This is a genomic window from Corynebacterium pilosum DSM 20521 = CIP 103422 (assembly GCF_000373805.1).
Taxonomy (GTDB): domain Bacteria; phylum Actinomycetota; class Actinomycetes; order Mycobacteriales; family Mycobacteriaceae; genus Corynebacterium; species Corynebacterium pilosum.
Map to the genome: position 1 here is coordinate 57672 of NZ_KB892467.1, position 57671 is coordinate 115342.

Sequence of the window (57671 nt, forward strand, 5' to 3'; positions counted from 1 at the left end):
TGGCCTTTTATTGGACGATCCCGGGCACAGTGTTGGTCGGCGATGCGCTGAGACACTACACGCTCAATGAAGTCGTCGGCGCCTATATCGTTACCGGCCTATTTGTCTTCGTGCTGGGATGGACTGGCCTCATCCAAAGGATTATGGCCTTGATCCCCTCCACCATCGTCATGGCCATGGTGGCGGGCGTCTTTTTACGCTTCGGCACTGACTTAATCGGCGCGCTTGTCGACGATCCCGTGATGGCCGTCCCGATGACAGTATTATTCGTCATTCTCACCATGATCCCAGCCGCCGGTAAATGGCTGCCCCCAGTTGCCACCGCGGCGGTACTGGGAACCATTATCGCCTTGGCTGCGGGAAGGTTCGAAGGCGACCTTGCAGCCAATGGAATTTTCGCCACTCCGCAGCTTGTTGCACCTGTGTTTTCTTGGGGCGCAATGGTGGAGCTGGTCATTCCTCTAGCAATTACCGTCGTCTTTGTGCAGAACGGCCAAGGGCTCGCGGTGCTGCGTGCCGCCGGCCACAACCAGGGCACGAACCTCTCCTCCGCGATCTCGGGCCTGTGGTCGCTTCCCGTCGGGCTGTTGGGGTGCGCGTCGACATGCTTAACGGGCCCGACGAACGCCCTGCTGGTCTCCAGCAAGGATTCTTCCCGCCACTACGCAGCCGCAATCGTCAACGCCATTGCCGCGATTTTGGTGGGCTTTGTCGCCCCGGTGTTTGTGGCATTCATGCTTGGTATGCCCGCTTCATTCATCGCAGCGCTAGCCGGGTTGGCCATGCTCACCCCACTCAAGAATGCGTTTGTCGCCGGTTTCTCCGGCCCATTTTCCACCGGTGCTTTGGCGTGCTTCCTGGTCACCATCGCAGAAGTTACGTTCCTAGGCCTGTCCGCCCCGTTTTGGGGACTGGTTGCCGGGGTAATCGTCGGTAAGCTTCTAGATAAAGAAGTAAAGGCGTGATGCATGGCCCAGCAAGCTGATCAATTTCTGCGTAGGCGTTTGGTTGAGAGAGTCGTCGGCATTGTGCATGCCCACACGCAACGGCTCATCATCATTCCTGCCGCCGAGGGTTTGGGGGCGCGCCGCTTTCTTGACGGTCTCGCTTCCCACTTCCCTAAAGAGAAAACGCAGGTGGTCAACGTTCTGCCCTGGGATTTGAGCTACCCCGGCGCGTTGCTCACCCAGCTCAAGGACCGCCCCGATGATGCCATCGTGTTCATTCACGATTTCGACAAAGCCGACGACACCTCGTTTCGTGAGCTGGTCACCGCCGCTAAACGTCACGGGGTTCGCATTGTGACCACGGTGTCGTCGGAACGCTTGAATGTGCTTGCCGACGACATCATCAGCTTGACCCCCTTCACGCTCCCAGAGACGGATCAGTTTGCTCGCGCATTGACTGGGCATAAACTTCCGGCGCTGCTGATCGAAGACTTGTATTTCGCTACTCGGGGCCGGCCGGATTATGTGGCTGAGATGCTGGATGTGGCCCCGCGGGACTACTGGTCGCAGGCCAATACGGCGATCACGATCCCGGACTCTTGGCACTTAGAGTTCAACAAGTCCATCAAGGGGCTTCGCCCGGAGACAATTGAGGCCTTATATGCCCGGCCCCTTGTGGCGGAGGATCTGAAGGAGGCGATCGCCGCGGGGATTATTGAGCTCCGCTCAACAGAGCTGGGGCAGGAAACGTTTTTCCGCGATCCTCGTTTTAATGCCATCACCCAAGCTGCTACCCCAAGTCCGCCGCGTGCCACCAATGCCATCTCGCGGGAGAAGTTGTTGCTGTCCAAAGCTCAGGCGCACGCCGATGACCTTGGCCTGGGGTCTGCCCAGTTGTTCCTGCAGGACTGTACCGGGGTGGTCAACGCGGAGCACCGCGACACCCTCACCGGCTATATCGCTTTGTATAGGGGCAACCGCGCCCAGGCGCAGACCTACCTGGAGCCAGTGACGAAGTCTCTGGAGCAGTCCGCCGCCGGATCGATGTATGAGCTTGCCAACTGGAATCCGCGCGGGCTGGCGATGCGGGCACAGCACACCATGAGTTTGGCTAGCCCCGGTTCCGTACGTTACGAGGAAGCCCACATTCACCGCGCCTTCGCGTACCTGTTGGCCAATCGCACGCCCCCAGGTCAGCCACCAGAATTCCATCACGCGGTGTCGCGCGAACGCTATAACTTGTTCGGCGGGTGGGCGGCACTTGCCGACGATGATCCCATCTCTGCCCGCGAGCGCCTCCGCCCCGTGCCCGGCGGCGCCCTGTCTGTGGGGATGTGGCGCGATGCTCTCTTCGCCCGAACCCTATTCATCCTGGGCCAATGGAACGATGCCAAAGTGGTCGTCGAACGTGGCCTGTCTGCCTGCGAACTGCACGAGGTGGGCCTGCTTGAGCCGTTCCTGCTGTGGACCGGCGCGCTGATCGCGTCGATGGAGGGTGACCAATCCCTGGCACGGTCCTACGTGAACCGCGCCGGAGCCGGCAGCGATTCCTTTGCACTGCAGCAGATCCCCGCGGCGATGGCCCGCCTGCTTGTCTCCGCCAACTTGTGGGATCTACATTCCACGGTCAGCGCCGCTGATGACCTCGCAGCCGCCGCCAAGCGCGCCGGTCCGCACCAGCCCGGCTTCTGGCCGTGGGAGGATATTTATGTCCAGACCTTGTTGCGTGCCGGGCGTGTCGATGAAGCCGAAGAGGCCCTCTCCGCGGCCGAGCAGCGCGCCAGCGGCGTGGACCTGCCCTCCTGGTTTGCTCGCCTGGCCGTCCCGCGCGCCACGATCATGCTGCAGCGCGGGGACACGGAACGGGCTTTATCGCTTTTCGACGATGCCGTCGACGCCGTCGAGCACTCCCCCATGCCGGTCTACGCCACCCGTGTGCTCTTTGAATACGGCATCACGTTGCGCCGGATTGGGCGCCGGCAGCGTGCCGACGATATCTTCCGTCGCGCCTCCACCCTCTTTGAGGAGATGGGGGCGTATGCCATGGTGGAACGCTGCAACAAGGAACGCCAGCTCAGTGGCGTCGGTGGGCGCGTTCATTCACGCCTGGGCCTGACCGCCCAAGAGGAGCAGGTCGCACGCCTCGCTGCCGGTGGCACCACCAATCGGGAGATCGCTCTGCAGCTGACTGTGTCATTGAAGACCGTCGAGTTTCACCTCACCAATATCTACAAGAAGCTGGGCATTCGCGGGCGGGCCGACTTGGCCGCCGCACTGGGATGAATATAATTGGTTTGTTTTTGAGGTCGAATGCGCTAAATTTTCTTTTCAGAAAAATTGCACAGTCCGTGACGCCGAGAGCCCTTGTGCCGAGCGGAAGCTACCCCGCCACCATTGTCGGGAGTAGTTCCCCTACGACACCACAAGGATACCCCGCATGGACATTCGTACCCGCATTGATTCATCCCGTATGACCGCCTACCAGTGGCTGATCATTGCCCTGGTCACCTACCTCAACGCTCTCGACGGCTATGACTTGGTCGCCATCGCGTATTCTTCGACCGTCATCACCGAGCAGTTCAGCATTGGGCCGGCCGCCCTGGGCTGGTTGCTTTCCTCCGCTCTGCTGGGCATGGGCGTCGGTGCTCTACTCCTGGGGCCCCTGGCTGATAAGTTCGGTCGCCGCAAGATGATCATCGCCTCCATTCTGATCAACCTGGTGGGCTTGGTGATGACGGGCTTCGCCACCACTTTCGGTGGCCTGTTGACCTGGCGTATCGTCACCGGCATCGGCGTCGGTGGCATCCTCGCCACCATCACCGTGGTGACCAGTGAATTCTCAAACCGCAAGTTCCGTGGTCTGGCCATGGCGATCTACGCCTCCGGCTACGGTCTCGGCGCCACGTTGTGCGGCACACTGGCAGCCCAGTTCATTCCGACGATCGGCTGGGAATGGATCTTCTTCACTGGCGCGATCCTGACCATTGTCGGTTTGCTCGGCGTTCTATTCGTACTTCCCGAGTCCACCGATTACCTGTCCAACCGCCGTGACCTCGATGGCGTCCGCAGCGTCTCCGCACGCATCGGGCATGGCACCGATGTGGAGCTCAACCCCGTCGTCCGCACAGAGAAAGCACCGCTGCGTGAGCTTGTCTCCGGCGATTTTCTTGGAGTCACGATTCGCCTCTGGATCGCATTCTCCTTGGTGAATTTCGGATTTAACTTCGCGAACTCTTGGACCCCGAAGCTGCTCACCGAAACCGGCATGACTGCCCAACAGGGCATCCTCGGTGGCATCATGCTCTCCTTCGGCGGCACGATCGGATCCCTCATCTTTGGCGTACTGACCACCAAGATCTCGGCGCGTACCGTGTTGATTTCCTTCTCAATTTTGGGTGCCGGCACGCTCATCGCCTTCATCTACTCCACCGGCATCCCCACCCTTGCCTTCGCGCTTGGTGTTCTGGTGGGCATGCTGCTCAATGGCTGTGTCACCGGCATGTACACCGTCACCCCAGCCGCTTATCCTTCGCACCTGCGCGGGACCGGCGTGGGAGCAGCCCTTGCGGCCGGCCGTGTTGGCGCGGTGTGTGGCCCACTTTTGATCGGCTACCTGGCCGAAGCCGGATGGTCCCCAGAAGCTTTGTACATCACGGTGGCCGCGGTGTTCGTATTCACGGCAGTGGCACTCTTTGGGTTGCGCTCCCCGGGAACCGCGGTGGTGTCGTCGGAAAGCGAAAAGCTGCCTATCACCGCTGCCTCAGCGCAGTAACCTCCACCTCGGCCCACGGTGCAAGTGGGAGCTGCGCAACCCAAGCGTCGATGTCCTCGGTCTCGAGGATGCCAGCCACAGATCGCTGCCCCACCACCTGGTAGAACCCGGCGGGCAGCATATCGCGGGTGCGCTGCAGCAGGTCCGCGCGTACCTCTGGGTCCATATCATCGGGTGTGGTCGCGCGAATGATCACCAAATAGGGATTCGACATGGACCCAGTGTATCTAGCGCCGCCGCTTAATCTCGGGCGAAGGCCTTGACCTTGTCCCAGTCAGGTTCCAGCCCAAGGCCCGGCCCCTCAGGCAGATGAACCACACCGTTTTCGTAGACGAGGTCTTCGGTGGTGTAGCTTTCGCGCAGAAGCATGGGACCGAAAAGCTCCGAACCGTAGGTCACCGCAGGTGTTGCGCACGCGAAATGCAGGGAGGCTGCGGTTCCGAAGGGCCCCTCCAGGGATGTCGCGCCGTGGCACGCAAGACCTGCCGCCTCCGCGATGGCGGCGACCTTCTTCGATTCCTGCAGCCCGCCCAGCTTGGTCGTCTTCAGCGCGATCACGTCCGCGGCTTGGGTGCGCACAACTGCTAGCGCGTCAGCTGGGGAGCACACCGATTCATCCGCCATCACAGGCACGCCGATGCGGGTGGTGATTTCTCTGAGCGTTTCTAGATCATGGGCTGGTGTGGGCTGTTCGAAAAGTTCCACCCCGGCCTGGGCGAGACGCGGCAGATACTTCAGGGCTGTCAGACGATCCCAGCGCGCGTTGACATCGATCCGCAAGCCAACCTTGCCGTCGAGAGCTTCCGCGAGCTGCTCAATGCGCGACGTATCCACTGCGGGATCGCCTGATCCCATCTTCAGCTTGAAAGACTGGTGCCCGTATTGAGCGATGCGCTCCTCAATCTCAGCGACTGCTTCGTCGAGAGGCAACACGCCGAGGGCCCAGGTCACGTCGAGCTCGTCGCGGTAACGCCCGCCCAGCAGGTCCCTGACCTGAACCCCGAGTGCGCGTGCCCATGCGTCGTGCATTGCGACGTCGACTGCGGCCTTTGCGAAACGCATGTTGGCCACAGAACCTTCGAAATCCGCAAGGATTCCTGCGAGCTCGTTGACCTCGCGGCCGATCATGATCGGTGCAAGGTGACCGTCAATGATCACCTTCATTGTTTCGGCAGACTCGCCGCCCCACCAAGGGCCGCCAGGGACAACTCCTTCGCCATAGCCGCTGATGCCCCCTTCAAGGAAAACTTCGACCAGGAGGATGGGTTGCGCTGTCGCAGTGTAGGTGGCAAAGCCGTGCGGCCGGATGAGAGGCACGTCCAAAAGAGTGGTATTTACTTGTGCAATTGTCAGATCAGACATCAGGGGAACTCCTCAAGCGTGGGGCTGTTGTGTGGTTTTGGATTAGATAGTAAATGAACAGGCAGAGGTCCCGGCGCCTAGGTGAACGGCGCCGGGACCTTAGTGTGGTTCAAGCCTGTCGTGGATCGGTGATGCGGTCACCGCAGCCGACGTCTAGTCTTCCTTGTCCAGACGGAAGCCGTACTCGACAACGTTGCGGCCCTCGCCGTCCTGCTCTGGGTACAGGATGAGCTCTGGCTTCACTGCGGTAGCCACGTCATTCTCGGTCCACTCGCCGCCATCAAAGTACAGCTGAGTGGTGATCTCACGGTAGCCAGGGTGCTTCACGCGCAGGTGGAGGTGCGCTGGGCGCCATGGGTGGCCACCGTAGGAAGCGATGTACCAGCCAGTCGGGCCGTCGTGAGGAATCTGGTAAGGCGCTGGCTGCAGCGTCTTGATGTTGTACTCACCGTTTTCGTTGGTGCGGATGGTGCCGCGCAGGTTCCACTCAGGGATACCTGGCGCGAACTGGGAGTAGTAGCCATCCTCGTCCGCGTGCCACAGCTCGACGGTCGCGCCGCCGAGGCCGTTGCCGTCAACGTCGGTGACCTGGCCCTTAAAGATCAGCGGGGTAGCTTCGCGATCCTTGTCACGCATTGGCATTTCAGCGTCCCAAGGCAGCTCAGGAGCATCTTCGACGTAGTACGGGCCCTCGATGGAACCCTTGGTGCCGGTGTAGTTGTTGCGGTCATAGTTGATCTTCTCGATCTCGTGCTCGACGAACACGTCCAGCCACAGTGGCCACTCGCCGTATTCGCCAACTTGGATCATCCAGTGCTTCAACACGCGGTACTCGTCGTAGGTCACCTGGTGCTTGTGCGCGACCTCTGCGATAGCTGCGAGAAGATCAGTGTAGATCTCACGAGCACGCTCCTTCGAGGTGTCCGACTTCACCGTTTCGTGAAGGAACTTTTCAGTAGCCGCGGTACCGGAACCCTTGGCAGTTGGGTCTTCTTGCTGTGCAACCTGGTCAGACATTGGTGTCTCCTTAGTGAAAATTCTTACAAGATGGGAAAGCCCGCTCCCGGAATGCAACACCTGCCTGGATTGGTAGGACCTGTAGGCCGTGATGCTTCCAATCCCAACGCTCACTGTTGGGTTTGTTACTTAACCGGACTGGCACCTCTAAGTGTGCAACAGATCACCCTTACGGGCCAGGGGGTAATCAGGTCACAAAGGCCGCGGCCAGCCAAGCTTGAAACAAAACCCAACGTCAAAGGGTCGCGGACTTCTGCCAGAGGAAAATCCCCGTAGTCAGCACTAGGCGTTCCCCTCAACCCAGGGGGTGGAGCAGTAGGCCACCGCCCAATGGTCCGGCGAACAAAAAGGCTTCCTCCTTGGGTTTCACACTCCCCAACCAACCCCCTAGACAAGCCCGGGAATTCCCCCTGGTGTGATCCAAGTCTCTAAAGGGTAAGAATTGTGATGATGCTTTAAGGCCACGTCCGAACGCTGCATCTAAGTGCGCAACGCACAGCAGGTTTCGCTACGTAGCTGAACGCACCAGTACCCATCGCTACCGCGATTATCAGTGCTAACCGGCAGAAGGAGATTGCCATGACCGCCCCAACTGACAAGACTCGTGAAATCCTCTCTCGCGCATTAGAGAACAGCCCCGAAGAAGGCATCGTTCGCCTGAACCGCGAGATCTTCACTGACGAAGAGATCTTCGAGCTCGAAATGAAGTACATCTTCGAAGGCAACTGGATTTTCCTTGCGCACGAATCCCAGATCCCTAACGTAGGCGACTACTTCACGACGAATATTGGCCGCCAGCCAGTGGTGATCACCCGTTCCCGGGACGGCAAGTTGAACTGCTTGATCAACTCCTGCTCTCACCGCGGCGCGATGCTGTGTCGTCGAAAAGTAGATAACCGCACCACGTTGACCTGCCCTTTCCACGGCTGGACGTTCTCCAATGACGGTACGTTCCTCAAGGCAAAGGACGAGGCCAACGGCGCCTACCCCAGCAACTTCAACACTGAGGGATCGCACGACCTGCGCCGCGTGCCAAAGTTCGAGTCCTACCGCGGCTTCCTCTTCGGCTCCCTGAACGCCGATGTGGTTGACCTTGAGGAGTTCCTTGGCGATACCCGCGTCATCCTCGATATGCTGATCGATCAGTCGCCAGAAGGCCTCGAAGTCCTCAAGGGCGCATCGACCTACACCTACGACGGCAACTGGAAACTGCAGGCAGAAAACGGTGCCGACGGCTACCACGTCTCCTCCGTGCACTGGAACTATGCTGCCACGACCTCACGCCGCAGCACCGGTGAATCCGCCAATGAGACCAAGGCCATGGATGCGGGTAAGTGGGGCGAGCAGGGTGGCGGATACTTCTCCTACCCTTACGGTCACCTCATGCTCTGGTCCGAGTGGGCTAACCCGGAGGATCGCCCCGTCTTCGACCGCTTGGAAGAGCTGAAGGAGCTCCACGGTGAAGAGCGCGGCAACTTCATGGTGGGTGCTTGCCGCAACCTCTGCCTGTACCCGAACGTCTATATCATGGACCAGTTCTCCACCCAGATTCGTCGCCTCGAGCCCGTGTCCGTGGACAAGACCGAGGTCACGATTTTCTGTATCGCGCCTAAGGGCGAATCCGCTGAAAACCGCGCCAACCGCATCCGCCAGTACGAAGACTTCTTCAACGCTACCGGTATGGCTACCCCGGATGATCTGGAAGAGTTCCGTTCATGCCAGAAGACCTACCGCGCTTCCTCCTTCCCGTGGAACGACATGACCCGCGGTTTGGGCCACCAAGTCGAAGGTGCAAATGACCTGGCGAAGGATTTGGGCATGAGCAGTGTGCTCAGCTCGGGAACGCGCACCGAGGACGAGGGCCTCTACCCGATTCAGCACGCGTACTGGGAGGAAGTTCTTGAGGCAGCGGTGAACCAGGAAGACCAAGATCATCAGGAACGTACCTCGAAGAATGTACGTAACGACGACCATGCTTCCGCAGCAACCACCCAGCATGCGAAGCAACGCGCTGAAGCTAAGGCAGCCTCTGCGTCGAAGAACTCCGGCGGCGAGGTCTCATCCTCCGGGCGTCGCGTCCGCAGGAAGCGCAAGTAATCAGCTGATACTGCCACACGCTGCCCACAATTCCGCATTCTCTTAAGAAGGATTCCCTATCATGTCTGACATCACCCGCGACGATATTCTTGACTTCCTCTACTACGAAAACCGGCTTCTCGACGACCGCGAGTTCGAGAAGTGGCTCGAGTGCTACCACCCAGATGCCGAATACTGGATGCCCTCCTGGGATGTGGACGACGAGTTGACCACCGATCCGCAATCGGAGATCTCGCTGATCTACTACCCGAACCGTGCAGGTATGGAAGACCGCATCTTCCGCATCCGCACCGAGCGCTCAGCCGCCACCTCCATCCCAGAGCCACGCACCGGCCACAACCTGACCAACCTCGAAATTTTGGACCGCCGCGACAAGCAGGTGGATGTCCGCTACAACTGGATTTCCTACTACTTCCGGTACAACACCACGGACCACTACTTCGGAACCACCTGGGTCACCATTGATTTCTCGGGCGATTCGCCACAGATCTTGAAGAAGAAGATCGTCCTGAAGAACGACTACATCCACCATGTCGTCGATGTGTACATGCTCTAAACCAATCCCCTAATTGAGCAGTACTTAAAGAAGAACCATCGTGCCTTTCTTTCAGTCGCATCAACAGCGGCCCTGAAAGAAAGGCATGCACCTAATTCTGCAGTGAAGGAACTCCCATGGCTCAACCACAAGTAGCCCTGACTTTCGAAGATGGAGTCACCCGATTCATCGAGATCGAAGAAGACCAAACCATCACCGACGCCGCATACAAGGCTCGCATTAACATTCCGTTCGATTGCCGTGACGGCGCGTGCGGTACATGCAAAGCCTTTTGCGAATCAGGAGAATACGAAGAAGGCGAATACATTGATGACGCGATGACGGAGGACGAGGCGGACGAAGGATATATTCTTTGCTGCCAGACCTACCCGATCGACGATATGGTCGTTCAGATCGCCACCACGTCGGCAGCAGCCAAGACTGGCGCTGCAACGATGATCGGTCACATCGAGGAGCTGGAGCGACTTTCTGAATCGACCATCAAGTTCGCTGTGAAGATTGAGGAGCGCGACCAGCTTCATTACCTGCCTGGCCAGTACCTCAATATCGCGCCCCCTAACGCGGATTTCCATCGTTCCTATTCTTTTTCGTCGGGACCGAGCGACGACATCGTCACGTTTTTGGTGAAGAACACCCCAGGCGGCAGGATGTCGCACTACCTCACCGAGGAAGCCAAGGTGGGCGACCGTCTCAATCTGACGGGGCCTATGGGTTCGTTCTTCCTGCGCGAACCGCTAGCACCCATCCTTTTGCTCGCCGGTGGCACAGGCCTGGCCCCAATTCTTGCCATTTTGGAGAAGCTGGCGGAGGATCCGGACATGTCGCAGCCGGTGCGCTTGATTTATGGTGCGACATTCAACCACGACATCGTCGAAGTTGAGCGGCTCAATGGTTTCAAAGAGAAGCTGCGTGATTTTGACTGGTTCTCTGTTGTTTCCGGTGAAGGCGAGGAGCATGAGCGCACAGGCTATGTCACCGACCATTTGACCGACGAGCTGATGCACGGCGGCGATGTGGATGTCTACCTCTGTGGTCCACCTCCGATGGTCGAAGCAGTCCGTACCTATTTCCGCGACCTGGAGAATCCTCCGGCGAACTTCTATTACGAGAAGTTCACCCCTAATGTCGGTGATTCGTCCGAGGGCCCGGAGCCTGAAACCGGCGCGGAGGACCTCTCCACAGCAGATAAGGGCGCAGAAACCGTCGCCACTGTGGAAGACGGCCTGTCGAAGACCATCACTTCCCAGGGCAACGTGGAAACAGGCCATGTCCTGAGCGCCAAGACGAACTCTGAGGCGCAGTTCAACGCACTGATGGCTCTTGAGCTCGGTGTCATAACACTCATGATCGAGCTGCTCGACGATGACGACTACGCAGAAATGCGCAGGCTGGCTAAGGCGTGTGAAAGCTTCATCGAAGGTGACAAGTTTGTCGACGCGGCCGGATACACCGAAGCCAACGCGGAGTACCACAACTACCTGTTCGACAGGTCCGGAAATGACGCAATGAAGCAGGCCTATAACGTCCTGGACGTAGTCGAAGTCATGCACACCGAACTGTCGGACACTGGCGTAGTTATCGGTGGCGTCGTCCAGGACCACTTCGATCTTGTCGATGCCCTCGAAGCAAAGGACTTCGCTGCGTGCCGCACCGTTGTGGAACGCCATCACCGGAGTGCGATCGATACTGTGCACCGTGCAATCGAGGATGGTGACCGCTAATGGCTTTCGGTGAAATGCCTACCGGTGACGGTGTGGAGGGCGCTCCCCCAGTGTTTACCCCAGGCCGTTTTGAGGGCCAGGTCGTGCTCATCACAGGAGCAGTCCAGGGAATCGGCCTCGCGGTGGCCAACCGAATTGCGCACGAAGGCGCGCAGCTCTTCCTCGTCGATCGCTCCGAGCTGGTCAAGGAAGTCGCCGACACATTGACCGAGCGAACAGGCGCTGAGATCGGTTGGTGCGCCACCGACTTGGAGCAGTTTGATGGTGCAGCGTCCATGGTGAAGCAAGCCGTCGATATGTTTGGGCGTATCGACGTGGCCATCAACAACGTTGGCGGAACAATCTGGGCAAAGCCATTTGAGCACTACTCACCTGAAGAGATCGAGAAGGAGATTCAACGCTCGCTATTTACCACCTTGTGGTCTGTCCGCGCTGAATTACCGGCGTTAATCGATGCGGGCGGTGGAACCATCGTCAACGTGTCCTCCGTGGCCACGCGCGGAGTGAACCGGGTTCCTTATGCAGCGGCGAAGGGCGGAGTCAATGCGATCACCGCTGCACTTGCAAAGGAGGCGGCTTCCAAAAACGTGCGTGTCGTCGCCACTGCTCCCGGTGGCACGGAGGCACCGGCGCGCGTCGTTAAGCGCGGGCCAGGCCCCGAAGACAACACGGAGAAGGAATGGTACCAACAGATTGTTGACCAGACTATTGATTCTTCTGAGTTCAAACGCTACGGGACCCTTGAAGAGCAGGCTGCTCCTATCGCTTTCCTCGCCTCGCGGGAGGCGAGCTACATCACCGGGTCCGTGTTGCCGGTAGGAGGTGGCGATCAAGGCTAGTGGAGTAAACGCGCAAATTCTGTATAGGCACTGTTATAGGATTTGAAAATGGCTTTTTCCGCACGGTATGAGTCCAGGAAAATCTTCAGGCACGTCTCAGCGCTCGCGCCTGGGGCAAGCTCCGTTATCTCCTTATCGGGAGCGGACGCGCACTCTGCCGTGGACAGTGTCATTCGAGAGCTGGAGGCGTGGAAAGTATTCCGCGTCTCTGCACTTCCCTGGCGTGCGGACGATTCCGGCTGGCTGTTGCGCACCTTTCGCGACAAAGCAGGTGTCGACGAGCTGAGCGAACTCGACCAGCCGCATTCCCGCGTAGCGCTGATCGTCGACAAGGCACAGTGGGCCGATGCTGTCTCGCTCCATGCCCTCGTCGAATGGAGTCAAAGCCTGTCCCAAGCGACGGGGGTTGTGTTGGGCGCGACGGATCTTTCTGATATCAATGAGGATTTTCATACCGTCGCCGATTTTCGGATCAACCTTCCTCCGCTGCGGATCAGCGATATCGCAACGATGGCCGTAACGTACCGGGCCGTCCACCTCAACCCGGATGTCTGCGCCCGCTTTTTGCAGGTGACAAATGGCGATCCCAGTCTGGTGCGCGATCTGCTGGATTCAGCGTCGGAGGACCATTGGCGCAGTAACCACCCCTACGTGCCCGTGCCTCGCCGCTGGCGCACGGCTTTCGAAGGCCGGACACAGGGCGACGAGCAGCTGCTCGCAGCAGCCCAAGCCGCCACCATTACATCCAATTATGAAGCTTTAGTCGCCCTACTAGGAGGCGGCGAGGGAATCTCGGCTGCAATTAAAAGCGGAATCTTGCAGTCGGTGCCGCAAGGCCGCGGCCGCGTCATCGTCTTTGCCCACTCCACTGACCTGGCGGTGGCGCGTTCCGAGGCACCCCCAGCAATCATTCGTCAACTACATGCCAAGGCGAGCACCTGGTTTGACCAGTACGGTAAACACACCGAAGCGCTGCTCCACCGCGCGCAGAGTATCGATGAAAACAACGACGAGCTCGCCCGACAAATGATCACGCACGGCGCTGAGCTCGCTAGTAGCGGAGACTGGCGCCAAGCCTATGCCGTGTTTCACCGTGCGTCGCTCATAGCCCACAGCGCGGAACTAGAGAATCAAGCAAATCTGAACGCCATCGAGTCTCTCATTTCTGATTCCGATATTCCTCAGGCCAACCAGCATGTGCAACAACTGACAAGCCTGAACCCCAGCGCCCACGTTGATTCCATCCGCGGCTACTTATCCCTTCACCAGGGGCATCGCACAGACGCATCCATGCTGATTAATCGTTCGTGGTCTGAGCTTGATCAGGCTTCAAGTGTGGACCCAAAGCTGCGTACCCGCGCGGCAAGCCGCCAGGTGTTATTGAGTTTGTGCGAATGGCAACCCTCTGAGGTGGTCAATTGGGCGCGCACTACAACGCACTGGGCGTTGCCCGAATCGCCCCTCCAGTCCGAGGCGCACTATATCTCCTTGATTGGCGAAGCCGCATGTACTGGTGAGATCCCGGATCTCACTCCCCTGCCCTGGGAAACGGAGACGATGGCGCAGCGCCGCCATATGGCCGCGGGCTGGATCTACCTGGTCCACGACAACCCATTCGCCGCGCGGCAACACCTATCCATGGATGCTCATGGCAAGGGATCCGAACGCATCGCCGCGTGGATGGACGCGTGGCGGGCACGCTCCTACCTGCTCATGGGCGACCTGGTGAATGCGGAGAAGGCCGTGGAGAAAGGCTTAGCGCGTTGCGAACGCTACGGCATCAGTTTCCTCGAACCGCTTCTGCTGTGGAGCGCCAGCGTGGTCGCGGGACTACGTGGCGATTGGAACATGGCGTCCTTGTACAGCCAGCAGGTCACCCTGAGCAACGACGCTTTTCCCATCCAGCAGATTCCTTCGGCGATGGCCCGGCTCTACATCGCCTATTCGCAGGGCGATTCGGCAGCCATGCAGCGCGCCGGCACATTTTTGACGCAGTTGAACGCCACGGTGGATACGTCGCAGCCGGGGTTTTGGCCCTGGCGTGATATTTGGCTGTCACACCTGATCAGTAGCGGGCAATTAGATGAGGCAGAAAAGACCATCGAAGAGTCAAAGGTACGGTTAGAGCCATCGTCGGTTGTGTCTGCCCGCGCGAAATTGCGAATGTCCCAGGCACGTCTCGCGCTCGCCCACGGGCAGCAAAAGAAGGGCTTGCAGCTTTTCGACGAATCCTTAGACATGATCGAAACGCTGTCCCTGCCCTTGTATTCTTCACGCGTTCTTTTCGATTATGGGCAAGCATTGCGCCGGCTTGGCAAGAGGAAGCTTGCCGACGATCTCCTCGCCCGCGCCAGCGAGTACTTCCAGGCGATGGGCGCAGACAATATGGTTGCCCGCTGCGGACGTGAACGCCGCGCCGGCGGTCTTGGATCTCGGGTGCCTTCAGAGCACGGCTTGACACCTCAAGAAAAGGAGATCGCCTCACTAGTGGCGCAGGGTAACTCTAATAATGACGTAGCCGCTGCTCTCTTCTTGTCGCCGAAAACTGTCGAGTACCACCTGACGCGGGTGTACCGGAAGCTCGGGGTGCGTAACCGTGCAGAACTGGGGAACGAATTACGCCACCTAGATCTCTAATCGATCCAGGTGGCGTAGCGGGGTGTGTTTAGTACGCGCAGGCATCGGTCCAGTTCGGGTGCTCTGCAAGAGGTGTGACCTTGATCTTCATGTACTTAAACATGGGGAATCCTTGGAACACTTTGTGCAGCTCGTCGTTGTTCTCTACGTCGTAGATGGAGTAGTTTGCGTACTCTCCTACTACTCGCCAGATTCCCTTCATGGTTCCTGCAGCCTGCAGGTTGCCGGAGTATTCTTTTTCCCGGGCTTGGTAATCTGCGACCTCGTCCGGGGTCAGATTATCTGGAAAGTTTACGTCCATGCGTGCCAGAAACAGCATCGAAAATCCTCTCTTTCGGTGGTGGGTTATGCAACGCCGTCGGCGATTGCGAATGGGGCTTCCGTTACCTCGCGTACCGAATCAACGCTTTCGCCTTCGGCCACCTCGACGAGTGTCAGACCGGCTTTGGCGTCGACGCTGAACACGGCGTAGTTGGTCACGATCAGGTCCACGCACTTTGCTCCGGTGAGGGGCAGCTTGCACTCGGTGAGTACCTTACTGTCGCCCTTCTTGGTCACGTGGTCCATCATCAAAATGATCTTCTTCGCGCCGTGAACTAAGTCCATGGCGCCGCCCATTCCCTTTACCATCTTGCCTGGGATCATCCAGTTAGCAAGGTCACCGAACTGGGATACTTCCATGGCTCCGAGGACGGCCACGTCGATCGCGCGTGACCGAATCATGCCGAAGGATTGGGAGGAGGAGAAGAAGGAGGCACCAGGTGCCGCCGTGATGGTTTCCTTGCCCGCGTTGATGAGTTCGGGATCAACCTCATCGTCAGCGGGGTACGGCCCGACGCCGAGGATGCCGTTTTCGGAGTGCAGCACCACTTCGAGGCCGTCCGGAAGGAATCCAGGGATCAGGGTCGGCATTCCGATGCCGAGGTTGACGTACTGGCCATTTTCCAACTCTTGCGCAACACGCGCGGCCATTTGATCACGAGTCCAGCTCATTATTTACTCACCGTCCGATTCTCAATACCAGTTTCTTGTTGACCGACCTCAACCACGCGATCGACATAGATTCCAGGCAGGTCGATCTCATGGGGCGGCAGCTCGTCGACAAGCTCTTCCGCCTGCACGATGGTGATCTTGCCGCTCATCGCCGCATCCGGGTTGAAGTTCTGCGCCGTCTTGGAAAAAACGAGGTTTCCGTAGCGGTCGGCCTTTGCTGCATGCACGAATGCGAAGTCCGCGCGGATTCCTTCTTCCATCACGTAGACCTCACCGTTGAATTCACGGGTCTCTTTTGGTGTGGAGTATTCGGCGATGGTGCCGTCTGCGTTGTAACGGGTGGGGATACCGCCGTCGGCAAGCTGCGTGCCCACGCCTGCCTTGGTGTAGAACGCGGGGATGCCCGCGCCCCCGGCGCGCAGTCGCTCAGCGAGCGTTCCCTGTGGAGTGAATTCCACGGTCAGTTCGCCGCTGAGGTATTGACGTGCGTATTCCTTGTTGGATCCGATATAGGAACCGATGGAACGCGCGATGCGCTTGTCTTTGAGCAGGAGCCCAAGACCGAAACCGTCGGTGCCAAGGTTGTTGGAAATGATTGTTAAGGATCCGGCGCCGTTCGCGCGCAGGGCATCGATGAGACGCGCTGGGATCCCAACGAGGCCGAAGCCGCCGACCGCGATCGATGCGCCGTCAGCGATGTCTGCCACCGCCTCTTCTGCTGAGTTCACTGTTTTATCGAGCATGACTCAAACCTACACTTTGTTCACTTATTGCACAAGGGTTCACCTAGTGAACTATTTGATGTATATTGTGAAGTGTGAGACCGTTCGAATTTCTCGTACCCATCTCGCACTCTTCACCTCAAAGGATGTAAGGAAACACCTTGACCACAGCACCGCATATTCAATCGTTAACCCGGGGACTCGCCGTCATTCGTACTTTCGGCGCCGATCGGCCGCGACAAACGCTTGCCCAGGTTGCTGAGGCCACAGGACTCGCACGAGCAACCGCGCGCAGATTCCTTCACACTTTGGTTGGCGCAGGATACGCGGACACCGACGGATCACTTTTCTGGCTCACACCCAAAACGCTTGAACTCGGCTACTCCTACCTCTCATCGCTGGGGCTTCCGGAAATCGCGCAGCCACACCTGGAAAAACTGTCCCGAGCAGTAGACGAATCCTGTTCACTGTCAATTCTTGATGATCACGACGTGGTCTATATCGGCCGCGTGCCAGTACGACGCATCATGGCGGTGTCCATCACCATTGGAACCCGCTTCCCCGCCTACGCCACATCAATGGGGCGCGTCCTCCTTGCCGGTCAAACGGCCGCACAGATCGACGAATACTTGGACACCGTCGCGCTCACTCCCCTAACACCGGTGACCAAAGTGTCGAAGAGCCAACTGATCGATGAGTTGGCAGCAGTGAAAAAGCAGGGCTATGCGCTGGTTGACCAAGAACTGGAGCTGGGGTTGCGTTCCGTCGCGGCCCCGGTACGCGATAGCACCGGTGCCACCATCGCCGCGGTGAATATCTCCACACCTGCAGCAGCGCACAGCCCAGAATTTGTCGTCGAGAAGTTCCTCCCCAGCCTCACGACCGCGTGCGAGGAAATTTCCGCCGATGTTCAAGAAGCGAAACTAGAAAGGCTCTACCCATGAATGCACCCACAGATATTGTCCTGTGCCACCCCAAACGCACCCCTGTCGGCAGGTATGGCGGAAAACTTGCAGACGTACCCGTCCAAGACTTGGCAGCCACCGTCGTCAAGGCAGTACTCGACGAATCCGGTCTTGACCCTGCCGACATCGATGACGTGATTTTAGGCCAGGCATCACCGAATGGTGCGGCACCTGCACTTGGCCGCATCGTCGCGCTTGATGCCGGGCTTGGCATCTCCGTGCCCGGCATGCAGCTTGATCGTCGTTGCGGCTCCGGCCTGCAAGCAGTAGCCACCGCGGCTGCGCACATCGCAGCAGGCGCCGCGGATCTGATTATCGCCGGCGGCGCGGAATCCATGTCGCGAACCGAGTACACCGTCGATGCGGATATCCGCTGGGGCAAAAAGGGCGGCAACATGGTGTTGCGCGACCGTCTTGCCGAAGCCCGCGAGACCGCCGGCGGCAAGAACCACCCCATCTCTGGCGGCATGATCGAAACCGCTGAAAACCTGCGCCGCGACTACTCCATCGACCGGGATAGCCAGGATGAGATGGCGTATCACTCCCACAAGCGTGCAGCGCAAGCCCAAGAAGAGGGGCTTTTCGACGCAGAAATCGTTCCAGTCGAGGTCCCCCAGCGCAAGGGTGACCCCATCGTCGTGGACCAAGATGAGCACATCCGCCCTGAAACCACGACAGAATCCCTGGCACGTCTTCGCCCCATCATGGGCCGCCAAGACGACGAGGCTACGGTCACCGCTGGTAATGCGTCAGGCCAAAACGATGGCGCAGCAGCGATGGTCGTCACCACTCGTCGCAAAGCAGAAGAACTTGGCCTCACGCCCATGGTGACTCTCAAGGGCTGGGCAGTCGCAGGTGTCGCCCCAGAGACGATGGGTATCGGCCCAGTCAACGCTACCGCGAAGCTCTTCGACCGCCTCGGCCTTACCTTCGAGGATATTGACCTCATTGAGCTGAATGAGGCCTTCGCCGCCCAAGCGCTGGCATGCCTCAAAGAATGGAACATTTCTGCCGACGATCCCCGACTCAACCCCCATGGTTCAGGGATTTCTCTCGGCCACCCAGTAGGTGCCACAGGTGCGCGCATGCTCGTCACCGCATCCCACCGCCTCGCTCGTACGGACGCACACCGCGCACTGGTCACCATGTGCATCGGCGGCGGACAGGGCCTAGCAGCCGTTATCGAAAAGGAGTAAACCTCATGACCACGCTGACCTACACCGAACACGGCAACAAAGACGCCTCATCTACCATCGTGTTTCTTGGTTCCATCGCATCGACCACCGACATGTGGGCCCCGCAGTTCGAGGCTTTTGCTGATACCCACCGCATGATCGCGATCAACCACCGCGGTCACGGCGGTTCCGATGTCGCCGAAGTTGATCCAGGCACAACGACGATGGCCGAGCTTGCCGACGACGTCCTGCGCACCCTCGACAACCTGGATGTTGACCAGTTCACCGTTGTCGGCTTGTCGCTCGGTGGCGCAATCGCACAATATCTCGCAGCGACATCGCCACGGGTCACCAAGGCTGTGTTCTGCTGCACCGCGGCATACTTTGGCGGTCCGGACAAGTGGGTACCACGCGCCGACCTCACCCGCACGGAAGGCCTCACCCCGATGGTCGATGCAGTGGTCGGGCTCTGGTTCACCTCAGAATTCGCGGAAAGCAATCCGTCCGTAGTCGAGGCTGCTCGCGACATGATCCTCAGCACCCAAGGCGAAGGCTACGCACAGTGCTCAGACGCTTTAGCACAGTGGGATTTCAAGGACTCCTTGTCCCAGATCACCTGCCCGGTTCTGACCATTGCCGGTGATGATGACCTGTCTACCCCACCGGCGACCGTGGCACAGATCGGCGACGGCGCGGCGGGATCGTCGACAAGCGTTGTTGTTCCCGGCGCACATGTGCCGACGCTGGAATCGCCAGACGAATTCAACCAGGCGCTGCAGGCATTTATTTAAGCTCCGGTACCAACGAAAAGGGCTTCCCCTCCAAGAAAGATCCTTGGAGGGGAAGCCCTTAGTCTGTGCGGAATTAAGCCGCGCCGACTGGCTTCTTGTCCTTCGGCTGCTCGACGGGATCAGTGGAAACAACGACCTCTGCCTCAGCCGGCGAGCGTGGGATCATCGCGGTAAGAATCGCACCCAGAGCGGTAGCGCCCGCGAAGATGTAGAAAGCATAGGCAGGGCCCAGGTTCGCGCTCAAGATGAGACCACCAGCAAGCGGCCCGACGATTCCACCGAGGCGTCCAAATCCTGCGCACCAGGCCACGCCTGCTGCGCGTGATGCAGTGGAGAAGTAGTTTGCTGTCAGGCCGTAAGTCAGCACCTGGGTGCCCAGGACGCCAAGGCCTGCAAGCATGATGGGAATGTACATCGGGGCAACGGTGTCGAACTGCGGGAGCAAGGCCAGCATGACAGCGGCCAACGCGAACGTCACTGTGATCACGGTCTTTGCGCCAATCCTGTCAGCAACCCATGATGCAAACAGGCCGCCGATCACCGCGCCGCCATTGAGAGCGAGCAGCGAGTACAGCGAGTCATGCTGCGATGCACCGTTGGACTGCATGATCTTCGGCAGCCAGGTGTTCAGGCCGTAGGTTGCCAACAGGCCGATGAAGCTCATGAAGCCGATCAGGATGGTGCCAGGCAGGAAGGAACGCGAGAAGATGCCAGCGAAACCAGTCTTCTTAACATCAGGGTTGGTGTGCGGAGCGACGGTGTCTGCCGCAGGCCGTGCAGGCGATGCGGGCGCGGTAGCGAACTGTTCAACAGGCAGACCGTACTTTTCGCACACCTGGCGGGCCTTGTCCAGCTCGCCACGGGACACCAGCCAGCGAGGCGATTCAGGAAGGGCGACCAGTGCTAGTGGAAGGAGGAACACCAGCGGGGCCCCACCGATCATGAACAGTCCACGCCAGCCGATCTGATCTTCCAACAGCAGCGCTAGAACGGAGGCCATAACACCGCCGGCGGGAACACCCGAGTACACGATCGCATTGAAGAAATTCTTCCGGTTCGCCGGGGCAAATTCAGCAATGATGGCTCCACCCATGGCCACGATGACGCCCACACCCAAGCCGGTGATGAAGCGGAGCAAGCCGAACATGAAAACAGACGTGGCAAGAGCGGTCACGATCATGCCAACAGAGAACCAGATCAGCGCAACGATGAATACTTTTCGGCGCCCAAGGCGGTCGCCGACCGCCCCAGAAGATAGCGCGCCGATAAGAACGCCGATCATTGCATAGGAGCCCAGCGACCCGGCAACAGCAGGAGACAAGGGGCCGATGTGGGACGGGTCTTCCAGCAAGGTGGAGAGGACAGCTCCGTAGATAACGAGGTCATAGCCGTCGAAGAGAATGGCACAGCCGACGATGACGAGGATGAGATAAACGGTTCGCCGGTGTGCCGCGGATGCCCAGGTATTGTCCCGGGCCCCTTTCGGCTGGTTCAACACAGCTGGCATTGTGATCTCCTTCACAAAATGGGTGGAAATGAGGTTCATCACATTCAACCGCGAATCCGCTGTGTCGAAATCAGGGAAAGGCCTAAGAAGATCCTAGGGGGACAGCGGTCGCGTACCGCACGCACCCATAAATGCAGAATGCCCCCTTCCGATGGAAGGGGGCGAGAAAGCTGCGTTCCGCTTAGCCGTTCAGCTTGCGGTAGTCGAAGACCTGGTCGATGATGCCGTACTCGACTGCTTCCTCGGCGGTGAGGATCTTGTCGCGGTCGGTATCGATACGAACCTGCTCGGCGGTACGGCCGGAGTGGCGTGCCAGGGTCTCCTCCATGAGTCGACGCATGCGCTCGATCTCAGCAGCCTGGATTTCCAGGTCAGAGACCTGGCCCTGGGTGCCCTGGGTGGCTGGCTGGTGGATCAGGATGCGCGAGTTAGGCAGAGCAGCACGCTTGCCTGGCGCACCAGCTGCGAGTAGCACTGCTGCTGCGGATGCGGCCTGGCCCAGGCAGACGGTCTGCACGTCGGGGCGAACGTACTGCATGGTGTCGTAGATTGCCATCAACGAGGTGAAGGAACCACCTGGGGAGTTGATGTACATGGTGATGTCGCGGTCTGGGTCCTGGGATTCCAGGACGAGCAGCTGCGCCATGATGTCGTTCGCGGAGGTGTCGTCGACCTGGGTACCCAGGAAGATGATGCGCTCTTCGAAAAGTTTCGAATAAGGGTTGGTTTCTTTCGTCCCATAGCTGGACTGCTCGACGAAGCTCGGCAGAACATAGCGGGACTGTGGCATCTGGAAAGTCATAAGTGAAAGTCTCCTTCTAGTTCTTAGTTGCTGATCGAGCGGTCGGCGTGCTCAATAACATGGTCGACGATGCCGTATTCCTTGGCTTCCTGTGCCGTGAACCAGCGGTCGCGGTCAGAGTCCTTCGTAATCTGCTCAAAGGTCTGGCCCGTGTGCTCAGCAATCAGCTCGGCCATTTCACGCTTGGTTTGTGCGAACTGCTCTGCCTGAATTGCGATGTCGGCCGCGGTACCGCCAACACCAGCGGATGGCTGGTGCATCATGATGCGTGCGTGTGGCAGTGCGTAGCGCTTGCCCTTGGTGCCGCCGGACAGTAGGAACTGGCCCATGGAGGCTGCCAGGCCCATGCCGTAGGTGCGGATATCGCACGGCGAGTACTTCATCGTGTCATAAATCGCCATACCCGCGGAGACGGAGCCGCCTGGCGAGTTAATGTACAGCGAGATGTCGCGGGACGGGTCCTCTGCGGTGAGCAGCAGGATCTGGGCGCAGATCTTGTTGGCGATCTCGTCGTCAACCTGCTGGCCGAGGAAAATAATGCGCTCGCGCAGCAAGCGATCGTAGACGGAATCGCCCAGATTCATGCCCGCGCCAGGCGCTGTCATGGTGACCTTATCGTTCATAATCGTCGAAACTCCTGTTTATTTCAGTATGGTTATCGCGTTAGCCCCACTGTACTAGCGATATCGTCGAAACCCCGCACCTGTTCGCTTACAGCGTAGAGGTGCTTCGAACGCGCTGCCGGAACGCCCGCATTGCTTGTCGACGAGCGCCAAAGGGGCCCTCCACACGTTGGTGAAGGGCCCCTACAGTGAGAAATTACTTGTCGTCAGACTCGGTCTCGGTGGACTCAGTGGACTCTGCCTCTGCATCCTCGTCATCCTCGAGGTCGCCGAAGTAGATGTCTGGGTCGATCTCATTGCCCTCATCGTCCTTGACGGAGGTGCGTGCGATCGCCGCTGCCAGCGCCTTACCGCGGCGCACGTCGGCGAACAGGTTAGCGATCTGGCCGGACTGCTGCAGCTGGCCCACGAACTGGTTCGGGTCCATGCCGTAGGACTGTGCGGTGAACAGAATGTGGTCGGTCAGCTCCTGCTGAGAGACCTCAGGCTCCTCTTCCTCTGCGACAGCGTCGAGGAACAGCTGGGTGCGCACGGACTCTTCAGCCTGCTCGCGGGACTGCTTGTCGAACTCTTCGCGGGTGGTGCCCTGTGCTTCAAGCAGCTGTGCCAGTGCGTTCTCGTCGTGAGCCATCTGGCCTAGCAGCTGGTGCAGCTGGTTGTGCACCTGGTCCTCGACGACGGACTCTGGAAGCGCAAACTCGGACTCGGCAAGTGCTGCCTTCAAGACTTCGTCGCGGATGTCCGCTGCCTGCTGTGCCTTCTTGGACTCTTCCAGCTGGCTCTTGGTGCTCTCGCGCAGTTCCTCTGCGGTGTCGAACTCGGATGCCATCTGTGCGAACTCGTCGTCAAACTCAGGCAGCTTGCGCTCCTTGGTCTGCTGGACGTGCACCTTGACGGTGGCTTCCTTGCCCTTGTGCTCACCGAACTGCATTTCGGCGGTGAACTCGTTGTCCTCACCGGTCTTCATGCCGCGCAGTGCCGTGTCCAGGCCCTTGATCAGGTCGTCGTCGCCGATCTGGTAGCTCAGGCCCTCAGCGGTTGCCTCGTCGACCTTCTCGCCGTCGACCTCTGCCTCGATGTCGATGATGGCGAAGTCGCCCGTCTTCATCTTGCGCTTGGTGTCCTTGAGCTCACCGAAGCGCTCGCGCAGCTTGTCGATCTCTTCGTCCAGTGCCTCGTCGTCCACCTTGATGGCTGGGACCTCGACGGAGATCTTGGAGAAGTCTGGAACCGTGATCTCTGGGCGAACGTCGACCTCAGCGGTGAATTCAACGAACTCGTTGTCTTCGATCTTGGTGATTTCGATCTGTGGCTGGTTGATGGCCTTGATGTCATTGTCGACGCAGGCCTTCTCGTAACGGGTTGGCAGCATGTCGTTGACAACCTGCTCCAAGATCGGGCCGCGGCCGAAGCGCGCGTCGATCAGCTGGCGTGGTGCCTTGCCCTTACGGAAGCCTGGAATGGTGACCTGCTGAGCGATCGACGCGTAAGCCTGATCGATTTCCGGTCCGAGTTCCTCGAAGGGAACGTTGACGGTCAGCTTGACACGAGTGTCGCTGAGCTTATCGACGGTAGTCTGCACGAGTAACTCTCCTGGATTCGTTGTAAATGGATAGTAAGTTTTTAGGGCCGTGTACTTCCACGACCTTCGTCGGGGCGACAGGATTTGAACCTGCGACCCCCTGCTCCCAAAGCAGGTGCGCTACCAAACTGCGCCACGCCCCGTACGGATTCTTTTGTTGAAACGTACTTGGCCGAGTGTACCCAACCCTATTTTTGGGGCTTACACTTGGGTCGCCCAAGCTTGCGCAGCCATGCACAGCACTGAACCAAGAAACAAAAAGAAAGGGCCTGCCGATCGTCGGCAAGCCCATTCTTAACACGTCGGGGCGACAGGATTTGAACCTGCGACCCCCTGCTCCCAAAGCAGGTGCGCTACCAAACTGCGCCACGCCCCGTGTCCTTGAAGTACATTACACAAGGTTTGCGCAACCACCAATTCGCCAGCTCAGAGGGGGTTAAACCGAACAAATGGAAACGGCCCGGCTTGATGTTCAAGCCGGGCCGTACTTTGGAGGGAATGACGGGAATCGAACCCGCGTCTTCAGCTTGGAAGGCTGAGGTATTAGCCACTATACGACATTCCCACTGCACCACTGCTGCGTTAATGCTAGCTCTGTTGCGCCCATCAGTTTAACCCACCTCCCCGGTTTCAGACAAAACGGGAACAAAATCGACGGCTCGGCCGTTAGGCAAAGTAGTTAGATAACCTGCCCCCGACACAAATATTCAAGGTAGACAAACATGGAACTCCTCCTTCTCATCGCCATCGCTGGTGGCGTTATCTGGTTCATCAGTTCACGCAACGATAAGAAGAAGCAGCAGGAAGTTGAAGCCGCCCAGTTCGAGGACGCAGTGGCCGATGCTCGCCGCTGGGTAGACCGCCTGGGCTCCCAGGTGCTCAACATTTCTGGCGAAGACGCGGCCTCCACCCAGGCCATGGCGGACGCCTCCGAGCGCTACAACGCAGCAGCCTCTGCACTATCGACGGCGTCGACCGCGAAGCAGGCGCAGCTGGCGCGTGAATCCGCTCTGGAAGGCATGCACTATGTCAACGCGGCACGCGAGATCATGGGCATGACACCCGGCCCGCAGCTGCCTGAGCTGGAGGGTCAGCGCTTGGCGGGCAAGGTGACGGAGCGCCGCACCATCCGACAGGAAGACGGCACCACGTTGACCGCCTCCCCGGTTGCTACCGACGAAACCCCGAACTACTACCCCGGTGGCAACGTTGCCGGCCGCCCGGTCCCAGCTGGCTGGTACTCGGCAGCATGGTGGGCACCTGCAATGATGACCGGGATGTGGACCGCGTCGTCGATGATGATGTTCTCCGCAATGTTTGCCGGCATGGCAGGCACCCCGTCGGCAGAGCAGTTCGCAGCCGGTGACATGGGTGGAGACATGGGCGGCGATATGGGCGACGCCGGTGACATGGGTGGAGACATAGGCGATGCCGGCGATATGGGCGGTGATTTCGGCGGAGGCGACTTTGGTGGTGACTTCGGTGGCTTCGATTTCGGCGGGTTCGACTTCTAGCCCCTAGCCCTGCCCGTCTTCTTCCAGCGGCCGCCCTCGAAAGTAACGAGGCCGGCCGCTTCAAATTTGTCCAACCAACCGCCCATCGGCCACCAGCCCCAGATCTCATGAAAGCGGGTGGCATTGGCCACGATGTCCTGCAGGTGCTCAATCGGGGGATCCGACACTGGGTGCCATTGGTGGTACGCGTGCGCACCACCCACCCACAGCAGGACAATCCCTGCCCGCTTCAAGTGCTGGCCGAAGTCCGTATCCTCCCCGCCGTAGCCCGTATACCCTTCGTCGAAACCGCCGAATGTCGCCCGAATCTTCTCCCACGTCCCTGCGGTCACTGCAAAAGAGAGTGACCAGAACAGTTCGTACCGGTCCGCCTTCAGGATCTCCCCGGCCTGCGGGTTCGGGCGCGCCGGATGCGGCTGGGGGTTGTTCGTGCGGATCTCCCCTTCCGGCAAATAGGTCACAGGCCCCGCCAGCACTGCCTCCGGATGCTGGCGTGCGGCCTCCACGTATCTGGACAGGAGGCGATCGCCGGGCAAGCAGTCTGCGTCGAGGAAGACAATCACTTCCGCGCCACGGCGCGCCGCCTCGTCGCCACCACGGTTGCGTGCTGCGGCCAAGTTCGCGGACCCAGCATCGATGATCTCGCTACCAGGCAACGCCCGCCGGAGGAGTTCATCGTCGCCAAGCGCGACAACAATATGCCCAACACCTGCAGGGATCAGCTCGGCTTGGCGCCTGACGTGGTCGAGCCTGGCAGCGTTGGCAAGCGTGACGACGATTACTGCCGCGCACATCGCTGCCCCACCTCCTCAATCACTCGCGCTGCCCGGCGCGCCGCGCCTTCGCACTGCCACCTCTCCCACCGGATCGGCCGTTGTTGGGCGCGTTGGATTAGGGCGGGCCAGCTTTCGGGAGCAGGGAACGTGTCGACGACCACGGCAAGGCCTTCCTCATCCAACACCTGTGCGGTGGCGTGTTGTTCGTCGAAGGGGCGGTGTTGCGGGATGATGATCGCCGGAGTGTTGGTGACGGCCAAGTCCGCGATGGAGTTTTGCCCGGCCGCGGCCACCACTACCCCAGCTGTTTGCAGGTGCGGGGTGGGGTCCTCGACGAAGTTGGTGGCCCCAAGGAACTCGAATGTGTAGTCGGGGCAGGCCCGTTGCACGGCCTCCCAGGTCGCAGCATCCCAGTCGTTGCCGCCAGCACCGGCGAGCACCACGACGCGGTGTGGGTCGCGGTCGATCCCGGTCTCAGGCCGCAGCCGGGATATGCCACCGACTGGGTGCAGGGCTTCCGCGTGGGGTGCAAGGTGTGGTGGCGTTGTCACCCAGTCCGGCCATGCCGCCAGGATGGCTTCGGCCTGCGCATACCCCAGTTGGTGTGGGATATCGTCGCGCATCCCTGGCATGGCGAGCGTAATCACGGGCACACCCATGAGGCGCACGAATACTGCGACCTCTACGGATACGTCGATATAAAACGCCTCCGGGCGGTGGGTGTTGATCCAGTCGGCGATGGTCGTCATCCGTTCCCGCAGCCCAGCGTGGTGGTAGGGGGCGTAGTGCAGCGTTTCACCAGCGTTTAGTTCGGGGTGCTCGCGAATGTTCGCGCCGGCGTCGTCGGCAAGCGTGATATCTGCACCGGGCCTGCTGGAGAGGATCTGCGCAGGCCCGGAAAGAGCTTCTTGGATGCTGCGGCACCGGCGGAGGTGGCCGCTTCCTTGGTGGTGGGCGTAGAGACCGATCATTGGACTTTCACCTCGCGGTAGAGCTGGATATAACGGGTGGCGGTGGCGTGCAGCGAAAAATTGGCGCGGACCCACGCGGCGACGTGGTGCCGGTCGATGCGCGCGGCGATGCGGATCGCGCCGGCCAGTGCGTCTACGTTGCCTGATGTGGCAAGGGAGACGGGTGCGTCGCGGAGCAATTCGCCCAAGCCTCCGCGGTCGAAGGCGGCCACTGGGGTTCCGCAGGCCATGGCCTCGAATGCGACAAGGCCGAAGGGTTCGTCCCACTGCGGGGTAACCACGCACACGCTGCACGATGCCACCAGCCGGTGCAGGCGGAGGTGTTCAAGTTCGCCAACAAAGGTGGCGTTATAAGCCTTGAGCCGTGGCGCCACCATCGTGTCGAAGTAGTGGCGATCGCCATTGCGGCCCGCCACGACCACCGGAACTCCCGCGGCGTGGCAGGCGTCCAGGGCCAGGTGCGGTGCTTTTTCGGGCACGAGCCGCCCGAACCAAATCGCGGGCCCACCCCCACAGCCCGGCCGCCACGCATGCGTGTCTACCCCGTTGGGGATCACATGGATCGGCCCAGGAGTATCCCACTCCGCGGCCGTGCTGCGACTGACCGCCGCGAACCTGCCGGCCTGGGAACCAGCGGCATCGATCGCGGCCTGCATCTCCGGCAACTGCGGGGTGTGGAAGGTGGTGACCAGCGGCAGCGGGGCACCTCCGGGCAACAGAAGCCCCGGGTTGAGACTGTTGTTATGCACCACGTCATAGTCACGCTGAGCCAGGTGCTCGCGCAGCGCGGCGTAGGCTGCGTCTTCGCGTTCTTTCGCACCAGGCGGGTAGCCGGTGTCGGAGGCCCAATACTGATCGCGGCCCCAGTGCACCGCGGGCAGTTCGAAAGAGGGCTCGTTGCCGTGAGAGCCACGCGCGGCGTACAGGTCCACGCTGTGCCCTAGGCTGCGCAGCGCCACAGTGAGGGTATGGCAGAATGCCTCCAGCCCGCCGGTGAAGGGCTCGCGGATCGGGTAACGCGCAGGCGCCACCAGCGCGATACGCAAGGCTGGACCGGTCACGCGGATACCACCTCTTTATAGATCGCGGCGTGTGCGGCCCGGATGCGTTCCAGCTGCTCCTCGCGGTCGCCGACATAAGGGTGCGGGGCATCGTCGGCAAGCGTGCGTACTGCCTGGGCAGCGGCTGCACCGTCGCCGGCGGGATAGGTGGCGATGGCATCGGGCGAATCGGCCTGGTCGGCGTAGCAGCCGATGTCGGGTACGGCCACGCCAACGCCTAGGTCGCGGCACATCTCCAGCCACCCGGAATGGGTCCCACGCAGGTAGGGCAGGACCACCGCGGTGCACCCTCCGACGGCGTTATACAAGGTGTCGTCATCCATCGGGGCGTGCGCGATCACGTCCACGCCGCGGGCGGCCAGTGCGTCGCGGAAATCCTGCGTCGCCGGCTCGTCATGGATATAGATAGCGGTACCCACCTGCGCCAATGCGACATAGAACGCAGGATCCTTCACCACGTTAGAGCGCAGCGACTTCAGAAAGACCCCAGGGCGCGTGGGCACGGCGTTAACGGCCTCCTTTTCCTCGCGCGTGACGACGAGCGGGTGGGGAATCACCGTGACGTCCACCGGCGCGCCAACCAACTCCTGGATGCGCGTGCGGGCGTGATCGGTCAGGGTGATCACGGCATTGGCTCCGCGCACGAGAAGGCGGATGCGCTCGTGGTGTTCTGCCTGGTCCGCAGGATCCGCCAGGTGTGGGTTGTCGATATCGTGCACGGTGACCACCAGCGCCACTCCGCTCTTATGGATCGCGCGGATCAGCCGGTCGATCTTTGTGGGATTTTGGTGCTCAAAACCGAAGTGAATGTGAGAAACATCGACCTCAGCGCCGCCGTCCCACCACTGCGCCTCAAGCGCGGGGTGCGGCCACCACGCACCATTGATATCGGGGTCCGGTTCGAAGGTCACGTTGTCTGGCTTGATGGCGCGCGTGTACACGTGACCGGCTGGAATGGACAGCACGCGGTAGCGCTCTTCTTCTGCCACAGTGGCCACCTCCTTCACATCGTTGAACACAGAGGAAACATAAGCCGCAACGCAACTATACGCGCTTTTAGGCAAACTAGCTGCTGATATAAGCGCTGCTATATTTGTTCCCATGAGTGTTGATCGGCCCTATGTCACCGTCGTCGGCAACTGCCAGGCGGAATCCCTGCGCAAGCTGCTCCATTCCACAGGCGCGATCGATTCCCGGCGTATACCTCCCGTCCACGAGGTCGGCCCTGACGAGATGCCGGCGCTTATCGACGAACTCTCCCGCACCGACGTGCTGGTCTCCCAACCGATCAGGGCTGATTACCGTGGACTCCCTCTGGGGACAGCGCAATTAACAGCATTCCTGCCCGCCCACGCGCAGACCGTGATTGTTCCCGTGCTGCGCTTCGACGGGCTCATGCCCTACCAGGCGATCATCCGCGATCCTGCCGATCCCTCCCTCAACCCGCCAGTGATCCCCTACCATGACCTGCGGATTCTCTGCGGTGTCGCCCAGGACCTGGGCCGCCCGGTGACGGCCACCCCCAGCACAGAGGCCCTACGCCGCACCGCCGCCATATCGATCGAACAGATGCGCACGCGCGAGCAAGCACACGGCACGGTCCCTATGTCCGACTACCTGGCCACTACTCCGGTGTGGCACACCATCAACCACCCCGATAACGCCACCTTGAGCGAGCTCGCGCTCCGCGCCGCCGCCCGCTTCCTAGGAGAGATGGAGGTCCACGCCCCCGACTATGAAATGTTGGGAGAGACGGATGCGCCCATCGACCAGTCCGCAGCCGCCGCCCTCAACGTGGAGGTGCCGGGACGGGAGCAGTGGACTTTCCGCGGGGAGGTTATCAGTGGTGAGGAAATCGTCGATAAGCACTGGGAGTTCTATCGCGACCGGCCTGGCCTTGTCGCAGCGGGTTTGGCACGCCACGCCGACCGGATCGCCGCGCTGGGGTTGATGGACTGATGCCCACTCACCTGATCGTCGGCCCCACCAACCATGGGGTGACGGCATACGCGTTGTCGCTGGCAGAGGCGGTCGGCGCCGAATCAGTCGTGCGCGAAACCGAACTGACAGACGCGGAACTTCCACCGGGCCCGGTGCATGTCACGTTCACCGATCACCTCTTCGGCCCTGATCCCGATTCGGCCGTGGAGCGCCTGCTCGCGCGGACAGGTACGCGGCCGCTCAGCGTCAGCTTCCACGACGTGCCCCAGCCGGAAGAGGGCGCGCAGCGCTTTGAGCGTCGCGCGCGTGCTTATCGACGGCTGGCCGCCCACGCCTGGGTTGCCGTGGTGAATTCGCAGCATGAGGCCGCCTTCTTTGATTCCGTGCACGTGATTCCTCTGCCCATCCCCACAGTCCGCAGCGACTATGACCCCGAACCAGACACAGTGGGCATCCTGGGCTATCTTTACCCGGGCAAAGGTCACGAGGACGTGATCGAGCAGCTTGTCGGAAGCGGGTATCGCCTCCGCTTTCTGGGGCAGGTCTCCGCAGGCCACGAACAGTGGGCCGAGGCTTTATGCGCCCGCGCAGACGAGCTCGGCGTTGACGTGGAGATCACCGGTTGGCTTGACGACGAAGAACTCGCCCGCGAGATGGGCCGCATCGAGATCCCTGTGTGCGCCCACCGCCACTTCTCAGCCTCCGGGTCCCTGATGACGTGGCTCGGCGCAGGGCGGCATGTGTTGGTCAATGACAGTTCTTATGCGCGTGAGATCGCCACACATTACGACGAGCACATCACCCTTGTGCCTCGCGACCACTGGCGTGAAGCCATCGACAACGCCACCCCCGCCCCACCGATCAAGCCGCGGCCTCACGGCTGGGCCGAAGTCGCCCGCATGTGGCAGCGCCTCTGGTATCCGCCCGTCAGCGTGGTGATCCCTCACTACAACGACCACGAGGTCCTTGCCCGCACCCTCGAATCGGTGCGTGCCCAGGACTACCCAGGCCCTGTGGAGATTGTGGTGGCAGATGACGGCTCCCCCACACCGCCAGAGATTGATGATGCCATCGTGGTGACCCAACCCGATGAGGGTTTCCGCGCCGCAGCAGCCCGCAACTTAGGCGCCGCAGCCGCCAGCGGAAACCTCCTCGCTTTTGTCGACGCAGACACCATCCTGGAACCCGACTATCTCCGCCACGCCACCGCCTGCATTGCAGGCCAGCCGCGCGGGGTGGTCGTCGGCACGCGCACCACCGGGCCAGACCGGACCGAACCCGAGTGGCTGCGCCGCGCTTGGGCCGACACCGATGACCTGGCGCGCGCCGACGATACTTCCTGGCGCTTCATCATCAGCGCCGTGCTCACCTGCGACCGCACCTTCTTCACCGACATCGGCGGCTTCGACGCCTCCCTGGTCGGCTACGGCGGCGAGGACTGGGAGTTCGGCTACCGCGCATGGAACGCCGGCGCCACCTTCATCCACTCCCCGCACGCCCGCGCCCACCACCCACAACCCGATTGGGGCGCGCGTCACGACGACCCCCTCGCCGCCGCAGCTGAAAAGAATGCTGAGTCCATTGCGCTGGCCACCCGCATCACGCACCCCATCGCACGGCCCGCGGGCGTGATTTTTGAGCGCACCGACATCGTGGTGCGTATCCGGGGTAAGTGGGGCCCGGGCGTGAGTGAGGCGGTCATCGCCTCATGGTTGAAACTGGGAGACGCGGCAGTGGTCGTCGAAAAGCCGCCAGAGTTATTTGCCCAAGATCCCCGCGTGCGCACCCAGGCCGACCCGGCGCGCATCGAGGTCGTACTCGAGCGGGCCATTGCACCGACCGATGCGCTGCTGCCGGCGCTGCGTGCTCACGGGCATGTCACTGCGCCGGGGTTGGTGGCCTCGACGGCGCGTGCCCGGGCGCTGGGCACGCAGGCCACGGCGGTCAATGGTGTCTGTACCCCCGTCGAGGGTCCGATTCGTTTGGAGCGGTTGTTCGCCGGATGGTGAGCAATATTTTTCAGTAGGATCTGAAGCCATGATCCCTTCGATTACTCTCAACGACGGAAATAGCATCCCCCAGCTCGGCTTCGGCACGTTCTTGGTCGCCCCGGAAGAGGCGGAGCGTGTGGTCTCTGAAGCCCTCGAGGTGGGCTACCGCCACATCGACACCGCCGCTTTCTACGGCAATGAGGAAGGTGTGGGGCGCGCGATCGCCAATTCTGGCATCCCGCGCGAAAAAATCTTTTTGACCACCAAGCTGTGGCAGGACCGCCACGAGGACGCGGACAAGGCGCTGGCTGAGTCTCTGGAGCGCCTGGGTACCGACTACGTGGACTTGTACCTGATCCACTGGCCAGCACCAATGCGCGACAAGTACACCACCGCGTGGAAGACGATGATCCAGGAGCGCGACAAGGGCCTGGCGAAGTCCATCGGCGTGTGCAACTTCCTGCCCGAGCATTTGGACAAGCTGGAGACCACCTCCGACGTCACCCCCGTGATCAACCAGATTGAGCTGCACCCGTTCTTCCAGCAGTGGAAGGACGTTGACGCGGCGAAGGTGCACTCCATCGCTGTGGAAGCCTGGCACCCGTTGGCCCAGTTCAAGCGTGACTTCACCGAGATCCCTGAGATCATGGAGCCTGCTGAGGCGCACGGCAAGACCCCGGCCCAGGTTGTGCTGCGGTGGCATATCCAGAACGGCACGATCGTCTTCCCGAAGACCAACCACGTTGAGCGCATGCGCGAGAACATGGACATCTTCGATTTTGAGCTGAGCCCGAAGGAAATGGAAGGCATCATCTCCCTGGATGAGGGCGAAGACGGCCGTATCGGCTTCCATCCGAACGAGCGCGAGTAACCCTCACGCCACAAACACAAAGGTCAGGCCTGTGCAGTAATCCGCACAGGCCTGACCTTTTTACTATTTATGCTCCGGGGACCTCAGGTGCCTGGCCGGTGCGCTCGTACTCAGCAAGGATGTCGATGCGGCGCTGGTGGCGCTCTGCCTTGGACCACTCCTGGTCTAGGAAGGCAGCCACAATGGCCAGGGTCTCTTCCTTGGTGTGCATGCGCCCACCGATGGCGATGAGCTGGGCATTATTGTGCTCGCGGGCAAGGCGCGCGGTCTCCTCAGACCATGCCAGTGCGCAGCGCGCACCCTTCACCTTGTTCGCAGCGATATTCTCGCCGTTGCCGGATCCGCCCAGCACGATGCCTAGCGATCCTTCGTCTGCAACAGTTTTCGCGGCGGCGTCGATGCAGAATGCCGGGTAGTCGTCCTCGGCATCGTATTCGAAGGCGCCGCAATCGATGGGCTCGTGTCCGTTTTCTTTCAGGTACTCGGCGATTTCATTCTTCCGCTCGAAACCTGCGTGGTCTGCTCCTAAATAAACGCGCATGAATCAGATACTACCCACCTGCCCGGCTTCTGTTGCGCAAACGCCTCCAGAAGAACTAGATCGCGTCGAGTGCTTGGTCAATGTCGGCGATGATGTCGTCGACATGCTCCAGCCCCATCGACAAGCGCACCAGGCCTGGGGTGATGCCCACGGAAGCCAGTTGCTCGTCCGGTACCTGGCGGTGCGTGGTGGATGCGGGGTGCAGCACGCAGGAGCGCGAATCAGCCACGTGGACCTCGCGCGAGACCATCGTGAGCGCGTCCATGAACTTCACCCCGGCCTCGCGGCCGCCCTTGAGATCCACTGTGACCACACCCGATGCGCCTTCCGGCAGGTACTTCTGGGCGAGGTCATAGTACTTGGAGGATTCCAAGCCTGGGTAGCGAACTTCGTTGAAGACATCGGTGCGCGTCTCTAGATGCTTCGCCACGGCTAGGGCGTTCTCGCAGTGGCGTCGGATGCGCACGTCGAGAGATTCCAGGGAGAGGTTCAGCAGAAATGCGGAGTGGGCGGCCGGGTAGGCGCCGAAGTCGCGCATCAGCTGCATGCGGGCCTTAATGATGAAGGGTGCGGCTGCGTAGTCCTTGGTGTACACCACGCCGTGGTAGGACTCGTCGGGCTCGGTGAAGTCTGGGAATTTGCCGTTGGTGTAGTCGAAAGTGCCGGCGTCCACGATCATGCCGCCGATCTGCGCCGCGTGTCCGTCCATGTACTTGGAGGTGGAGTGAATGACGACGTCGGCGCCGTACTCAATGGGCTTGCACAGCATGGGCGTGGCGAAGGTGGAGTCCACGATGAGGGGCACACCCTGGTCGTGGGCCACACCCGCGAACTTCTCGATGTCCAGCACACTCATCGCCGGGTTCGCGATGATTTCGCCGAAGAGCGCCTTGGTGTTCGGCTTGAACGCGGCGGCGATCTCCTCGGACGGGGCATCCTGGTCCACGTAGATAACTTCGATGCCGTACTTCGCCAGCGTGGTACTGAACAGGTTGGAGGTTCCGCCGTAGATTTCCGACGATGCCACGAAGCTATCGCCCGCGGAGCACAGGTTCATGATGGCAAAGGCGGTTGCTGCCTGGCCGGAGGTGGTGGCCATGGCAGCCGCTCCCCCTTCCAGGTCCGTCACCTTTTCCTCCACGGCCATTACGGTGGGGTTGGCGAACCGGGAGTAGATCAGGGCGTGGGTGGGTTCGTCGAATACTGCGGTGATGTCGTCGGAGGAGTCGAAGGTGTAGGTGGTGGACTGCACGATCGGCAACTGACGTGGCTCGGTGTTCCCCGGGGTGTAGCCGGAGTGGATGAGCTTGGATTCGTTGCGCAATGGGGTGTCGGACATGCGAAAGCGCCCTTTCAATCAAGATGGAGGTGCTGATATTTATTCAGCACTTTACAGCCTTGAGAAAGGGCGCGGGGTCAGTTCTTACTTCCAGCCGTCTAGCTGCGGGTTTTCGAAGCGATCGCGCTTCATCTCGAAGAAATAAGGATATGCTGCGAGCTTCGAGTAGGCGTCGAAAAGTTCGCCGGATTCTTCGCCCTCTGGGAAGCGGGTGATCACAGGGCCGAAGAAGGCGTTATCCTCCACCTTGACGATGGGTGTACCGGAGTCCTGGCCGACAGCGTCCTGGCCAGCCTTGTGGTAGACGCGCAGGTCAGCGTCCATTTCTTCGGTGTTGGCAACATCGGCGTACTCGGCGGGCAGGCCCACCTTCTCCAGTGCGCGCTTGATTACGTCGTCGTAAGCGCCGAAGTCCTGCTTGGAGTTCTCGCCCTCGTTGTGCACGATCTTACCCATGGCGGTGTAGAGCTCGCCGACCTTTTCTGGCTGCTCGTTCTTCACCTTGGCGAACACGCGGGCTGGCCCCCAGTTTGCCTTCATCTTTTCGGCGTAATCCTCTGGGATGTCAGCGCCCTCGTTGAGGACGGACAGGGACATAGGGATCCATTCGACGTCGATGTCGCGGACCGTTTCTACTTCCTTAATCCAGCGCGAGGTCTTCCATGCGAACGGGCAGGATACGTCGAACCAGAACTTTACTGGGGTTGCCATAATTATTTCCTCCAAAATTTACTTTAAGTTTCTACTGTCTCGCGTGGTCCAGAGTACTGGATCGCACAGAAACGTCAACCAGCCTACAGCGTTAGAGTGGAACAATGACTTCACAATCTTTAACCCGCGACCACGCCCGCCACCGCGCCAGCCTGATCAAGGACGTCCATTACCGCGTCCACCTCGACGTCACCGGCCCGGAGACCTTCACCTCCACCACCACGGTGACGTTCAGCTCCAGCGCGGGCGAGATCAGCATCGACCTGAATGTAATGGACGGTTCGTGGGAGGCAACGCTTAACGACGAAGCCTTGCGCGACCTTTCCTTCCCAGTTACGGAGGGCGAGCAGACCCTCGTCGTGAAGGCAACCATCCCCTACTCGCGCACGGGCGAGGGGCTGCACCGTTTCGTCGACCCGGCCGACGACAAGGTGTACCTGTACTCACAGTTTGAGCCTGCCGATGCCCACCGCGTCTTCGCCTGCTTCGACCAGCCGGACATCAAAGCCACCTATGAGTTGTCGATGACCACGCCCGAGTCCTTCACCGTGGTGATGAACGAGCCAACAACAAGCACCCCATCGGCAGAAGGCACGACGCATACCTGCACGATCGACTACCCACTGTCAACCTATCTGGTGGCCTTCATCGCCGGCGAGTACGCCCACGTGCACGACACCTTCGAGAACATTGAGTTGGGGCTCTACGCGCGCACTTCCATCATGGAGCACCTCGACGCGGACCGCCTGTTCACCGAAACGAAGCAGGGCTTTGCCTACTACCACGAGAATTTCGGGCGTCCTTACCCGTTTACCAAGTACGACCAGATTTTCTGCCCTGAGTTCAATATCGGCGCGATGGAGCACGTTGGCGCGGTGACGATCCGCGACGAGTACGTCTTCACCTCTGAGGCCAGCCCCTACATGTATGAGCGCCGCAATGAGACCATCTTGCACGAGATGGCGCACATGTGGTTCGGCAACCTAGTGACGATGCAGTGGTGGGACGACCTGTGGCTCAACGAGTCCTTCGCCACCTGGTCCGCAGCGATCACCCAGGCCGAGGCCACGGAGCATGACACCGCGTGGGTCACCTTCGCCAACGTGGAGAAGGCGTGGGCGTATAGCCAGGATCAGCTCCCCTCGACCCACCCCATCAGCACCGACGCCCCAGACGTCGAAACAGCCGAGCAGAACTTTGACGGCATCACCTACGCCAAGGGCGCCAGCGTGCTCAAGCAGCTGCAGGCCTACGTTGGCCGCGACGCGTTTTTCGCCGGCGTGCGCGCCCACTTCGATAATCACGCCTATGGCAACGCCACCTTCGACGACCTGCTCGGCGCGCTGGAGAAGGCCTCCGGCCGCGACTTGAGCGAATGGTCCCAGCAGTGGCTGAAGACCACGGGCATCTCCACCCTGTACCCGGAGATCACCGACCGCTTCGTCGTTGTCCAGGAGTCTGATGTGCAGCGCACGCACCGCGTCGGCGTCGGGCTCTATGCGCTTATCGACGACACCGTGCGCCGGACCCACCACGTGGAGATCGATATCACTGGCGAGCGCACCGAGATCCCCGAATTCGCCGGCGTGGAGCATGACCTTGCCCTGGTCAACGATGGGGACCTCACCTACTGCCTAATGGGCATTGCCCCACAGCAGCAGGACTTCGTCGTCAAGCACCTGGGCGATATCGCTGATCCGATGGCGCGTACGCTGGCGTGGTCGGCGGCGTGGCAGGCCACCCGCGCAGGTGAGATGCCGGCGCGCGACTTTGTCGATCTGGTGGCGCGCCACCTGGATGCGGAAGATCAGACCGCCGTGCTGGAGCGTGTGGCTGGTCAGGCGGCGATGGCTGCCCGCTACTACGTGGCCGAAAACCACCGCGACCAGGCCTTCGCCACCCTGGCCGAGGCATTTCAGGGCCGCGAACCCGCCACCATCTTCGACCGAGCACTGGCGCGCCTGCCGCAGACCGAGGACAGTGCCGCCTACCTGCACTCACTGCTGGAGACGTCCGATAACCAGGAAGTGCGTTGGTTGGCGATCACCGCGCTCATTGCGCGCGGCGATCTTGGCCTCGACGCCCTCGAGCAGGAAGGTGATCGCAGTTCCGCCGGCGAGCTAGCACGGCTGCGGGCGCGGGCGGTCGTCGATAAGCAATGGGCTTTCGACGAAGTCATGGGTGGTCAGCGCACGAATCTGGAGGCGCGCCACCTGATGGAAGGTTTCAACTTCACCGACGGTGGCGATTTCACCGCTGCCTACTTTGACCAGGCGCAGTGCGTGTGGCAGGAGCAGTCTTCGGAGATGGCGCAGCGCACGCTGACAGGGCTTTACCCGGTGCGGGACCTCTCTGATACGGCGTTTGCGCGTGCCGACGAACTCCTGGCCGGCGAGTTGCCGCAGGGGCTGCGCAGGATTCTTTCGGAGGAACGGGATAAGGTGGAGCGTGCTCGCCGAAATCGCCTGGTTGATGAGGAACGGGACATGAAAGAACTTTCATAGTGGTTTCATGTGTAGTTCAGAGGCGAATGGCAGACTGAGGCTATAGCCACAGAACACCAGACCGCTAAAGGATCAAAAATCATGACGTCACTGCGCAAGTTCGCGCCCATCATCGCGATCGTTGCTCTCTTGGTGCTCGTTGCCGTCGGTGGTGCCGCACTAGCGAACAATAATCAAGCACCCAATGTTCCGGAGGAGGCAGCAAGCATCACGCTGAACCCGGAAACTAGCACCGCGGGCACCTCGAGTTCGTCGAGTACATCGACCAGCTCAAGCACTGCTGAATCCGAATCCTCGGAAGGCAGCGCCGAGCCGAAGCCTGACGAGCCGCGGAGCGAACCTGCACCGGCTCGGGCGCCGGCACCCGCCCAGGCCCCTGCCCCTGCACCGGCCCCGGCGCCGCAGCAGCAGTACATCCCTCCGGCCCCTGCCCCTGTGTACACGCAGCCCTATAATCCGGCTCCGCAGTGGACAGACGATGATTGGGACGACGACGATTGGGATGATGACTGGGACGACGATTGGGATGACGACTAAGACGAAGCCACTTGCCACCTCTCTAAGAAAACGGGTGGTGGTGTGGACGACCGTGGTGGTGTTTATTGCACTCACCGCGGTATTAGTCTTGTCTCGCTCGTTTTATATGGGCCAGATCACTGACAGTGTGAACGATGCAGTGGTTCAAGAAATCGACGAGTTCGCGAAATTCGCCAACGAAGGAGTTGACCCCACCACCGGGGAAACTTTCGACGACCCGCAGCGCCTCATCGAGGTATATCTCCAACGGCAGATCCCCGACCGGACGGAAAATATGCTGGGCTTCATTGACGGAAAGATGGTCCAGCTGGACTATTCACAACTTTCTGGCGAGCAACCTGACCCGGTGGCTTTCGACGATCCCATCGTCCACGAGATCCTTAATAGTCCATCCAGTGGCGGCCGATTTGAGGAGATGCACTGGGGGCGGGTGGAGATTGACGACAATGCCATCTTCGCCGTGGTTTATGATTCCGGCCCCGAGCGCGCCCAGGCCAATAACAATATGATTTGGATCAGCCTGATCTCGTTGGGCGGGCTCATTGCCGCCATGCTGATGGCGTGGATGATTTCGGGGCAGATCACAGCACCGATCCGCAAGCTGCAGAAGGTCGCCTCGTCGATAAGCAACTCTGATCTGACCGCGCGCGTGCCTGTAGAATCGAACGACGAGATCGGGCAACTGGCGATCACGTTCAACGCGATGCTCGACCGCATCGAAGCCGCATACCGCGACCAGCGGCAGTTCGTCGACGATGCCGGTCATGAGCTGCGCACCCCCATCACCGTGGTGCGCGGGCAGCTGGAGCTGCTGCCCTATACCGCGCCGGAGGACCAGGCGAAATCCATCGAGCTGGCCACCGCCGAGCTGGACCGGATGGCGCGCATGGTCAACGACATGCTCACCCTGGCTGTGGCTGATTCGGGAGACTTCGTTCAGCCCGAGCTGACGGACCTAACTGAACTGACGATCTCCATCGACGACAAAGCATCGACTATCGACGAGCGAGCCCGCCTTGTGGAGATGGCCGAGGGCGAGGCGGTGCTTGACTCGGAGCGAGTCACCGAAGCAGTGCTGGAACTCTTCGGCAATGCACTGAAGTATTCCGACGAGCAGGTGGAGATCGGCAGTACCCTGCTGGGCGAGGGTGAAGACCGAACCGTGCGTTTCTGGGTGCGCGACCGAGGCGAAGGCATCCCTGAGGAGACACGCGGGAAGCTCTTCGACCGTTTCTCCCGCGGGGACAACCTTGGTTCGCGGCCGAGTGGTGCGGGCCTGGGCTTGTCGATTGTGCAGGCGATTGGTCAAGCTCACGGGGGCCGCGCGTTCGTTGAATCTACAGTGGGGCTTGGTAGTATTTTTGGGCTGGAAATTCCTGCCCCGGAGGACCCTGAAGCCACGAAGCAGGACGGAGAAACACTATGAGCAGAATTTTGATCGCCGAAGACGACCACGGGATAGCCGACTTCATCGAACGCGGTCTGACGGCTGCGGGCTACCCCTGCGACACGGTTGATTCCGGCCCGGCTGCCTTTGCCATGGCGCGTACCGGCGACTACGACCTCATGATTTTGGACCTCGGCCTGCCCCACATGGATGGTGCCGACGTCCTGGAACAGCTTCGTGCGCTGCGGGTTACCCTGCCGGTGATCGTGCTGACGGCGCGCACCAAGGTTGAAGACCGCGTCCGCGTGCTTGAGGGCGGCGCCGACGATTACATGCCGAAGCCTTTTCAGTTCGCCGAGCTGCTGGCGCGCGTCCGCCTCCGCCTGAGCGAAAGGCAAGCGCCCTCTAGTGTCGAACTAACGCGCGGCGATATGGTGCTGGACCTGCGCGCCCAGCGGGTCCAGGTGGACGGCAAGTGGAAGGACTTGTCGCGCCGCGAGCTCAGCCTGTTGGAGACGTTCATGCGCCACCCCGGCCAGATCCTGTCGCGCGCCCAGCTGCTGTCCATGGTGTGGGGCATGGATTTTGACCCTGGATCCAACGTGGTCGACGTGTATATCCGGACCCTGCGGAAGAAGATTGGCGCCGAGAGGATCGAAACCATCCGCGGATCCGGCTACCGCCTAGTCTAATCCCGCGCGGTGACGACCTTGACCTGAGCCACGTCCGGCCGGACCGCCACGTAGGAAAAGGCCACGATGGCGTCGCTACGCAGGTGCGTTGTCCGCGTAATCCGCAGAACTTGCGCCGCGCTGGTCACTTCCAACCGGCTACGCTCAGCGTCGGTGGCCGCGCCTGGCACGATCACGTCTTCGCGCTTATCGACGTCCGCCCCTAACTTGTTGGCGAGCGCGTCTATCAGGGAGTGGTCGAGATGCTGTGCGATGTCCGCGTACTCTTGCGGCACAAAGACGGTTTCTAAGATTCCTGGCACCCCGGAGATGTAGCGGAGCACCTCGGCACGAAACACCTCATCCCCCGGGTTGATTTGGAAGGCTGTCGCCACTGGATGCGGGGCCTGGACTACCCCCTGGCTCAGTAATTTGTGGGAGTGCGCAATCTCAAGGGAATCGAGTTGCGCGTCCACGCCGTCGATCCGCGTTAACTCCAGCATCGGCGGAACCGCGCGGACAAACGTGCCCCCGGCGCGGCCCCGTTTGCGGTCGATCAGACCCTCCATCTGTAGGAGGTCAAGGGCGTGGCGAATGGTCATGCGAGCGACGTCGAATTGGCTGACCAGCTCACGCTCCGCGGGCAGCCGATCCCCCGGCTTGTAGGTGCGGTCCTCGATGCCCTTGCGTAGCGTTTCAGCGATGGCCACATAGGCAGGTTTGCGGGCCATAACACCTCCGTTGGTTGTTTGGTACACCGATTATGGTATACGTCCACAACCTAAGATATAGGGCATTTCACGTGCGATGTTAAGTTTCCTTCACAAACTACAACTGAGCAAGGGCCTGCTCGATATCGGCGATGAGATCCTCGACGTCCTCGATGCCGATGGAAATGCGGACCAGCTCGCGCGGCACCGCCAAATCGGAATCCTCAACGGACACGTGCGTCATGGTCGCAGGGTGTTCCACCAAGGACTCCACCCCGCCCAGCGATTCCGCCAGCGCGATTAGCTTGGTGGACTTGCAGAACTTCTTCGCCTGCTCCTCTGTCTGGAAAATCACGGACACCATGCCGCCGAAACGCTTCATCTGCTTCTTCGCCACCTCGTGGTTCGGGTGATCCGGCAGACCCGGGTAACACACGCGTGCTACTTCCTCACGCCCTTGCAGGAATTCCGCCACCGTTTCCGCGTTATCGCAGTGGCGGTCCATGCGCACGCTCAGCGACTTGATTCCGCGGGCCGTCAAGTAGGTGTCGAAAGGCGAAGGGATGGCGCCAACCCAGCCGAAGAAGAAGCGCAGCTGCTCCTCAAGCGCAGGATCGTTGGCACAGACAAGTCCACCGATCACATCGGAGTGCCCGCCCAGGTACTTCGTCGTCGAGTGCACAACGACGTCCGCACCGAGCGCCAACGGCTGCTGCAGGTACGGCGAGGCAAAGGTGTTGTCGACGACGAGGGACGTGTCACCCTTGATGTCCGCGATCGCACGAATATCGACGATGTCCAGTGCCGGGTTCGTCGGCGTTTCCACCCAGATCACCTTGGTGTTGTCCTGAATGGCTGCCTGGACCTGCTCCGGCTTCGTCGTATCGACGACGGTATTTTCGATACCCCACTGGTTGAAAATCTGGTTGATCAGGCGGTAGGTGCCACCGTATGCATCATTGCCGATGATGATGTGATCGCCCGGCTTCATCAGGATGCGCAGCACCGTATCGATGGCCGCCATGCCAGAGGCATACGCGACCGCATAGTCCGAGCGTTCAAGGGCTGCGACGGTTTTTTCTAGTGCAGTGATCGTTGGATTGCCCACGCGCGTGTATTCGTAACCGTTCCGCAATTCCGCAAGGCCATCTTGCTGGAAAGTTGTCGACGCGTAGATGGGCACATTGATGGACCCGTACAAACTGTCGGGTTCGTAACCGGCGTGGATGGAGTCGGTGGAAAAACCAGAACCGTTGGACATAGGGTTCCTTTCTAGTTCGAGATTAGACACATAGTAGACCAAGCTGTTCAGTCGGCGTTGAATTATATGCATCGTTATAATATTCCCATAAAGAAAGGAGCCATTTGAACACTTACCTAGCCCAAGAAGAAAGCACGTCAGTCCCCACATCAGTCGATGATGCCGTCGGTAGCGTCAACGAATGGTGGAACAACCCCGTAACCCAAGAATGGGTCATCGAACGACCGCTAAAGATCGTGGTCATCCTGGTCGTCGCCGCGATCATCCATTGGATTCTTGTGCGGGTCATCAACCGCGCCGCCCGCCACAACATCAACAGTGGCGGCAGCAACTTCCCCATATTTTTCCGGTCCAACAGTGATGAACAAAATGCGCAGCAGGAAGCACAGGAAGAGCGCCGCAAACAACGCGTGAAAACGCTGGCCAGCGTGGGCCGCTCCGCAGTGGCGATCATCGTCTGGGTCTGGGCAGCCCTGGCGGTCCTCGACCAGCTCGGCGTAAATATTGGTCCGCTGATCGCCTCGGCCGGTGTGGTCGGTGTTGCCATCGGTTTCGGCGCGCAGTCCCTGGTGAAGGATTTCTTGTCCGGCATCTTCATGCTGCTGGAGGACCAGTACGGAGTGGGCGACACGATCGAGGTCAACGGCATTTCGGGAGACGTCGAGGAAGTTACCCTGCGCATTACGACGGTGCGCGATATCGACGGCACCCTGTGGTACGTCCGCAACGGCGAGATCTTGCAGGTGGGTAACTTCTCTGCTTCCTATTCGGTGGCCCGCGTCCAGATCCCTGTGTCGCTCAAGGCAGACCCGGACGCCGTTGCCGACACGATCATCACCTCTGCGGAGCGCGCCCTTGAGGGCGATGAGTGGAAGAGTTCCGTCTTGGAGCAACCCGTCCTGAATGGTGTGACCGATTTCGCTGTGGACCACATGAGCTACCGCGTTTCGGTAAAGACTTTGCCTGGCCAGCAATGGAGTGTCCAGCGACACCTCAATCGGCGCATCTTGGATGATCTCCAAAGCGCTGAGGTGCCACTTCCTTATCCGAATGGCCGTTTTCAGTTCCCAGGCAGCGAAGAAGAGTAACTGCCCGTAGGGTTGTGCCATGGCCACATCTTTTTATGAACAAGTCGGCGGCGACGCGTTCTTTTCCGCGCTCGTCGAAGGCTTCTACACGCAGGTGCGTGACGACGACCTGATCGGCCCAATGTACCCCCAGGATGATTGGGAGGGGGCCGAACAGCGTTTGAAGTGGTTCCTCGCCCAGTATTGGGGCGGGCCGACCACTTTCAACGAAAAGCGTGGCGCACCGATGTTGCGCAGGCGCCACTTTCCTTATGAGATCGGGGAACCCGAGGCAGAACGCTGGCTTGAGCTGATGCATAACTCTTTAGACAGCGTGGAAGTTTCCGACGAACATCGTGCGGCGCTCTGGGACCATATGGTGCGGGTCGCAGCAATGATGATCAACAAGTAGCCCTCGTTAGAACGGCGGCGGCCCTTCGAATTGGGGTGCGCGTTTCGTCGGCGGGCCGGTCCGTTTGCTTGGGCCAGCCTTTTGTCGTCGGCGCTTCTTTCGCTGGTTGAGAGTAACTTTCCAGCGGGCGTTCCTCGGGGCGAGAGGCCCGTCGGCTTCGTCGACGACCCAAGTGCCATCTCTGAACAGCCAATAGACGTCACCACTGATCGGTTCGAAGATGTAGTGAACCAGTCCGTCAGTTTTCCGATTGTGGTGGTGCCTGCAGAGGCTCACTAGGTTGTTCGGGCTGGTGGGTCCACCTTTGGACCAGTCCACGCAATGATCTTTGTCGGTATGTGTGGCGGGGCGGTTGCATCCCGGCCAACGGCAAGTCCCATCGCGCCCGTTGATATACGCGCGCATCAGGCCGGTGGCCGCGTACTGTGCGGTCACCCTGTCTTTTGCGACCATGATGTCGCGGACAGTCTTTGCATCACGCTCAGCAGCCTCGGTGGCTTCTGGACTGAAATTTCCAGTTCCAGGCATCCATGCACACGCGTCCGCTACGTCGCTGGCCTTGTACACGTTAAGGACAACGGAAAGATCAATGTCTTCCAAGATGAGGCGTGCGTGGGCCTCAGCTAAGGAGATCTTCTCTTTGGCCGCGAACGCGCGAATCGCCTCATCGATCTGGGCTGTGGTGTATCCATCCCAGGTGCTGGAGGTAGTGAAGGTTCCGTCCTTATTGTCCTCGACATAATGGTCCCGGGCTGCTGGCTCGGACTCTTCGGTCTCTGGAGCATCCCTTAGTTCGCGCAGTAAATCTTCGAGCCGGTTTCCCACGGCCCGGGGCCCGGGCATGACTTGGGCGGGTTTCGTCGGGGTGAGAAATTCTGTTAAGAACTCATCGACGATGATCTGATTGTCTGGATGATCCCAGAAGGTATCGCAGCATAGTGTGGCAGCAATCTTCCGTAGCAGGATCATATTCGCGTGATATAAGGATTCCACCAGTAGCTGAAAGCGCGGAAGAGCAATGAGCGTGTCCATCGCAAGAAGATTGTTGGCGATCATCGTTTCAGATACGCCAAGATCTGCGGAGAGTCCGGCAGCGTACTCGGACCAGTCGCGTACTTCCTGGGGAGCCTCGGTTTCTGCGAAGAGGCCTTTCCAGATGTCGTACTCAAGTTGCCTCAAGAGCCGTTGCTTCCTGGCCTTCGGCTTGTCGGAGCAGACTGCGTAGTATGCCTCACCTGTATTCGAGTGCCACATGGCTTCGTCACCCCCCTCGACGAAATTATCCCGATTATGTCCCCGTATCGTTCATTGACTACACCCATTTTAACCCGGTGAACACAAGTTCGAAATAGCGTGTGACAAACATCATAAAAATAACCGCGTGGTGCAACAATGCTCCACACGGTTAAAGGGCTATAGAACGTTTAGACGGATAGCCCAAGGCCTGCTGAATGGTACACAGATCCAAATGGCGCGTCCAGCCTAGTCCAGCGTCCCACTGTCGAGACACGGAGGTGGCGCGGGATTTCCACCGGCGCGGAAAACCCCGGGATCAAGCCCAAAGATGTACATGCGAAGATCATCCGCATGGGAATCTCCACCTCATCGTCGATGGTGATCACCGTCTGGTCCAAAAGGGACTTCGGCGGCCCAAGCGGCCCAGAAAACTGGCGCGCTAGATCTTGACCCTGATCGGCCAAACCACGCACGACAGTAACCGGCAGCACTTCCCGCTCCACAAACCCAGTTTTTGGAGGGAGAGCACCAATCCAATTCGGATCACGCGCAGCACCAACATAGGAACGCCCTTCAGTAAGCGCGTCAAGCAGGTCAGTGGCAGACACCACTGCCCCATCGCGGGAACAGGTGCCGACGACTCGTCGTGAAGCGATCACCTCGAAGGGGGTGGAGACGAAAACGTCCACAGTGCCGTCGTCACGCGCCGAGAACCGGGCGGACGCCGACGCATCCATGCCGACGGTGCGGCCGACCAAAGAACGCAGGCCAGCAGCACCATCAGTGATGGTGAGTGATTCATCCGTCACTCTGCGGGCTCCTCCGGCTTCATGGTCAGGATGCCCACTTCTTTCTGGGTCAGGGAACGCGGGCGCTCAACCTCCATGTCGATGGCCACCTGCACGCACTCAACGACGCACGCGGTGCGACCCTGGCGGTCCTTGATCTCCTGGCGGGTGGTGAAGGACGTGTTGCCGATTTCAACAACCTGCGTCTCGACGACAACCGTCTTCGTGTCAGGCAGGATCGGCCGCAGGAAGTCGCACTCGATGTGGCGCACGAATACTGCAAACTCGTGGCCACGCTTCTCGAAGTACTCGTCCGCGAACTCCACGCGCGCTTCCTGGGCGATCTCAACATAGCGGGCGTTCATGATGTGCCCGTAGCGGTCAAAGTCGCCCCAACGCAGAGGCACTTCGTGGAGATGGATATTTGAAGATTGGTCCGACATAAAAGGTAATCCTATCTGGCTTTCCGCTATCGTGTCAGCTTGCGATGCGTGGATGCCTTTGGCTTTGCAGCCTCTTCTCCGTAACGCTCGACCTTGTTCTTCTCGTAGTCGCCGAAGTTACCCTCGAACCAGAACCACTTGCCTTCCTCATGGTCGCCTTCCCACGCAAGAATGTGGGTACAGGTGCGGTCCAGGAACCAGCGGTCGTGCGAAATGACCACTGCACAGCCCGGGAAGTTCTGCAGCGCGTTCTCCAAAGAACCGAGCGTTTCGACGTCCAGGTCGTTTGTCGGCTCGTCAAGCAGGATCAGGTTACCGCCCTGCTTCAGGGTCAGCGCCAGGTTCAGACGGTTGCGCTCGCCACCAGAAAGCACCTTCGATGGCTTCTGCTGATCCGCACCCTTGAAACCGAAGGCGGACAGGTAAGCGCGCGAAGGCATCTCATTCTGCCCCACCACGATGTAGTCCAGGCCGTCAGAGACAACTTCCCACACCGTCTTCTCCGGATCGATATTCGCACGGTTCTGGTCGACGTAGCTGATCTGAACAGTGTCGCCCACCTTCACGGTGCCCGCATCCGGCTCTTCCAAGCCAACGATGGTCTTGAACAGGGTGGACTTACCCACACCGTTCGGGCCAATCACGCCCACGATGCCATTGCGTGGCAGGGTGAAGGAGAGATCCTTAATCAAGGTGCGGCCATCGAAGCCCTTCTCCAGATTCTCTACCTCCACAACCTGGTTACCCAAGCGTGGTGGGGTTGGGATCTGAATTTCTTCGAAGTCCAGCTTGCGGTACTTCTCGGCCTCAGCAGCCATCTCCTCGTAGCGTTCCAGACGCGCCTTGTTCTTGGCCTGGCGTGCCTTCGGCGAGGACTTCACCCACGCCAGCTCGTCCTTCAGGCGCTTCTGCAGCTTCTTGTCCTTCTGGCCAGCAACCTCGAGGCGCTCCGCCTTCTTCTCCAGGTAGGTGGAGTAGTTGCCCTCATACGGGTACAGCTTTCCGCGGTCAACCTCACAGATCCACTCTGCGACGTTGTCAAGGAAGTAGCGGTCGTGAGTAATCGCCAGGACAGCACCTGGGTAGTCCTGCAGGTGCTTCTCCAGCCACAGCACGGACTCAGCGTCCAGGTGGTTCGTCGGCTCGTCGAGAAGCAACAGGTCAGGCTGGGTCAGCAGCAGCTTCGCCAGGGCTACGCGACGACGCTCACCACCAGAGAGGTGGGTGACGGGTTCGTCGGCTGGCGGGCAGCGCAGCGCGTTCAACGCCTGGTCAATCTTGGAGTCAACCTCCCACGCATCTGCTGCGTCGAGGTCCTCCTGCAGCTTGCCCATTTCCTCCATGAGCTCATCCGAGTAGTTTGTCGCCATTTCCTCGGCGATCTCCTCGAAGCGCTGCTTCTTCACCATGATGTCGCCGAGGCCCTCCTCGACGTTTTCGCGCACAGTCTTTTCCTCGTTCAGAGGGGGCTCCTGTAGCAGGATGCCCACGGTGGCACCTGGGTCCAGGAATGCCTCACCGTTATTGGGCTGGTCGATGCCAGCCATGATCTTCAGAAGCGACGACTTACCGGCGCCGTTCGGGCCCACAACACCAATCTTGGCGCCTGGGTAGAAGGCCATGGTGACGTCATCCAAAATGACCTTGTCACCAATGGCCCTGCGAACATTTTTCATCGTGTAGATGAATTCGGCCACGAAAAACCCCTTTGCAGTTTAAGTTGTAGCAATTAACACAAAGGGTACATCACGTGCCCGACACCGGCGTTAGACCGTCGCCAGCTCCGCCTCCCCCAAGTAGTCTTCCTCCCTCTTCGCCATCAGGTCCTCCGCGCTCTGCGGCTTCGGTGCTTCCATCCCCTCCGGGCTGTGCGTGGTACCAGCCGTCTTCGCGGAGGCTACCTGGTAGCGCGACAGGTCAAAAGACACCTCGACCGCGCGCATCTTAATCTTGGAGCGCTGCAGCGGCTTCCCATCCTTATCAGTGAGATTCTTGTCTTCCCACTGGTCTGTCACAAGGTAGCCGCGGACCGTCACGGGCGCGCCGCGAAACAGCGACCCGGCAGCATTAATGGCAAGGTCATTCCAGCACTCAACGTCGAGGTACAGGATGTCCACATCGGACCACGCCTCCTCCTCGATCCACTGCTTGCCGTCATCGCCGGTGGTGACGGTGGCACCTTCCGGCGCCGTTTCGCCGAAGGGCAGCGGTTGCGACTTCTTCACGCGCGCCCGTCGCGAGCTTGCCACGCGCAGCTTGCACTGGGGCGTGCCCACATTTTTCGACAAACCAAAATCAGGTTCGTGGGTGAGGTTTCCAGAAATAGTGATGATTGAATTTGCCATGATTCCATCCTTTGCATTGGGTTCCGTCGCCTCGGCCGAAGCGACTAAAGCTGATTGTTACCCAACGCGTACAAGCATGAATTTGGCACTTTCGAAATCTGTGGATAACGCGGAGTTATCCACAGAAATACGTCACATTCCTTGTCATGTATTGCGATAATCCGGATCCGTGTTAGGATCCCGGCGCGCAATCCCCGTCGTTCGCCGCTGAACAGTGCTTTTCGACGATTCCTCCCGCGCTGCAGCAGTCGCAAGCATGCGGTTGTACTCTTCCCATTCTCGGTCACCCTCGTCGTCAAGCTTCTTGTCCACCGCGACGGTGTCCGCCTTGTCGTCGCGCCTCCACGTGACGAAGAGGATGCCGAACACCAGCGCCAGCGGGAAGGAACCGGACGCCCAGGCGATGCCGCCGCCGTTCTTTTGGTCTTCAAGCAGGTCCGGGTTCCAGGGCAGGTCCAGCGACAGGTAGAACTGCTCGCCCAGCACGTAGTTGAGCTGCATCAGGTACACGCCCATGAATAGGTGAACTGGCATGGAAATCCACAGCCAGAGCAGGCGGATCGGCGTGCTCTTGCGATTCTTGATGTAGTCAGGACCCACCAGTTCCCAGAAGTAGAAATAGCCGGAGACCAAGAACGCGACGTTCATCAGCACGTGGCCTGCGTGTTCCGAAATAGCGAGCTCATAGAAATCCGGGAAGATGTAGAGCGCGTAGAACACCACGAGGAATTGAAGCGTAGAGACCGGCGGGTACGTGATGATCTGAATGAACTTCGAATTCTGAAACGCGATCGCCCACGCGCGCGGGTTGAAGCCGTCTTCCGGGAAAGCTTCACGCACCAGTGTCAACGGCGCACCGAGCACCAAGAACAGCGGCACCACCATGGACAGAATCATGTGGCCGACCATGTGCATCGCGTAGCCAGAAGGCATGTACATGCCGATGCCGGAGCTGGTGGTCACAGCCAGCGTCGCGCAGCCCAAGAGCCACCAGGCCGTGTATTTGTGGTTCCAGTTCTCCACGCGACGCAGCAGCCAGAGGTAATAGCCGGCGCCGAGGATCGCCAACACCGTAAAGAGGATCTCAAAACGCCAGGTAGTAAACACCACGGAGAAGGAGGGCGCCTCATAGAGGTTGTAGCCCATCTGAATCTGCATCGGCGTCAGGTTCGGGTCGCGCGGCGGTGGTGGCGGCGTGCGCCCCATCGTCACCGCAATACCGGTCACGGCGGCCATGAGAAGCACCTCGACTACGGCGAGCCGGATGAAGGCGAAGTGGTCGTCGGAAAGCTTCGGGATGGTCAGCTGGCGATGAGCGAAACCGAGCAGACCAAGCAGGAGCGTGCCGACGATCTTCGCCACAATAATCAAGCCGTAGCGGGTGGTGAACAGGTCGCTCAGTTCGATGCGGATCAGTGTGGAGACCACACCGGACAGCGCCACGGCGAGGAACGCGAACAGCGCGATGCGCGAATAGCGGGCGACGGACTTATCCATGTGCGGGCCTAGGCGGCGGCCGTGCGCGACGAGAGCCAGGAGGCCACCCACCCAGACTGAAATGAAGATCAGGTGCCAGAGGTAGGCGTTAGTGCCGTAATCGTGGTCGCCGCCGGATGCCGCGTGCCCTTCCATGCCAAGCGGCACGATCATGGCGACCGAGCCGATGAGCAGCGCGGGCTGCGCCGTCCACTTGTTCAGGCTAAAGCCGCAGACGGCGACGACGCCGGCAATGAGAGCCACGATCAGCCACACGGTGGCCTCTGCCAGCAGCGACAAGGCGTTGGCCCAGGCTGATGGTTGGAAGAAGACATCGGCAAGCGGGGTTCCCGAGGTATCTGACATCACCATCGGGATCATCACCAGGCCGATCAGCGCCAGCCCGGCCGCGGCCGACGCACCCGTGCGCGCGGCGATATGCCCGTCGACGGTGAGATCAGCCTCGTTCAGGTCTTTCTTGTCCGGCGGGATCAGGAAGGCGCTGAACAGGAACGAGCCGATAGATAATGCGGCGAGGATCCAGCCCGCGCCGCGCAGCGCTGGTAGGCCGAATGTGGTGGCCGGGCCGGGGTCAGGAATTCCCAACGCGGCAAGAGATTCGGCCAGGAAACTATAGGAGATGGAACCTGCGATCACCGCAGCCACCAAGATGGCGGCAAGATGGATCGGCCAGGTAGAACGGACCGCCTGCTTCGTGGACATAGTTGTTTACGATACTGCTCAACGCGCCGTTAGCCGAACCAGCGGACTGTTAGACTGGCTACTTATGGATTCCAGACAACTCCATTACTTCCGCACCGTAGTGGATAAAGGTTCGTTTACGAACGCCGCCGCGTCGCTCAACCTGACGCAGCCCTCCCTGTCATTGTCTATCCGCAAACTCGAAGAAGAACTCAACGCACAACTGCTCACCCGAGGCCGCTCCGGCTCCGTCCCCACGGAGGCCGGCAAGTACCTCTACCAGGTGGCCAGCCGCATCGACACGCTTTTCGACGACGCGACCCGCCGCATCAATGACATCTCCGCCGGCGTATTTGGTTCTGTCCGAATCAGCTCAGTACCCATGTTTAACTGGGAATTCATGCCCGAGGTGCTGCGCCGAGTCATCGATAATCACCCGACGATTGACGTGTCACTCGAAGACCCGAAGCCTTCGGCTGTGGTGACAGCGGTGCTGTCAGGCAAGGCCGATATAGGGCTGATTCCCGTGTCTAACCCCACCGAGTTCATCGCCGCCTACCGCGACGAACTCGACGTGCACTACGTCGCCGAATACGAATTTCGCCTCGGTGTACCCCACCGCCTCAAAAACCTCCCCGAGCCCGTCAGCTTCGCCGACGTCCGCGAAGAAACCCTTCTTCTGCCCTACGGCACAGACCATCTGGAGGGCGTATCGACGATGATGGACAACCTGTGGAGCAAACAACCAGAGATTAAACCAGACCGCGTGATCGATACCTCCACGCTCCAATCCGCAATCCCCCTAGTATCCGGCAATATCGGCGTAGCCCTGATGACGGAGAACTGCACCCACATGTCCGGCGACCGAATCATCTACAAAAAGATCAAAGAACCACTGCCGCCCGCTGTTGCACTAGCCTTCCATCTCCGCGACCGTTCCATCTCCCCCGCCGCCGCGCACTTCCTCGAGGTCCTACTCGAAGTAGGGCGTGAGCAACGCGTGCGCTAAACTACATTCTCAATTGCCCCCATAGCTCAGTGGATTAGAGCAACCGGCTTCTACCCGGTGTGTCGCGGGTTCGAGTCCTGCTGGGGGCGCGCAGGTCAAGGCTACTTTCTACCCTTTCAACCAGGATACGAAAGTGGCCTTTGGCAACACTTTGGCAACAAGTCTACGAAAACAACCGGTCCATCGTGACAGTGATCAACGAGTGCCCCATCGATGCCTGCAACGCCTTAGGGTTCGCCCCCGCCTTAATCGCAAGCGAGGCGAAAGTATGCCGCAACTCATGGGGAGTAAGACCCTCGACACCGGCCACCGCCGCAGCTTCATCGAACCAATCACGCCGCGCGTTACCCACCCTCAAGGCCGACCCGCGTGGCGTGGTAAACACTAGATCACTCGCTGATTTCCCCCCAATCGCAGCTTCGAGGATTGGCCGCAACTTGCGCATAATCCCCACTCGTCGACGCTTCCCATGCTTAGGCAAGGAATGAATCAGCCTGCCATTCAGTTCCGTGATCTGCCTGCCAACGAGCAGGTAGCCATGCTCAAGGTCCACATCCTGGACCTAAAGGCCAGCCAGTTCGCCCCACCGCATCCCCGTCATAGCCAACACCAAGATTAAATCGCCCCTTATCCCCCCGCCGCTGCCGCTAACGCCTCCACTTGCCCCGCAGTTAGGAATCTTTTCTCTTTGTGGACGACTTTCGGCAACTCAATTTCAATGCACGGCGATTGGTTGAATATTTCGTCCCTGACTGCCCTGTTCATCACCGCGTGAAGCACGTTGTACGAGTTGCGGACGCTTTTAGGGGATCGCTCTTTCGATGCCGCAGCGATCCATTCTTCGACCATTGCGGGCGTGATCTACCCTACGCGCATGCCGCTAAGGCCGAAGCGTCGGAAGTGCTCAAGGCTTCCTTCGTAGGCTGCTCTTGTTTTTGGTGCGAGGTTTGTTTTCGATCGGAGCCATGATTTCGCTACCTCGTCGAGGGTGATGCGCTGGGATGCCGCGGGTTTCCATGTTTCGCCCTGGACTGCTACCTCGTTTTCGTGAAGCCAGTCTTGCGCTTCCCGCTTACTTCGGAATCCTCTTTTGCGGGTAACCCCACGAGGCCTGAAGCAGACCACGTACCAACTCGCTGGCGTCGTCAGTCGAGGTCGCCAATTCGCTAATCAGTTCTGCGACTTCTGGGTTTTCTATCAGCTTGTTACTGATCTCGTTGCCCTGCTCGGGTCGTCACCTTTCCTTGGTGACATGGCAGTAGTTATCAGTGAAACTCCTTTTAGATCAGAGCCTCACACACACAAGATGCCTGGCACGCTCGGGTACTTCTATTGGAATTCAGCCGGCCAGCTCACGGTGCGAAACGTAACACGAAACAGGCCCGAGCCGATACACCAACTAAGTAGTTCACAGAAAGGAACCACACCACATGAGCAGCATTACCGATGTCTTTGCTGGAATTGGAAAAGCCCTGGTAGGAATCGGCTTCATCCCCACACTACTCGCGATGATCCCCGACAGCCCGCTAGTAGGCCCCGTCATTTGGATCAACGAAGCCGCTAATTTCTTCTTAGAGCTCGGCGGGGTTTCCATCCAATAAGGCCCCGCCAGTTTTTTACAATAAAAAAGACCTCATACCCGCTTTGGGTTGAGGTTTAATTGCGTTTTCTATCTTCGCAGTTACACCAATCGTTGCCGCTACCTAGACGTGGCGGTGACCATTGAGGTTGCCGGTCGCGGTTGCAAAGGTGTCCTTGTACTCCAGCATGTGGTCGAAGATGTTCTTTGCGTAGTTCTTGATGGTATTCATGTGTCTTCCTTTCGAAGTCTTGATCAACTTTCACCAATGATGCTACCTAGCCCTTTCCGGGGGTTCAATCTCGGCACAAAATCGATCGCCACGCGACGCGAAAAATAGGTGACTCGACCCTTCAGCACCCTTCGCCGACAGTCATCTGATCACGGCAATGTCCGACCACAGATTCACGCTTTTCGACGAGACCCCGAACACCTTCCATCGCCACAACCTTCACGGCGGCTATCTTTCCCAAAGAAAAACACTATCTCACCAGCTTGATCGCGGTTTCTAATGCGGATTTTCCCACCAAAAACAAGACCGTAACGCCCATCCACAGGCAACGGGACATCCCCGACGATGCCCGATCATGTGGTATTTTAGCGGTTGCTTTTGTGCCGAAAAAATTGCTAGAACAAACTTTCTCAGTATGTCAAGTTTTGTGACTTATATCTCCACACTTTTTCCTGTGATATCAACCACCAGGGCCTATTCTGGGGCCATTTCAAGGCGCGAACCGCGTTCCGCACGACCTCCTGACGTACCATCAAGGGCATGACTTTCCCCACCCCCGCCATCGATTCCTACGCGCTCGTCACCGGCGCATCCCAGGGCATCGGCCGCGCGATCGCCCGCGACTTGGCCCGCGCCGGCTACAACCTCATCATCGTCGCCCGGCGCGAAAACATCCTGCAGGAACTTGCTGACGAGCTCGCCTCCGCCCACGGCATCGAGGTCATCGTGCACGCCGCCGATCTAGCGGATTACGATGCCGTCACGTCGCTTATCGACGAAATCTCGCGCCGCCACGTGAGCATCTGCATCAATAGCGCGGGCATCGCCTCTTTCGGGCCTTTCATGGACCAGGACTGGGCCTACGAGGTAGATCAGTACAACCTGAATGCCACTGCCGTGTTCCGCCTGACCAAGGCGGTGCTGGACCAGATGGTGCCGCGCCGCCAGGGTGCGATCTGCAACGTGGGCTCTGCTGCCGGCAACATTCCCATCCCCAACAACGCCACCTACGTGTTCACCAAGGCCGGCGTGAACGCTTTCACCGAGGCGCTGCACTATGAGCTGAAGGAGCACGGCATTCACGTCACCCTCCTGGCTCCGGGCCCCGTACGTGAGGCAGAGATTCCGGAAGAGGAACAGTCGATCGTCGACAGGGTCGTTCCCGATTTCTTGTGGACTACCTATGAGTCCTGCTCCCAAGACACCCTCGAGGCGCTGGTGAACAACAAACGCCGCGTTGTTCCGGGCCCGCTATCGAAGGTGATGGACTGGGCCGGTTCCTACCTGCCGCGCGGTTTCACGGCTCCGCTCGTCGGCAAGTTCTACTCCCAGATGGGCTAATACGGGTACTCCACGGCTACCCCCGCCGCGGCAGAGGCCTGCACATCGATGAGGCGTTGGTTTGAGGAGCCGCGGAATGGCAGCAGGTTGCCCTCGTCGCGAAGTTCTTGGATGAACTGGCCATCGATCAGCACGTCGAGTTCGGCGAGGAAGTCGCGGCGTTCGTCGTCGATAAGCTGCAGGTCTTCCCATGTGTAGCCCGAATATGACCACAGAGTCTTCTCCGGTAGCTCGGCGCGGATGCGGCGCGCCAGCGGCAGGAGGTGCTTGGCGCTGAGCATCGGCTCGCCGCCGCAGAAGGTGATGCCGGCGACGCGCGGGTTGGCCAGATCCGCCATGATGCGCTCCTCCAACTCCGGGGTGTACAACTCGCCGTAGTCCTTCTTCTGCGCGGCCTTGTTGTAGCAACCCACGCAGTTAAAGGGGCAGTAGCTGACGTACAGGGAGCAGCGCAGGCCTTCACCGTCGAGGACCTGGAAAGGTTTATAGTCCGCAACACGAAACTCGGGTGTCTGCTTCCAGCGCAGGCTGCGCTCACATGTGCTTAACACGGTTGGAAATCTCCTCCTGCTTGCCGTGCACCACCGGGCGCTTCATCGGGGAGCCCAAGTAGCCGCACAGCCGGCGCGTGACCGACGCCTTCGTCTCATCCCGGTTGCCGCACGCGGGGCAGACATAGCCGTGCTCGTCGCAGCGGAACTCGCCTTCAAAATCGCACTCGAAGCACACATCGACCGGCGAATTGATGCCAAAATACCCAACGTGCTCGTAGGCCTCGTCCCAGATCGCCTCGAACGCAGCCGGGTTGTCCGCCAGGTTAGGGGCCTCCACGTAGAACATGAAGCCGCCGGGCGTGAGGTTCTGGTAGGCCGACTCGAAGTGGATCTTCGCGATCGGGTTCGTCTCCAGGTAGGACGGGAAGTGGAAAGAGTTCTCGTAGTAGCCGCGATCGTTGACGCCTTCAATGTCACCGAAACGCGCGCGATCCAGCTCGTCGAAACGGTCACACAGGGACTCCGACGGGGTGGAGTAAATGCTCATCTGCGCGTTGAAGTCTGGCTGCGCAGCCTCAACGCGGCGGTTCATCGCCCGCAGAATCTCATACGACAGCTCCCGGTGCGCCGCATCATCGTGCCACCGCACCTCCCCGGTCAGGGCGACCATAGCGTTGTGGATGCCGATATAGCCCATGCTTATCGACGAAGACTTGTACCGTTCACCGGTGTAAAAATCACGCACGCGCGTCTTCCCCGTCGGGTCCCCCAGCCCGCCCTGGGTGTACATGATCGGCGCGCTCTCAACGTCTGTGTCCATGATGCCGTCCTCGCGGATCTTCAGGGCGCTCACCGCCAGATCCATGGCGTCTTCCAACATGGCGAAGAAAGCGTCCACGTCGCCCTCTGCTTGGATGGCGATGCGCGGCAGGTTGAGCGACACCACGCCCAAGTTATTGCGCCCGACGATCTGTTTCTTCCACGGGTGCAGGAAGCTGCGGCAGCCCATCGGGGTGATCAGCTGGTCTTCCTTGGACTCGCGGATTTTCGGCGCGCTGACCAGGTCCGGGTAGATGCGTTTGCGGGAGCACCGCATGGCGTCCTGCTTGATGTCATAGTTCGGGTCACCAGGGCGGGCGTTAATACCGTCATCGACGAAGAACAAGATCTTCGGGAAGATCGCCGTCTCCCCGCTCATGCCCTTCTCACGCACGGCAAGGACCGCCTTCTGGATCTCCCGGCCCAGCCACGTGGTGGTCTGGCCCAGGGAAATCGAGGTGAACGGGGTCTGTGCCGCCGAGGTAGTCAGGGTGTTTACCTGGTACTCGAAGGCCTGCATCGCATCGTAGATATCCTTGACCGTCTTCTTCTTCGCGGCCGCCTCGACTAGGGCCTCGTCGTCAAGCACCTCTACGAACATCGCGACGTTTTTCGCGTGGGTCTTCTCGGCATAAGGCTCGAGCAAGCGGTCGATCTCGTGGACCGAAATCCCGCCGTACTGCTCTCCGGAAATGGCGCCGAGCAGCTGCACCAGCAACGTCGCGGCAACGCCGATGGACTGCGGCGACTCAATACGCGCGTTGCCCAAGGTGAAACCGTGGGACAACATGTACTCAAAATCCGGCAAGGAGCAGTTCGGCATCCCCTGGAACG

The 57671-nt window shown here is 60.0% G+C and carries 53 protein-coding genes and 4 tRNA genes (2 of these 57 cut by a window edge); 26 read left to right on the plus strand and 31 right to left on the minus strand.

What is annotated here, in order from left to right; all coding sequences use genetic code 11:
- From B097_RS0108715 to B097_RS0108725, 3 genes are all read left to right on the plus strand, one after another.
- A protein-coding gene (locus tag B097_RS0108715; protein WP_018582147.1) for a benzoate/H(+) symporter BenE family transporter crosses the window boundary here: on the plus strand, positions 1-965 show its 3' portion. Its footprint begins 262 nt before the window's first position; the window shows 965 of its 1227 coding nt (coding positions 263-1227); its start codon lies off the left edge, out of view; the stop codon is at positions 963-965.
- A gap of 3 nt (positions 966-968) precedes the next feature.
- Positions 969-3230, plus strand: a complete 2262-nt coding sequence (locus B097_RS0108720) for a helix-turn-helix transcriptional regulator (RefSeq protein WP_018582148.1) — start codon at positions 969-971, stop codon at positions 3228-3230.
- 154 nt (positions 3231-3384) lie between these two features.
- The gene (locus B097_RS0108725; protein ID WP_018582149.1) at positions 3385-4719 is read left to right on the plus strand and encodes an MFS transporter; all 1335 of its coding nucleotides are present in this window, start codon (positions 3385-3387) and stop codon (positions 4717-4719) included.
- Here B097_RS0108725 and B097_RS0108730 read toward each other — a convergent pair.
- The 3 genes from B097_RS0108730 to catA form a co-directional block, all read right to left on the minus strand.
- On the minus strand, positions 4697-4933 hold the full coding sequence (locus tag B097_RS0108730; protein WP_018582150.1) for a muconolactone Delta-isomerase family protein: 237 nt from the start codon (positions 4931-4933) through the stop codon (positions 4697-4699). The two genes, B097_RS0108725 and B097_RS0108730, sit on opposite strands and share 23 nt — an antisense overlap.
- A 26-nt stretch (positions 4934-4959) precedes the next feature.
- Complete coding sequence (locus B097_RS0108735) at positions 4960-6081, minus strand: muconate/chloromuconate family cycloisomerase (RefSeq protein ID WP_018582151.1); 1122 nt, start codon at positions 6079-6081, stop codon at positions 4960-4962.
- Positions 6082-6234: 153 nt separating this feature from the next.
- Positions 6235-7098: a catechol 1,2-dioxygenase gene (catA, locus tag B097_RS0108740; protein WP_018582152.1), complete on the minus strand. Its 864-nt coding sequence runs from the start codon at positions 7096-7098 to the stop codon at positions 6235-6237.
- 579 nt (positions 7099-7677) lie between these two features.
- On the opposite strand from catA, the gene benA reads away from it, so the two are divergent.
- From benA to B097_RS0108765, 5 genes are all read left to right on the plus strand, one after another.
- On the plus strand, positions 7678-9195 hold the full coding sequence (gene benA, locus B097_RS0108745; protein WP_018582153.1) for a benzoate 1,2-dioxygenase large subunit: 1518 nt from the start codon (positions 7678-7680) through the stop codon (positions 9193-9195).
- A gap of 61 nt (positions 9196-9256) precedes the next feature.
- The gene (benB, locus tag B097_RS0108750; protein ID WP_018582154.1) at positions 9257-9751 is read left to right on the plus strand and encodes a benzoate 1,2-dioxygenase small subunit; all 495 of its coding nucleotides are present in this window, start codon (positions 9257-9259) and stop codon (positions 9749-9751) included.
- 116 nt (positions 9752-9867) lie between these two features.
- Positions 9868-11472, plus strand: coding sequence for a benzoate 1,2-dioxygenase electron transfer component BenC (gene benC, locus B097_RS0108755; protein WP_018582155.1), 1605 nt, complete (start codon positions 9868-9870; stop codon positions 11470-11472).
- Positions 11472-12311: a 1,6-dihydroxycyclohexa-2,4-diene-1-carboxylate dehydrogenase gene (locus tag B097_RS0108760; protein ID WP_018582156.1), complete on the plus strand. Its 840-nt coding sequence runs from the start codon at positions 11472-11474 to the stop codon at positions 12309-12311. Before benC ends, B097_RS0108760 begins: the two co-directional genes overlap by 1 nt.
- A 48-nt stretch (positions 12312-12359) precedes the next feature.
- Positions 12360-14948 (plus strand): LuxR C-terminal-related transcriptional regulator, encoded by a 2589-nt coding sequence (locus tag B097_RS0108765; protein WP_018582157.1) that lies wholly within the window; start codon positions 12360-12362, stop codon positions 14946-14948.
- Positions 14949-14976: 28 nt separating this feature from the next.
- Here B097_RS0108765 and catC read toward each other — a convergent pair whose 3' ends face one another.
- The 3 genes from catC to B097_RS0108780 are packed head-to-tail and all read right to left on the minus strand — an operon-like array spanning position 14977 to position 16684.
- The gene (gene catC / locus B097_RS0108770; RefSeq protein WP_018582158.1) at positions 14977-15267 is read right to left on the minus strand and encodes a muconolactone Delta-isomerase; all 291 of its coding nucleotides are present in this window, start codon (positions 15265-15267) and stop codon (positions 14977-14979) included.
- A 26-nt stretch (positions 15268-15293) separates the two neighbouring features.
- Complete coding sequence (locus tag B097_RS0108775) at positions 15294-15941, minus strand: 3-oxoacid CoA-transferase subunit B (protein ID WP_026254413.1); 648 nt, start codon at positions 15939-15941, stop codon at positions 15294-15296.
- Positions 15941-16684: a CoA transferase subunit A gene (locus tag B097_RS0108780; RefSeq protein WP_018582160.1), complete on the minus strand. Its 744-nt coding sequence runs from the start codon at positions 16682-16684 to the stop codon at positions 15941-15943. The genes B097_RS0108775 and B097_RS0108780 overlap by 1 nt, the downstream gene beginning before the upstream one ends.
- A 140-nt stretch (positions 16685-16824) precedes the next feature.
- Between B097_RS0108780 and B097_RS0108785 the strand changes: the two genes are divergently transcribed.
- From B097_RS0108785 to pcaD, 3 genes are read left to right on the plus strand one after another with little or no spacing between them, the layout of a single operon-like run.
- Complete coding sequence (locus tag B097_RS0108785; protein WP_026254414.1) at positions 16825-17607, plus strand: IclR family transcriptional regulator domain-containing protein; 783 nt, start codon at positions 16825-16827, stop codon at positions 17605-17607.
- Positions 17604-18824 carry an acetyl-CoA C-acetyltransferase gene (locus B097_RS0108790; protein ID WP_018582162.1) on the plus strand — a complete coding sequence of 407 codons (1221 nt, stop codon included), beginning with the start codon at positions 17604-17606 and terminating at the stop codon, positions 18822-18824. Before B097_RS0108785 ends, B097_RS0108790 begins: the two co-directional genes overlap by 4 nt.
- Before the next feature lie 5 nt (positions 18825-18829).
- Positions 18830-19594, plus strand: coding sequence for a 3-oxoadipate enol-lactonase (pcaD, locus tag B097_RS0108795; RefSeq protein WP_018582163.1), 765 nt, complete (start codon positions 18830-18832; stop codon positions 19592-19594).
- A gap of 73 nt (positions 19595-19667) precedes the next feature.
- On the opposite strand, the gene B097_RS0108800 is transcribed toward pcaD, so the two are convergent.
- From B097_RS0108800 to B097_RS0108830, 7 genes are all read right to left on the minus strand, one after another.
- Positions 19668-21101, minus strand: a complete 1434-nt coding sequence (locus B097_RS0108800) for an MFS transporter (RefSeq protein ID WP_051078022.1) — start codon at positions 21099-21101, stop codon at positions 19668-19670.
- A 181-nt stretch (positions 21102-21282) separates the two neighbouring features.
- Complete coding sequence (locus tag B097_RS0108805; protein ID WP_018582165.1) at positions 21283-21903, minus strand: ATP-dependent Clp protease proteolytic subunit; 621 nt, start codon at positions 21901-21903, stop codon at positions 21283-21285.
- Between the two features lie 23 nt (positions 21904-21926).
- The gene (locus tag B097_RS0108810) at positions 21927-22526 is read right to left on the minus strand and encodes an ATP-dependent Clp protease proteolytic subunit (protein WP_018582166.1); all 600 of its coding nucleotides are present in this window, start codon (positions 22524-22526) and stop codon (positions 21927-21929) included.
- Positions 22527-22722: 196 nt separating this feature from the next.
- Positions 22723-24108 carry a trigger factor gene (gene tig / locus B097_RS0108815; protein WP_018582167.1) on the minus strand — a complete coding sequence of 462 codons (1386 nt, stop codon included), beginning with the start codon at positions 24106-24108 and terminating at the stop codon, positions 22723-22725.
- Positions 24109-24177: 69 nt separating this feature from the next.
- Positions 24178-24251: transfer RNA gene (locus B097_RS0108820), tRNA-Pro, on the minus strand.
- 159 nt (positions 24252-24410) lie between these two features.
- A tRNA-Pro gene (locus B097_RS0108825) sits at positions 24411-24484 on the minus strand.
- A gap of 114 nt (positions 24485-24598) precedes the next feature.
- Positions 24599-24673, minus strand: a tRNA-Gly gene (locus B097_RS0108830).
- 157 nt (positions 24674-24830) lie between these two features.
- Here B097_RS0108830 and B097_RS0108835 point away from each other — a divergent pair.
- Entirely contained in the window at positions 24831-25622 is a 792-nt protein-coding gene (locus tag B097_RS0108835; RefSeq protein WP_018582168.1) for a hypothetical protein, read from the plus strand.
- Here the strand turns inward: B097_RS0108835 and B097_RS12770 are convergent.
- The 4 genes from B097_RS12770 to B097_RS0108855 are packed head-to-tail and all read right to left on the minus strand — an operon-like array spanning position 25619 to position 29428.
- Positions 25619-26416 carry a glycosyltransferase family 2 protein gene (locus B097_RS12770; RefSeq protein ID WP_018582169.1) on the minus strand — a complete coding sequence of 266 codons (798 nt, stop codon included), beginning with the start codon at positions 26414-26416 and terminating at the stop codon, positions 25619-25621. The genes B097_RS0108835 and B097_RS12770 overlap by 4 nt on opposite strands.
- A complete protein-coding gene (locus tag B097_RS0108845) occupies positions 26401-27369 on the minus strand; it encodes a glycosyltransferase (protein ID WP_018582170.1) in 969 nt (322 codons plus the stop codon). The genes B097_RS12770 and B097_RS0108845 overlap by 16 nt, the downstream gene beginning before the upstream one ends.
- Positions 27366-28430: a glycosyltransferase family 4 protein gene (locus B097_RS0108850; protein ID WP_018582171.1), complete on the minus strand. Its 1065-nt coding sequence runs from the start codon at positions 28428-28430 to the stop codon at positions 27366-27368. Before B097_RS0108850 ends, B097_RS0108845 begins: the two co-directional genes overlap by 4 nt.
- The gene (locus tag B097_RS0108855; protein ID WP_237559341.1) at positions 28427-29428 is read right to left on the minus strand and encodes a glycosyltransferase family protein; all 1002 of its coding nucleotides are present in this window, start codon (positions 29426-29428) and stop codon (positions 28427-28429) included. Before B097_RS0108855 ends, B097_RS0108850 begins: the two co-directional genes overlap by 4 nt.
- A gap of 103 nt (positions 29429-29531) precedes the next feature.
- Between B097_RS0108855 and B097_RS0108860 the strand changes: the two genes are divergently transcribed.
- The 3 genes from B097_RS0108860 to B097_RS0108875 are packed head-to-tail and all read left to right on the plus strand — an operon-like array spanning position 29532 to position 33233.
- Complete coding sequence (locus B097_RS0108860) at positions 29532-30389, plus strand: WcbI family polysaccharide biosynthesis putative acetyltransferase (RefSeq protein WP_018582173.1); 858 nt, start codon at positions 29532-29534, stop codon at positions 30387-30389.
- Positions 30389-32380: a glycosyltransferase gene (locus tag B097_RS12775; protein ID WP_018582174.1), complete on the plus strand. Its 1992-nt coding sequence runs from the start codon at positions 30389-30391 to the stop codon at positions 32378-32380. Before B097_RS0108860 ends, B097_RS12775 begins: the two co-directional genes overlap by 1 nt.
- Positions 32381-32408: 28 nt before the next feature.
- Positions 32409-33233, plus strand: a complete 825-nt coding sequence (locus B097_RS0108875) for an aldo/keto reductase (RefSeq protein ID WP_018582175.1) — start codon at positions 32409-32411, stop codon at positions 33231-33233.
- A gap of 67 nt (positions 33234-33300) precedes the next feature.
- Here B097_RS0108875 and B097_RS0108880 read toward each other — a convergent pair whose 3' ends face one another.
- From B097_RS0108880 to B097_RS0108890, 3 genes are all read right to left on the minus strand, one after another.
- The gene (locus B097_RS0108880; protein ID WP_018582176.1) at positions 33301-33774 is read right to left on the minus strand and encodes a ribose-5-phosphate isomerase; all 474 of its coding nucleotides are present in this window, start codon (positions 33772-33774) and stop codon (positions 33301-33303) included.
- A 55-nt stretch (positions 33775-33829) separates the two neighbouring features.
- On the minus strand, positions 33830-35113 hold the full coding sequence (locus tag B097_RS0108885) for an O-acetylhomoserine aminocarboxypropyltransferase/cysteine synthase family protein (RefSeq protein ID WP_018582177.1): 1284 nt from the start codon (positions 35111-35113) through the stop codon (positions 33830-33832).
- Between the two features lie 84 nt (positions 35114-35197).
- Complete coding sequence (locus B097_RS0108890) at positions 35198-35824, minus strand: mycothiol-dependent nitroreductase Rv2466c family protein (RefSeq protein WP_018582178.1); 627 nt, start codon at positions 35822-35824, stop codon at positions 35198-35200.
- Positions 35825-35928: 104 nt separating this feature from the next.
- On the opposite strand from B097_RS0108890, the gene pepN reads away from it, so the two are divergent.
- From pepN to B097_RS0108910, 4 genes are all read left to right on the plus strand, one after another.
- On the plus strand, positions 35929-38328 hold the full coding sequence (pepN, locus tag B097_RS0108895; RefSeq protein ID WP_018582179.1) for an aminopeptidase N: 2400 nt from the start codon (positions 35929-35931) through the stop codon (positions 38326-38328).
- Between the two features lie 81 nt (positions 38329-38409).
- Positions 38410-38865 (plus strand): hypothetical protein, encoded by a 456-nt coding sequence (locus B097_RS0108900; RefSeq protein WP_018582180.1) that lies wholly within the window; start codon positions 38410-38412, stop codon positions 38863-38865.
- Positions 38855-40291 (plus strand): sensor histidine kinase, encoded by a 1437-nt coding sequence (locus B097_RS0108905; RefSeq protein WP_026254417.1) that lies wholly within the window; start codon positions 38855-38857, stop codon positions 40289-40291. Before B097_RS0108900 ends, B097_RS0108905 begins: the two co-directional genes overlap by 11 nt.
- The gene (locus B097_RS0108910; RefSeq protein ID WP_018582182.1) at positions 40288-40944 is read left to right on the plus strand and encodes a response regulator transcription factor; all 657 of its coding nucleotides are present in this window, start codon (positions 40288-40290) and stop codon (positions 40942-40944) included. The genes B097_RS0108905 and B097_RS0108910 overlap by 4 nt, the downstream gene beginning before the upstream one ends.
- On the opposite strand, the gene B097_RS0108915 is transcribed toward B097_RS0108910, so the two are convergent.
- Both B097_RS0108915 and B097_RS0108920 read right to left on the minus strand, forming a co-directional pair.
- Positions 40941-41654, minus strand: coding sequence for a GntR family transcriptional regulator (locus tag B097_RS0108915; RefSeq protein ID WP_018582183.1), 714 nt, complete (start codon positions 41652-41654; stop codon positions 40941-40943). The two genes, B097_RS0108910 and B097_RS0108915, sit on opposite strands and share 4 nt — an antisense overlap.
- A gap of 97 nt (positions 41655-41751) precedes the next feature.
- Entirely contained in the window at positions 41752-42894 is a 1143-nt protein-coding gene (locus B097_RS0108920; RefSeq protein WP_018582184.1) for a cystathionine gamma-synthase, read from the minus strand.
- A 104-nt stretch (positions 42895-42998) separates the two neighbouring features.
- Between B097_RS0108920 and B097_RS0108925 the strand changes: the two genes are divergently transcribed.
- Together B097_RS0108925 and B097_RS0108930 are read left to right on the plus strand one after the other, a co-directional pair.
- Positions 42999-43982 carry a mechanosensitive ion channel family protein gene (locus B097_RS0108925; RefSeq protein WP_018582185.1) on the plus strand — a complete coding sequence of 328 codons (984 nt, stop codon included), beginning with the start codon at positions 42999-43001 and terminating at the stop codon, positions 43980-43982.
- 19 nt (positions 43983-44001) lie between these two features.
- Positions 44002-44373 (plus strand): globin, encoded by a 372-nt coding sequence (locus B097_RS0108930; protein WP_018582186.1) that lies wholly within the window; start codon positions 44002-44004, stop codon positions 44371-44373.
- Between the two features lie 6 nt (positions 44374-44379).
- On the opposite strand, the gene B097_RS12780 is transcribed toward B097_RS0108930, so the two are convergent.
- From B097_RS12780 to B097_RS0108960, 6 genes are all read right to left on the minus strand, one after another.
- Positions 44380-45627 (minus strand): HNH endonuclease signature motif containing protein, encoded by a 1248-nt coding sequence (locus B097_RS12780; RefSeq protein ID WP_018582187.1) that lies wholly within the window; start codon positions 45625-45627, stop codon positions 44380-44382.
- Between the two features lie 170 nt (positions 45628-45797).
- On the minus strand, positions 45798-46418 hold the full coding sequence (locus B097_RS0108940; RefSeq protein ID WP_018582188.1) for a DUF8185 domain-containing protein: 621 nt from the start codon (positions 46416-46418) through the stop codon (positions 45798-45800).
- The gene (locus B097_RS0108945; RefSeq protein ID WP_018582189.1) at positions 46415-46840 is read right to left on the minus strand and encodes an acyl-CoA thioesterase; all 426 of its coding nucleotides are present in this window, start codon (positions 46838-46840) and stop codon (positions 46415-46417) included. Before B097_RS0108945 ends, B097_RS0108940 begins: the two co-directional genes overlap by 4 nt.
- A gap of 26 nt (positions 46841-46866) precedes the next feature.
- Positions 46867-48537 carry an energy-dependent translational throttle protein EttA gene (ettA, locus tag B097_RS0108950; RefSeq protein WP_018582190.1) on the minus strand — a complete coding sequence of 557 codons (1671 nt, stop codon included), beginning with the start codon at positions 48535-48537 and terminating at the stop codon, positions 46867-46869.
- A gap of 69 nt (positions 48538-48606) precedes the next feature.
- Positions 48607-49185: a single-stranded DNA-binding protein gene (locus tag B097_RS12785; RefSeq protein ID WP_018582191.1), complete on the minus strand. Its 579-nt coding sequence runs from the start codon at positions 49183-49185 to the stop codon at positions 48607-48609.
- Positions 49186-49329: 144 nt separating this feature from the next.
- Entirely contained in the window at positions 49330-51384 is a 2055-nt protein-coding gene (locus B097_RS0108960) for a bifunctional copper resistance protein CopD/cytochrome c oxidase assembly protein (RefSeq protein WP_018582192.1), read from the minus strand.
- A gap of 64 nt (positions 51385-51448) precedes the next feature.
- On the opposite strand from B097_RS0108960, the gene B097_RS0108965 reads away from it, so the two are divergent.
- Complete coding sequence (locus B097_RS0108965; protein WP_026254418.1) at positions 51449-52372, plus strand: LysR family transcriptional regulator; 924 nt, start codon at positions 51449-51451, stop codon at positions 52370-52372.
- Between the two features lie 15 nt (positions 52373-52387).
- Positions 52388-52461 (plus strand) — tRNA-Arg (locus B097_RS0108970).
- A gap of 74 nt (positions 52462-52535) precedes the next feature.
- Here the strand turns inward: B097_RS0108970 and B097_RS0108975 are convergent.
- Entirely contained in the window at positions 52536-52904 is a 369-nt protein-coding gene (locus B097_RS0108975) for a site-specific integrase (protein ID WP_244911221.1), read from the minus strand.
- Between B097_RS0108975 and B097_RS13820 the strand changes: the two genes are divergently transcribed.
- The 3 genes from B097_RS13820 to cmrA all read left to right on the plus strand — a co-directional run bounded on the left by B097_RS13820 (position 52857) and on the right by cmrA (position 55524).
- Complete coding sequence (locus B097_RS13820) at positions 52857-52991, plus strand: hypothetical protein (RefSeq protein ID WP_280523390.1); 135 nt, start codon at positions 52857-52859, stop codon at positions 52989-52991. The two genes, B097_RS0108975 and B097_RS13820, sit on opposite strands and share 48 nt — an antisense overlap.
- Positions 52992-53802: 811 nt before the next feature.
- Positions 53803-53973, plus strand: coding sequence for a hypothetical protein (locus B097_RS13505; protein WP_018582196.1), 171 nt, complete (start codon positions 53803-53805; stop codon positions 53971-53973).
- A 750-nt stretch (positions 53974-54723) separates the two neighbouring features.
- Positions 54724-55524 carry a mycolate reductase gene (gene cmrA, locus B097_RS0108995; protein ID WP_018582198.1) on the plus strand — a complete coding sequence of 267 codons (801 nt, stop codon included), beginning with the start codon at positions 54724-54726 and terminating at the stop codon, positions 55522-55524.
- On the opposite strand, the gene nrdG is transcribed toward cmrA, so the two are convergent.
- On the minus strand, positions 55521-56075 hold the full coding sequence (gene nrdG, locus B097_RS0109000) for an anaerobic ribonucleoside-triphosphate reductase activating protein (RefSeq protein WP_018582199.1): 555 nt from the start codon (positions 56073-56075) through the stop codon (positions 55521-55523). The genes cmrA and nrdG overlap by 4 nt on opposite strands.
- On the minus strand, positions 56059-57671 hold the 3' portion of the coding sequence (gene nrdD, locus B097_RS0109005) for an anaerobic ribonucleoside-triphosphate reductase (RefSeq protein ID WP_018582200.1). The gene runs 502 nt beyond the window's last position; the window shows 1613 of its 2115 coding nt (coding positions 503-2115); the start codon falls outside the window, past its right edge — the gene reads right to left on this strand; its stop codon occupies positions 56059-56061. The genes nrdG and nrdD overlap by 17 nt, the downstream gene beginning before the upstream one ends.

Bases quoted from the DNA above. Each gene is read 5' to 3' on its own strand.
- B097_RS0108720 (WP_018582148.1), top strand. From the start codon at position 969: ATGGCCCAGCAAGCTGATCAATTTCTGCGTAGGCGTTTGGTTGAGAGA.
- B097_RS0108725 (WP_018582149.1), top strand. From the start codon at position 3,385: ATGGACATTCGTACCCGCATTGATTCATCCCGTATGACCGCCTACCAG.
- B097_RS0108730 (WP_018582150.1), bottom strand. From the start codon at position 4,933: ATGTCGAATCCCTATTTGGTGATCATTCGCGCGACCACACCCGATGAT.
- B097_RS0108735 (WP_018582151.1), bottom strand. From the start codon at position 6,081: ATGTCTGATCTGACAATTGCACAAGTAAATACCACTCTTTTGGACGTG.
- catA (WP_018582152.1), bottom strand. From the start codon at position 7,098: ATGTCTGACCAGGTTGCACAGCAAGAAGACCCAACTGCCAAGGGTTCC.
- benA (WP_018582153.1), top strand. From the start codon at position 7,678: ATGACCGCCCCAACTGACAAGACTCGTGAAATCCTCTCTCGCGCATTA.
- benB (WP_018582154.1), top strand. From the start codon at position 9,257: ATGTCTGACATCACCCGCGACGATATTCTTGACTTCCTCTACTACGAA.
- benC (WP_018582155.1), top strand. From the start codon at position 9,868: ATGGCTCAACCACAAGTAGCCCTGACTTTCGAAGATGGAGTCACCCGA.
- B097_RS0108760 (WP_018582156.1), top strand. From the start codon at position 11,472: ATGGCTTTCGGTGAAATGCCTACCGGTGACGGTGTGGAGGGCGCTCCC.
- B097_RS0108765 (WP_018582157.1), top strand. From the start codon at position 12,360: ATGGCTTTTTCCGCACGGTATGAGTCCAGGAAAATCTTCAGGCACGTC.
- catC (WP_018582158.1), bottom strand. From the start codon at position 15,267: ATGCTGTTTCTGGCACGCATGGACGTAAACTTTCCAGATAATCTGACC.
- B097_RS0108775 (WP_026254413.1), bottom strand. From the start codon at position 15,941: ATGAGCTGGACTCGTGATCAAATGGCCGCGCGTGTTGCGCAAGAGTTG.
- B097_RS0108780 (WP_018582160.1), bottom strand. From the start codon at position 16,684: ATGCTCGATAAAACAGTGAACTCAGCAGAAGAGGCGGTGGCAGACATC.
- B097_RS0108790 (WP_018582162.1), top strand. From the start codon at position 17,604: ATGAATGCACCCACAGATATTGTCCTGTGCCACCCCAAACGCACCCCT.
- pcaD (WP_018582163.1), top strand. From the start codon at position 18,830: ATGACCACGCTGACCTACACCGAACACGGCAACAAAGACGCCTCATCT.
- B097_RS0108800 (WP_051078022.1), bottom strand. From the start codon at position 21,101: ATGCCAGCTGTGTTGAACCAGCCGAAAGGGGCCCGGGACAATACCTGG.
- B097_RS0108805 (WP_018582165.1), bottom strand. From the start codon at position 21,903: ATGACTTTCCAGATGCCACAGTCCCGCTATGTTCTGCCGAGCTTCGTC.
- B097_RS0108810 (WP_018582166.1), bottom strand. From the start codon at position 22,526: ATGAACGATAAGGTCACCATGACAGCGCCTGGCGCGGGCATGAATCTG.
- B097_RS0108835 (WP_018582168.1), top strand. From the start codon at position 24,831: ATGGAACTCCTCCTTCTCATCGCCATCGCTGGTGGCGTTATCTGGTTC.
- B097_RS12770 (WP_018582169.1), bottom strand. From the start codon at position 26,416: ATGTGCGCGGCAGTAATCGTCGTCACGCTTGCCAACGCTGCCAGGCTC.
- B097_RS0108845 (WP_018582170.1), bottom strand. From the start codon at position 27,369: ATGATCGGTCTCTACGCCCACCACCAAGGAAGCGGCCACCTCCGCCGG.
- B097_RS0108860 (WP_018582173.1), top strand. From the start codon at position 29,532: ATGAGTGTTGATCGGCCCTATGTCACCGTCGTCGGCAACTGCCAGGCG.
- B097_RS12775 (WP_018582174.1), top strand. From the start codon at position 30,389: ATGCCCACTCACCTGATCGTCGGCCCCACCAACCATGGGGTGACGGCA.
- B097_RS0108875 (WP_018582175.1), top strand. From the start codon at position 32,409: ATGATCCCTTCGATTACTCTCAACGACGGAAATAGCATCCCCCAGCTC.
- B097_RS0108880 (WP_018582176.1), bottom strand. From the start codon at position 33,774: ATGCGCGTTTATTTAGGAGCAGACCACGCAGGTTTCGAGCGGAAGAAT.
- B097_RS0108885 (WP_018582177.1), bottom strand. From the start codon at position 35,113: ATGTCCGACACCCCATTGCGCAACGAATCCAAGCTCATCCACTCCGGC.
- B097_RS0108890 (WP_018582178.1), bottom strand. From the start codon at position 35,824: ATGGCAACCCCAGTAAAGTTCTGGTTCGACGTATCCTGCCCGTTCGCA.
- pepN (WP_018582179.1), top strand. From the start codon at position 35,929: ATGACTTCACAATCTTTAACCCGCGACCACGCCCGCCACCGCGCCAGC.
- B097_RS0108900 (WP_018582180.1), top strand. From the start codon at position 38,410: ATGACGTCACTGCGCAAGTTCGCGCCCATCATCGCGATCGTTGCTCTC.
- B097_RS0108905 (WP_026254417.1), top strand. From the start codon at position 38,855: ATGACGACTAAGACGAAGCCACTTGCCACCTCTCTAAGAAAACGGGTG.
- B097_RS0108910 (WP_018582182.1), top strand. From the start codon at position 40,288: ATGAGCAGAATTTTGATCGCCGAAGACGACCACGGGATAGCCGACTTC.
- B097_RS0108915 (WP_018582183.1), bottom strand. From the start codon at position 41,654: ATGGCCCGCAAACCTGCCTATGTGGCCATCGCTGAAACGCTACGCAAG.
- B097_RS0108920 (WP_018582184.1), bottom strand. From the start codon at position 42,894: ATGTCCAACGGTTCTGGTTTTTCCACCGACTCCATCCACGCCGGTTAC.
- B097_RS0108930 (WP_018582186.1), top strand. From the start codon at position 44,002: ATGGCCACATCTTTTTATGAACAAGTCGGCGGCGACGCGTTCTTTTCC.
- B097_RS12780 (WP_018582187.1), bottom strand. From the start codon at position 45,627: ATGTGGCACTCGAATACAGGTGAGGCATACTACGCAGTCTGCTCCGAC.
- B097_RS0108945 (WP_018582189.1), bottom strand. From the start codon at position 46,840: ATGTCGGACCAATCTTCAAATATCCATCTCCACGAAGTGCCTCTGCGT.
- B097_RS12785 (WP_018582191.1), bottom strand. From the start codon at position 49,185: ATGGCAAATTCAATCATCACTATTTCTGGAAACCTCACCCACGAACCT.
- B097_RS0108960 (WP_018582192.1), bottom strand. From the start codon at position 51,384: ATGTCCACGAAGCAGGCGGTCCGTTCTACCTGGCCGATCCATCTTGCC.
- B097_RS0108965 (WP_026254418.1), top strand. From the start codon at position 51,449: ATGGATTCCAGACAACTCCATTACTTCCGCACCGTAGTGGATAAAGGT.
- B097_RS13820 (WP_280523390.1), top strand. From the start codon at position 52,857: ATGAATCAGCCTGCCATTCAGTTCCGTGATCTGCCTGCCAACGAGCAG.
- B097_RS13505 (WP_018582196.1), top strand. From the start codon at position 53,803: ATGAGCAGCATTACCGATGTCTTTGCTGGAATTGGAAAAGCCCTGGTA.
- cmrA (WP_018582198.1), top strand. From the start codon at position 54,724: ATGACTTTCCCCACCCCCGCCATCGATTCCTACGCGCTCGTCACCGGC.